The sequence below is a fragment of the Enterobacter cloacae complex sp. SYL001 genome, from assembly GCF_049237025.1.
Lineage (GTDB): Bacteria > Pseudomonadota > Gammaproteobacteria > Enterobacterales > Enterobacteriaceae > Enterobacter > Enterobacter intestinihominis.
Genome location: NZ_JBMKJI010000034.1, coordinates 1 through 41611, shown reverse-complemented (window position 1 = coordinate 41611; position 41611 = coordinate 1). Strand labels below are relative to the sequence as shown.

The 41611-nt window shown below is 51.2% G+C and carries 43 protein-coding genes, 3 tRNA genes and 1 pseudogene; 36 read left to right on the top strand and 11 right to left on the bottom strand.

Annotation, left to right across the window (positions count from 1 at the left end):
* Window positions 1-22: 22 nt before the first annotated feature.
* Together ACOTZP_RS21710 and dkgB are read left to right on the top strand one after the other, a co-directional pair.
* A tRNA-Asp gene (locus tag ACOTZP_RS21710) sits at window positions 23-99 on the top strand.
* 160 nt (window positions 100-259) lie between these two features.
* Complete coding sequence (gene dkgB / locus ACOTZP_RS21705) at window positions 260-1063, top strand: 2,5-didehydrogluconate reductase DkgB (RefSeq protein ID WP_271075074.1); 804 nt, start codon at window positions 260-262, stop codon at window positions 1061-1063.
* A gap of 30 nt (window positions 1064-1093) precedes the next feature.
* On the opposite strand, the gene yafC is transcribed toward dkgB, so the two are convergent.
* Window positions 1094-1999, bottom strand: a complete 906-nt coding sequence (gene yafC, locus ACOTZP_RS21700) for a DNA-binding transcriptional regulator YafC (protein ID WP_022647124.1) — start codon at window positions 1997-1999, stop codon at window positions 1094-1096.
* Window positions 2000-2103: 104 nt separating this feature from the next.
* On the opposite strand from yafC, the pseudogene ACOTZP_RS21695 reads away from it, so the two are divergent.
* From ACOTZP_RS21695 to ACOTZP_RS21685, 3 genes and pseudogenes are all read left to right on the top strand, one after another.
* Window positions 2104-3279, top strand: a pseudogene (locus tag ACOTZP_RS21695) (MFS transporter).
* 137 nt (window positions 3280-3416) lie between these two features.
* The gene (locus ACOTZP_RS21690) at window positions 3417-4217 is read left to right on the top strand and encodes an endonuclease/exonuclease/phosphatase family protein (protein ID WP_032621812.1); all 801 of its coding nucleotides are present in this window, start codon (window positions 3417-3419) and stop codon (window positions 4215-4217) included.
* Between the two features lie 77 nt (window positions 4218-4294).
* Complete coding sequence (locus tag ACOTZP_RS21685) at window positions 4295-5068, top strand: class I SAM-dependent methyltransferase (protein WP_213843047.1); 774 nt, start codon at window positions 4295-4297, stop codon at window positions 5066-5068.
* Window positions 5069-5120: 52 nt separating this feature from the next.
* On the opposite strand, the gene mltD is transcribed toward ACOTZP_RS21685, so the two are convergent.
* Together mltD and gloB are read right to left on the bottom strand one after the other, a co-directional pair.
* Entirely contained in the window at window positions 5121-6485 is a 1365-nt protein-coding gene (gene mltD, locus ACOTZP_RS21680) for a murein transglycosylase D (protein WP_271075075.1), read from the bottom strand.
* A gap of 68 nt (window positions 6486-6553) precedes the next feature.
* Entirely contained in the window at window positions 6554-7312 is a 759-nt protein-coding gene (gene gloB / locus ACOTZP_RS21675; protein WP_022650425.1) for a hydroxyacylglutathione hydrolase, read from the bottom strand.
* A 32-nt stretch (window positions 7313-7344) separates the two neighbouring features.
* Here gloB and ACOTZP_RS21670 point away from each other — a divergent pair, with 32 nt between their 5' ends.
* Window positions 7345-8061, top strand: coding sequence for a class I SAM-dependent methyltransferase (locus ACOTZP_RS21670; RefSeq protein ID WP_017383714.1), 717 nt, complete (start codon window positions 7345-7347; stop codon window positions 8059-8061).
* Here ACOTZP_RS21670 and rnhA read toward each other — a convergent pair whose 3' ends face one another.
* Window positions 8062-8640: a ribonuclease HI gene (rnhA, locus tag ACOTZP_RS21665; protein ID WP_160840538.1), complete on the bottom strand. Its 579-nt coding sequence runs from the start codon at window positions 8638-8640 to the stop codon at window positions 8062-8064. It abuts the gene before it with no gap.
* Here rnhA and dnaQ point away from each other — a divergent pair.
* Window positions 8594-9325 carry a DNA polymerase III subunit epsilon gene (gene dnaQ, locus ACOTZP_RS21660; protein WP_003863237.1) on the top strand — a complete coding sequence of 244 codons (732 nt, stop codon included), beginning with the start codon at window positions 8594-8596 and terminating at the stop codon, window positions 9323-9325. The genes rnhA and dnaQ overlap by 47 nt on opposite strands.
* A gap of 132 nt (window positions 9326-9457) precedes the next feature.
* A tRNA-Asp gene (locus tag ACOTZP_RS21655) sits at window positions 9458-9534 on the top strand.
* 100 nt (window positions 9535-9634) lie between these two features.
* On the opposite strand, the gene ACOTZP_RS21650 is transcribed toward ACOTZP_RS21655, so the two are convergent.
* Both ACOTZP_RS21650 and fadE read right to left on the bottom strand, forming a co-directional pair.
* Window positions 9635-10405, bottom strand: coding sequence for an amidohydrolase (locus ACOTZP_RS21650; RefSeq protein WP_271075076.1), 771 nt, complete (start codon window positions 10403-10405; stop codon window positions 9635-9637).
* Between the two features lie 107 nt (window positions 10406-10512).
* Entirely contained in the window at window positions 10513-12957 is a 2445-nt protein-coding gene (fadE, locus tag ACOTZP_RS21645; protein ID WP_023299388.1) for an acyl-CoA dehydrogenase FadE, read from the bottom strand.
* 239 nt (window positions 12958-13196) lie between these two features.
* Between fadE and lpcA the strand changes: the two genes are divergently transcribed.
* Both lpcA and ACOTZP_RS21635 read left to right on the top strand, forming a co-directional pair.
* Window positions 13197-13775 carry a D-sedoheptulose 7-phosphate isomerase gene (gene lpcA, locus ACOTZP_RS21640; protein WP_003863232.1) on the top strand — a complete coding sequence of 193 codons (579 nt, stop codon included), beginning with the start codon at window positions 13197-13199 and terminating at the stop codon, window positions 13773-13775.
* 48 nt (window positions 13776-13823) lie between these two features.
* Window positions 13824-14591: a class II glutamine amidotransferase gene (locus tag ACOTZP_RS21635; RefSeq protein WP_421633782.1), complete on the top strand. Its 768-nt coding sequence runs from the start codon at window positions 13824-13826 to the stop codon at window positions 14589-14591.
* Here ACOTZP_RS21635 and dpaA read toward each other — a convergent pair.
* Entirely contained in the window at window positions 14562-15302 is a 741-nt protein-coding gene (gene dpaA, locus ACOTZP_RS21630; protein WP_271075077.1) for a peptidoglycan meso-diaminopimelic acid protein amidase, read from the bottom strand. The two genes, ACOTZP_RS21635 and dpaA, sit on opposite strands and share 30 nt — an antisense overlap.
* A 300-nt stretch (window positions 15303-15602) precedes the next feature.
* Here dpaA and ACOTZP_RS21625 point away from each other — a divergent pair, with 300 nt between their 5' ends.
* The 8 genes from ACOTZP_RS21625 to dinB all read left to right on the top strand — a co-directional run bounded on the left by ACOTZP_RS21625 (window position 15603) and on the right by dinB (window position 22808).
* Window positions 15603-16946, top strand: coding sequence for a Na(+)-translocating NADH-quinone reductase subunit A (locus ACOTZP_RS21625; RefSeq protein ID WP_063149355.1), 1344 nt, complete (start codon window positions 15603-15605; stop codon window positions 16944-16946).
* 2 nt (window positions 16947-16948) lie between these two features.
* The gene (locus ACOTZP_RS21620) at window positions 16949-18184 is read left to right on the top strand and encodes an NADH:ubiquinone reductase (Na(+)-transporting) subunit B (RefSeq protein WP_022647143.1); all 1236 of its coding nucleotides are present in this window, start codon (window positions 16949-16951) and stop codon (window positions 18182-18184) included.
* Window positions 18177-18971: a Na(+)-translocating NADH-quinone reductase subunit C gene (locus tag ACOTZP_RS21615; RefSeq protein ID WP_022647144.1), complete on the top strand. Its 795-nt coding sequence runs from the start codon at window positions 18177-18179 to the stop codon at window positions 18969-18971. The genes ACOTZP_RS21620 and ACOTZP_RS21615 overlap by 8 nt, the downstream gene beginning before the upstream one ends.
* Window positions 18964-19602, top strand: coding sequence for an NADH:ubiquinone reductase (Na(+)-transporting) subunit D (locus ACOTZP_RS21610; protein ID WP_003863219.1), 639 nt, complete (start codon window positions 18964-18966; stop codon window positions 19600-19602). The genes ACOTZP_RS21615 and ACOTZP_RS21610 overlap by 8 nt, the downstream gene beginning before the upstream one ends.
* 6 nt (window positions 19603-19608) lie before the next feature.
* Window positions 19609-20205 (top strand): NADH:ubiquinone reductase (Na(+)-transporting) subunit E, encoded by a 597-nt coding sequence (gene nqrE, locus ACOTZP_RS21605; protein WP_271075078.1) that lies wholly within the window; start codon window positions 19609-19611, stop codon window positions 20203-20205.
* Window positions 20206-20215: 10 nt separating this feature from the next.
* Window positions 20216-21439, top strand: a complete 1224-nt coding sequence (nqrF, locus tag ACOTZP_RS21600) for an NADH:ubiquinone reductase (Na(+)-transporting) subunit F (protein WP_006810003.1) — start codon at window positions 20216-20218, stop codon at window positions 21437-21439.
* Between the two features lie 2 nt (window positions 21440-21441).
* Window positions 21442-21642, top strand: a complete 201-nt coding sequence (gene nqrM, locus ACOTZP_RS21595; RefSeq protein WP_003863212.1) for a (Na+)-NQR maturation NqrM — start codon at window positions 21442-21444, stop codon at window positions 21640-21642.
* 107 nt (window positions 21643-21749) lie between these two features.
* The gene (dinB, locus tag ACOTZP_RS21590) at window positions 21750-22808 is read left to right on the top strand and encodes a DNA polymerase IV (protein ID WP_022647146.1); all 1059 of its coding nucleotides are present in this window, start codon (window positions 21750-21752) and stop codon (window positions 22806-22808) included.
* A gap of 55 nt (window positions 22809-22863) precedes the next feature.
* Here dinB and pepD read toward each other — a convergent pair whose 3' ends face one another.
* Window positions 22864-24321, bottom strand: coding sequence for a cytosol nonspecific dipeptidase (gene pepD, locus ACOTZP_RS21585; RefSeq protein ID WP_032676430.1), 1458 nt, complete (start codon window positions 24319-24321; stop codon window positions 22864-22866).
* Between the two features lie 258 nt (window positions 24322-24579).
* Between pepD and gpt the strand changes: the two genes are divergently transcribed.
* From gpt to crl, 3 genes are all read left to right on the top strand, one after another.
* Window positions 24580-25038, top strand: coding sequence for a xanthine phosphoribosyltransferase (gpt, locus tag ACOTZP_RS21580; protein WP_003863205.1), 459 nt, complete (start codon window positions 24580-24582; stop codon window positions 25036-25038).
* A 104-nt stretch (window positions 25039-25142) separates the two neighbouring features.
* On the top strand, window positions 25143-26387 hold the full coding sequence (frsA, locus tag ACOTZP_RS21575; protein ID WP_023305490.1) for an esterase FrsA: 1245 nt from the start codon (window positions 25143-25145) through the stop codon (window positions 26385-26387).
* Between the two features lie 56 nt (window positions 26388-26443).
* Complete coding sequence (gene crl, locus ACOTZP_RS21570) at window positions 26444-26845, top strand: sigma factor-binding protein Crl (RefSeq protein ID WP_022647149.1); 402 nt, start codon at window positions 26444-26446, stop codon at window positions 26843-26845.
* A 131-nt stretch (window positions 26846-26976) separates the two neighbouring features.
* Here crl and phoE read toward each other — a convergent pair whose 3' ends face one another.
* Entirely contained in the window at window positions 26977-28029 is a 1053-nt protein-coding gene (phoE, locus tag ACOTZP_RS21565) for a phosphoporin PhoE (RefSeq protein WP_271075079.1), read from the bottom strand.
* 305 nt (window positions 28030-28334) lie between these two features.
* On the opposite strand from phoE, the gene proB reads away from it, so the two are divergent.
* The 5 genes from proB (at window position 28335) to ACOTZP_RS21540 (ending at window position 32029) form a co-directional block, all read left to right on the top strand.
* Window positions 28335-29438, top strand: a complete 1104-nt coding sequence (proB, locus tag ACOTZP_RS21560) for a glutamate 5-kinase (RefSeq protein WP_126504231.1) — start codon at window positions 28335-28337, stop codon at window positions 29436-29438.
* A gap of 11 nt (window positions 29439-29449) precedes the next feature.
* Window positions 29450-30703 carry a glutamate-5-semialdehyde dehydrogenase gene (gene proA / locus ACOTZP_RS21555; RefSeq protein ID WP_022647151.1) on the top strand — a complete coding sequence of 418 codons (1254 nt, stop codon included), beginning with the start codon at window positions 29450-29452 and terminating at the stop codon, window positions 30701-30703.
* A 111-nt stretch (window positions 30704-30814) separates the two neighbouring features.
* Window positions 30815-30890, top strand: a tRNA-Thr gene (locus tag ACOTZP_RS21550).
* 580 nt (window positions 30891-31470) lie between these two features.
* Window positions 31471-31629 carry a hypothetical protein gene (locus tag ACOTZP_RS21545; protein ID WP_023303150.1) on the top strand — a complete coding sequence of 53 codons (159 nt, stop codon included), beginning with the start codon at window positions 31471-31473 and terminating at the stop codon, window positions 31627-31629.
* Window positions 31630-31786: 157 nt separating this feature from the next.
* Window positions 31787-32029, top strand: a complete 243-nt coding sequence (locus ACOTZP_RS21540) for a hypothetical protein (protein WP_023303151.1) — start codon at window positions 31787-31789, stop codon at window positions 32027-32029.
* Between the two features lie 21 nt (window positions 32030-32050).
* Here the strand turns inward: ACOTZP_RS21540 and yecR are convergent, their stop codons facing one another.
* Window positions 32051-32224, bottom strand: a complete 174-nt coding sequence (gene yecR, locus ACOTZP_RS21535; protein ID WP_229692708.1) for a YecR family lipoprotein — start codon at window positions 32222-32224, stop codon at window positions 32051-32053.
* A 277-nt stretch (window positions 32225-32501) separates the two neighbouring features.
* Between yecR and ACOTZP_RS21530 the strand changes: the two genes are divergently transcribed.
* On the top strand, window positions 32502-32873 hold the full coding sequence (locus ACOTZP_RS21530) for a hypothetical protein (RefSeq protein ID WP_023303152.1): 372 nt from the start codon (window positions 32502-32504) through the stop codon (window positions 32871-32873).
* 87 nt (window positions 32874-32960) lie between these two features.
* On the opposite strand, the gene ACOTZP_RS21525 is transcribed toward ACOTZP_RS21530, so the two are convergent.
* Window positions 32961-33521, bottom strand: coding sequence for a tyrosine-type recombinase/integrase (locus ACOTZP_RS21525; protein WP_023303153.1), 561 nt, complete (start codon window positions 33519-33521; stop codon window positions 32961-32963).
* 1537 nt (window positions 33522-35058) lie between these two features.
* On the opposite strand from ACOTZP_RS21525, the gene ACOTZP_RS21520 reads away from it, so the two are divergent.
* The 9 genes from ACOTZP_RS21520 (at window position 35059) to ACOTZP_RS21480 (ending at window position 41535) form a co-directional block, all read left to right on the top strand.
* Window positions 35059-35235, top strand: a complete 177-nt coding sequence (locus tag ACOTZP_RS21520) for a hypothetical protein (RefSeq protein ID WP_013098603.1) — start codon at window positions 35059-35061, stop codon at window positions 35233-35235.
* Window positions 35232-35390, top strand: coding sequence for a hypothetical protein (locus ACOTZP_RS21515; protein ID WP_045898209.1), 159 nt, complete (start codon window positions 35232-35234; stop codon window positions 35388-35390). Before ACOTZP_RS21520 ends, ACOTZP_RS21515 begins: the two co-directional genes overlap by 4 nt.
* Window positions 35356-36813 (top strand): hypothetical protein, encoded by a 1458-nt coding sequence (locus tag ACOTZP_RS21510; RefSeq protein WP_271086625.1) that lies wholly within the window; start codon window positions 35356-35358, stop codon window positions 36811-36813. The genes ACOTZP_RS21515 and ACOTZP_RS21510 overlap by 35 nt, the downstream gene beginning before the upstream one ends.
* Before the next feature lie 406 nt (window positions 36814-37219).
* Complete coding sequence (locus tag ACOTZP_RS21505) at window positions 37220-37615, top strand: hypothetical protein (protein ID WP_271075028.1); 396 nt, start codon at window positions 37220-37222, stop codon at window positions 37613-37615.
* Window positions 37605-37943: a hypothetical protein gene (locus ACOTZP_RS21500; protein ID WP_271075027.1), complete on the top strand. Its 339-nt coding sequence runs from the start codon at window positions 37605-37607 to the stop codon at window positions 37941-37943. Before ACOTZP_RS21505 ends, ACOTZP_RS21500 begins: the two co-directional genes overlap by 11 nt.
* Before the next feature lie 652 nt (window positions 37944-38595).
* Window positions 38596-38823 (top strand): hypothetical protein, encoded by a 228-nt coding sequence (locus ACOTZP_RS21495; protein WP_253161899.1) that lies wholly within the window; start codon window positions 38596-38598, stop codon window positions 38821-38823.
* A gap of 4 nt (window positions 38824-38827) precedes the next feature.
* The gene (locus ACOTZP_RS21490; RefSeq protein WP_040117153.1) at window positions 38828-39205 is read left to right on the top strand and encodes a hypothetical protein; all 378 of its coding nucleotides are present in this window, start codon (window positions 38828-38830) and stop codon (window positions 39203-39205) included.
* A gap of 18 nt (window positions 39206-39223) precedes the next feature.
* Entirely contained in the window at window positions 39224-40261 is a 1038-nt protein-coding gene (locus ACOTZP_RS21485; RefSeq protein WP_271075026.1) for a major capsid protein E, read from the top strand.
* Window positions 40262-40590: 329 nt separating this feature from the next.
* Entirely contained in the window at window positions 40591-41535 is a 945-nt protein-coding gene (locus ACOTZP_RS21480) for a hypothetical protein (protein WP_421633781.1), read from the top strand.
* The last annotated feature ends 76 nt before the right edge of the window (window positions 41536-41611 follow it).

Below are 41611 nucleotides of genomic sequence, written 5' to 3'. Positions count from 1 at the left end.
GGTGGTTACAGAAGTATTCGGTGGAGCGGTAGTTCAGTCGGTTAGAATACCTGCCTGTCACGCAGGGGGTCGCGGGTTCGAGTCCCGTCCGTTCCGCCACTTATTAAAAGCCCTGAGCTAACGCTCAGGGATTTTTTCTTATCTGTCGTTTTACTATTGCGAAATTAGCAAAAATCCTCTGCATTTTACGATCTTTTTCGACATAACAACCACAGCGATAATCCTCCTCAGTTTACGAACATAACGATTGAGGAATGATATGACTATCCCTGCACTGGGTCTGGGCACTTTTCGCCTGAAGGACGACGTTGTTATCGCATCTGTTAAAACCGCACTCGAGTTGGGCTATCGCGCTATTGATACGGCGCAGATTTATGACAACGAAGCTGCCGTAGGTCAGGCTATCGAGGAGAGCGGCGTACCGCGCCATGAGCTTTTCATCACCACCAAAATCTGGATTGAGAACCTCAGCAAAGACAAGCTGATCCCAAGTCTGAAGGAAAGTCTGAAAAAGCTGCGTATTGACTATGTTGATCTGACGCTGATCCACTGGCCATCACCTGGCGATGCCGTCTCCGTAGAAGAGTTCATGCAGGCGCTGCTGGAAGCAAAAGAGCAGGGCTTGACGCGTGAAATTGGTATCTCGAATTTCACTATCCCATTGATGGAAAAAGCCATTGCCGCAGTGGGTAAAGAGAATATTGCTACTAACCAGATTGAACTCTCTCCTTACCTGCAAAACCGCAAACTTGTGGACTGGGCGAAACAGCATGGCATTCACATCACCTCGTACATGACGCTGGCATATGGTAAGGCCCTGAAAGATGAAGTGATTGCGCGCATCGCTGAAAAACACAATGCAACAGCTGCACAGGTGATCCTGGCATGGGCGATAGGTGAAGGATATGCCGTGATCCCGTCTTCAACCAAACGTGAAAACCTGGCAAGTAACCTGTTAGCGTGGGATCTCCAGCTCAATGATGAAGATAAAAAAGCGATCGCTGCACTGGAATGCAACGATCGTCTGGTCAGCCCCGAAGGGTTAGCACCTAACTGGGATTAATAAAAACCCTCCCTCTGTGCCTTTAAACCCTCATACAGCTCCTCCGGGAGCTGTTTTTATATGCTCACTAAGGAAGTCGATAAATGCGCGTATGCGCGTACTTACTGCTCTGTCACTGTAATACACCGCGCTAAAAGGCATCTCTACAGGTAAGCGTTTGTCAGCCATTAGCTCAACTAGCTGGCCCGCGGCTATTTCCTTATCAATCATATAGTCTGATAAACAGGCGATCCCGTTTCCTTCAAGACATAGCTGTTTCAGCGTTTCCCCGCTATTAGACGAAAGTCCGCAGGTGATCTCATGAAGTTGTCCGTCATGACAGGCCACGGGCCAGGTGTTCAGCGAGACAGGCTCCGTAAAGCCCAGGCACAGGTGCTGCTTCAGCTCCTCAACGGTCTCAGGTTTGCCATGCTCTGCAATATATTGCGGTGACGCGATAATTTTGCGGTAGCTGGTGAACAGAGGGCGAGCGCGTAAACTTGAATCCGTCAGGGTTCCCGCGCGGATCGCCACGTCAACTTTACGCTCAATCAGGTTAATGAACGTCTCAGAGGAGACCAGAGACAGGGTCATCTCCGGGTAGCGTTCGCGGAAGGGTTTAATCAACGGCATCAGGAAATGCAGCACGACCGGCGTCGCCGCATCTATGCGCAGCAGCCCACGCGGCGTGCTGCGAGATTCCATGATTTCCGTTTCTGCTGCCGCCATCTCCTGCAAAACGGACTGCACGCGTCGAAAATAACGTTCACCTTCTTCCGTCAGGCTGAGCTGCCGCGTTGTTCTGTTGAGCAGACTCACCCCGAGCTTCATCTCCAGCTTTTTCACCGAGCGGCTGATGGCGGAGTTCGCCTGCCCGAGCTGTTCGGCAGCACGGCTGAAGCTGCCGCTTTCAACAACGGCAACGAAGACAGTCAGTTCTTCCGATGTGGCTTTCATTATTGCATCACCTGCAAAATTCTATTGAGATTCTAACCATTTTTGTTATTTAAACACTGGCGCATACTGCCTGTCATCTTAATCCTGAAGAGACGGAGTATTTTATGCCACTGGCGCTTCTTGCCCTGACGATCAGTGCCTTTGCAATTGGCACGACCGAATTTGTTATTGTAGGACTTGTTCCTACCATTGCTGAACAACTAGCTATCTCGCTGCCTTCTGCCGGGCTGCTGGTATCTATTTACGCGTTAGGCGTCGCTGTTGGGGCGCCTGTGCTGACCGCACTGACTGGACGCTTTCCACGTAAACAACTGTTAGTTGCCCTGATGGTGCTCTTCACCGCTGGCAATATTCTGGCGTGGCAGTCACCGGATTACTCCACGCTGGTCATTGCCCGCCTGCTGACAGGCCTCGCGCACGGTGTCTTCTTCTCCATCGGTTCCACGATTGCAACCAGCCTGGTGCCAAAAGAGAAAGCGGCGTCAGCCATTGCGATTATGTTTGGTGGCTTAACCGTCGCGCTGGTCACCGGCGTGCCGTTAGGAACGTTTATCGGACAACATTTTGGCTGGCGTGAAATCTTCCTCGCGGTATCGCTGTTGGGCGTGATTGCTCTGGTAGCCAGCCTGCTGCTGGTGCCCTCCAGTATTCCGGGGCGCGCGAGCGCCAGCCTGAGCGATCAGGTTAAAGTTCTGACACACCCGCGCCTGCTGCTGATCTATGCCGTTACGGCCCTGGGTTATGGAGGTGTGTTCACTGCGTTCACCTTCCTTGCACCGATGATGCAGGAACTGGCTGGTTTTTCTCCGGGCGCGGTGAGCTAGATTTTACTGGGCTACGGTATCTCCGTCGCAATCGGCAATATCTGGGGCGGCAAGCTTGCGGATAAGCATGGTGCGGTACCGGCGCTGAAATTCATCTTCGCCGCCCTGGTTGCCCTGCTGATGATTTTCCAGTTCACCGCATCGATGCAATACGCCGCGCTGGTAACGGTGTTGGTTATGGGGATATTCGCTTTTGGTAACGTGCCGGGATTGCAGGTATATGTTGTGCAGAAAGCCGAACGTTATACGCCTAATGCGGTGGATGTCGCATCTGGGCTGAATATCGCCGCATTTAATATCGGTATCGCACTCGGTTCGGTTATTGGTGGGCAGGTGGTTGAACGTGTTGGATTAACCCAAACGCCATGGATTGGTGCGGTAATTGTGCTTATCGCTTTCCTCCTTATTGGTCTTAGTGGACGGCTTGATAAACCCGCTCGCGTCGCACTTGGATAAGTGTCAGTAAGTGCTTGCTTACAAAACTGGAAAGCGGTTTCTCAGTAATTGCGTTGAAAGTGTGACCTAAAATCCCTATAACATTAGAACCAGTCCGTTTTCCGGGCTGGTTAATGTTACAGAGGCCGTTTCCAAAAGTGCGAAAAAATACCTATGCCATGCGTTATGTTGCCGGAATGCCTGCGGAGAGGATCTTGCCTCCGGGGTCGTTTGCGAGCCTTAGCCAGGCATTACCAGCGGGCACTCCATTAAGCAGTGACGAAAAAATTCGCGTACTGGTGTGGAACATCTTTAAGCAACAGCGTGCGGAGTGGTTATCCGTACTTCAAAATTTTGGTAAAGATGCGCATCTGGTTCTGTTACAGGAGGCGCAAACCACGCCTGAACTGGTCAGGTTTGCAACGACGAACTATCTTGCAGCCGATCAGGTGCCTGCCTTTGTTCTGCCACAGCATCCTTCCGGGGTGATGACCCTTTCAGCCGCACATCCGGTCTATTGCTGCCCGCTGCGTGAACGTGAGCCGATCCTGCGTCTGGCAAAATCAGCGCTGGTCACGGTCTATCCGTTGCCCGACACCCGTCTGCTGATGGTGGTAAACATTCATGCGGTGAACTTCAGCCTGGGTGTTGATGTGTACAGTAAGCAGTTACTTCCCATCGGCGATCAGATTGCTCATCACAGTGGGCCGATCATTATGGCCGGGGACTTCAATGCCTGGAGCCGTCCGCGTATGAACGCGTTATACCGCTTCGCGCGTGAAATGTCGCTGCGTGAAGTTCGTTTTAACGATGACCAGCGCAAGAAAGCGTTTGGTCGTCCTCTCGATTTTGTCTTCTATCGGGGTTTAAGCGTGCACGACGCCTCCGTTCTGGTGACGCGCGCCTCCGATCATAATCCTCTACTAGTTGAATTCAGTCCCGGCAAACCTGATAAATAATGGTGCGTCAGGTCTGCCGTGGGGCAGGCCTGTGCGGGTGCTGCCCTTTATTTTTTAACCCATAAAAGGACAGCAACATGACAACAACACACTCCCATCATGACAACGTCGAAAAACAGTTTGGTTCTCAGGCAAGTGCCTACCTGAGCAGTGCCGTACATGCCTCTGGCCGCGATCTGGTACGTCTCGGCGAACGGCTCGCCGCGTTTCCTGACGCGCACGTGCTGGACTTAGGCTGCGGAGCGGGGCACGCCAGTTTTACCGCCGCACAGCAGGTTGCTCAGGTGACGGCGTATGACTTATCGAGCCAGATGCTGGATGTGGTTGCTGAAGCGGCGAAAGCGAAAGGGCTGAATAACGTCACGACGCGACAGGGCTACGCTGAATCTTTACCCTTTGAGGATGCATCGTTTGAGGTTGTGATTAGCCGTTACTCTGCACACCACTGGCATGATGTGGGGCAGGCATTACGGGAAGTAAAACGCGTACTCAAACCGGGCGGAATCTTCATCATCATGGACGTGATGTCTCCCGGACATCCGGTACGAAATATCTGGCTCCAGACGGTTGAAGCGCTGCGTGATACCTCGCACGTGCAAAACTACTCCAGTGGAGAGTGGCTTACGTTTATCACCGAAGCCGGCTTGATTTCACGCTCATTGATAACCGACCGTTTGCCGCTGGAGTTTGCGTCATGGATTGCGCGGATGCGCACCCCCGAGGCATTAACTCAGGCGATCCGATTGTACCAGGAGAGCGCCTCTGCTGATGTGAAGGCGTACTTTGAGCTGCATGACGATGGTTCGTTTACTAGCGACACCATTATGGCTGAAGCGCAAAAAGCAGGATAAACAAAAAAGGCACCGAGGGGAATCGGTGCCTTTTTAACAAGCGAACGTACTATCAGGAATCTGGCGTAGCGCTGTTTTTCACAAACAACGTCAGCTGGTCGCCAGGTTGCAGGTTGTCAGTATCGTTGTTCCAGCGCATCACATCTTTGATGTTTACGCCGTGACGCTTAGCAATACTGGACAGCGAGTCGCCTTTACGTACGCGATAGGTAATGCTATCGCTGTTTTTAGCGAGACGCTGTGCGCTGCTACCTGCACCTACGTTCAGCTTTTGACCCACTTTCAGACCAGATCCGCGCAGATTATTCCACTGCTGGAGATCTTTCGCATTCACGCCAAGACGTGATGCAATACCTGAAAGCGTATCACCTGAACGCACCTTATAGCTGCGGCTGCTTACAGGCGACGTATCAGCGATCAGCGTGGACTGAACGGCTGCGATTTCACCCGAAGCTAAAGACTCTCGTAACTGTTCCGCATGTTTCTGCGGAACCATCACATAGCGTGGGCCACTAGCACCCAGCGTGGAGCCTTTAACACCTGCATTAAAGGTTTTAAGCTTACTTACCGACATACCCGTCATATCGGCAACCTGTTGAATATCAACCGGACTGCTGAGGCGGACACGCGCCAGTGCACGACTTTCGTCTGGTGTTGGCAGTTGTACACCGTAACGTTTGCTGTTCTTGAGAATGTCACTCAGTGCCAGCATTTTCGGTACGTAAATCTTTGTTTCCTGTGGCAGCGAGAGCGACCAGAAGTCTGTGGATTTTCCACGCGCTTTATTCGCTTTCATTGCCTTCAGTACACGACCTTCACCACTGTTATACGCCGCGACAGTCAATAACCAGTCGCCGTCAAACATCTTGTTCAGACGTTGCATCATGTCGAGAGCGGCTGTCGTTGAAGCGACAACATCACGACGCGCATCGTAGTTGCGGGTCTGCTTTAAACCATAATTTCGCCCTGTGCTCGGAATGATCTGCCAGATGCCTGCTGCATTGGCGCCAGACGTCGCGTGCGGGTCAAAAGCGCTCTCCACTATGGGTAGTAGTACCAGTTCCATAGGCATGTTACGTTTCTTAACTTGCCCGGCTATCCAGTACATATACGGCTCTGCCCGTAATGTTACATCGTGGAGATAGCTCTTATTTCTCAAATACTTCTGTTTCTGTTCGCGAATCCGGCTGTTTTCCGGAATTCCCATCTTTAGCTCGTCGCCAATAGAGGCCCACAAGTCTTGTTCCTGCGCGAAGGATGTCCCATCGTCCAACCATCGCGCCTGACTCGTAAACTTCCCTGCTTCCCCTTGACCAGCCGCAGAAAGGCTCTGTGCGTGCTGTTGTACGTTGCTGCCGTTTTGTGACTGGCAACCTACAAGCAGGACAGAGGCGAGTAATATCGCTTTTGCCTTCATGTGTGTGTCAATAGTTGCTTAAAAGACGAGCGATGATAACGGCGAAATTTTGAAAAGGCAACCCGCAATTATCTGAAGTTATCTTTCTTTGACCTTAACCATGCAAATCGCGCTTCAGGTTGTAACAAATTTGTTTCTTGATTAATTTTATTAATTAAATCAACATCATCAGTTCTTAAAAATAAATTAATTTGTCGTTCATTTTTCAGAATTACGGGGAGTGTTTTTTGGTTTTTTGCACGTAACTCCTTCACTTTCAGGTAATAATCCTGAATCGCCCGATCCTCAGGCAGCACGCTTGCAGCAAACTTCATATTCCCTAATGTATACTCATGTGCGCAACAAATTACGGTGTCGGCTGGAAGCGCATTAATTTTTTGTAAAGATTGATACATCTGTTCTGGCGTGCCTTCAAACAGCCTTCCACAGCCGCCAGAAAACAGCGTGTCGCCACAAAACAGATAAGGTTTGCTGTAGAAACAGAGATGACCGGAAGTGTGACCTGGCGTAGCAAATACGGAAAACTCCCACCCGAGGATGAGGATACTTTCGCCTTCTTCGACAACTTGCGTCGTACCCTTATCCTGTGTCTCTGCCGGTCCGTAGACGGGAAGATGAGGATAGCGCGCAAGGAGATCGGGAACACCGCCGACATGATCGTGATGGTGATGGGTAAGTAGGATCGCTTCAGGCTGCCAGCCGTTTTCTTTTATCGCGTGCAGGATCGGTGCGGATTCGCCTGGATCAACAATGATGCATCTGCGATCGTCGTCGACTAAAACCCAGATGTAATTGTCCTGAAAGGCGGAAATACTGATAAGATTCATGCATTACCTCTTATAGCGTGGCGGGTGTTTTGATGAAACCGGCAAGGATACCTCAGACTGTCGCACCACCGGAACGTTGGGCAGAGTTGCCCTGGGGTGAATATTATCGCGAGGCCTTAGAACTTCAGCTTAAACCTTGGCTCGCGAAAATGTATGGTTTTCACCTGCTTAAGATTGGCAATCTGAGCGCAGAAATCAATACCGAAAGCTGCGCTATCTCGCATCAGGTTAGCGTATCGCTTAATGGCTCCCCGGTTCAGGTGAAAGCGGATCCGCTGCATTTGCCGTTTGCGGAAAAATCCATTGATGCCTGTCTGCTCGCCCATACGCTGCCTTGGTGCAGCGATCCCCATCGTCTGCTGCGGGAAGCCGACCGCGTTTTGATTGATGACGGCTGGCTGATCCTGAGCGGTTTTAATCCGCTGAGTCTGATGGGGCTACGTAAACTGACGCCCGTTCTGCGCCGCACGCCGCCCTATAACAGCAGGATGTTTACCATGATGCGCCAGCTGGACTGGCTTTCACTGTTAAATTTCGAAGTGCTGAGCTATGGGGGTTTTCAGGTCATCCCCTGGACGCGTAAAGGCGGGGTCTTATTAAGCACCCATTTACCCGCGCTGGGCTGCATGCAATTTATTGTCGCGCGTAAGAGGACGATCCCCCTTACGCTCAACCCAATGAAGCAAAGCAAATCAAAAACGCGGATCCGCCAGACCGTGGGGGCCACGCGGCAGTACAAAAAACCGTGATCAGGATTCAGGTTGATAACCTGCATCCTCATGGGTTGGGTTGGATGCCGCCGCGCGAGCCAGCTCGTCACAGCGTTCGTTTTCAGGATGACCGGCGTGCCCCTTTACCCACTCCCATTTGATTTCGTGCTGACCGAGGGCGGCATCAAGACGCTTCCAGAGATCGACATTCTTGACCGGTTTTTTCTCTGCCGTTTTCCAGCCGCGTTTTTTCCAGTTGTGGATCCATTGGGTAATGCCCTGGCGGACATACTGGCTGTCGGTACTCAGCACCACGTCGCAATGTTCTTTTAACGCTTCCAGCGCCACGATGGCCGCCATCAACTCCATGCGGTTGTTGGTGGTCAGGAAATAGCCTTCACTAAAGGTTTTTTCATGCTGGCGATAGCGCATAATGGCACCATAGCCGCCGGGCCCTGGGTTACCGAGACAAGATCCATCGGTGAAAATTTCTACCTGTTTACGCATCTCTGGTAGACTTCCTGTATTTGAAACGTTCAGTAAAACGATAAGTCTGACATAAATGACCGCTATGAGCACTGCAATTACTCGCCAGATTGTTCTCGATACCGAAACCACCGGTATGAACCAGATTGGCGCCCACTACGAAGGGCATAAAATCATTGAGATTGGTGCCGTTGAAGTGGTGAACCGTCGCCTTACGGGCAACAACTTCCACGTTTACCTCAAACCCGATCGGCTGGTGGACCCGGAAGCGTTCGGCGTTCACGGAATTGCCGACGAGTTTTTGCTGGATAAGCCCACCTTTGCCGACGTCGCAGATGAATTTCTCGACTACATCAGAGGTGCGGAACTTGTCATTCATAACGCGTCGTTCGATATCGGCTTTATGGACTATGAGTTCAGCAAGCTCAACCGTGATATTCCGAAGACGAATACGTTCTGTAAAGTCACGGATAGCCTGGCGCTGGCAAGGAAGATGTTCCCCGGCAAGCGTAACAGCCTTGATGCCCTGTGCTCTCGCTATGAGATAGACAACACCAAGCGAACGCTGCATGGCGCATTGCTCGATGCCCAGATCCTGGCCGATGTCTACCTGACCATGACCGGCGGGCAAACGTCGATGAAATTCAGTATGGAAAATGAATCCCAGCAGACGCGGGATGAAGGGGGAATTCAGCGCATTGTGCGTCAGGCGAATCGCCTGCGGGTTGTTTTAGCCAGTGATGAAGAACTGATGAACCATGAATCTCGTCTCGATTTAGTGCAGAAGAAGGGCGGAAGCTGTTTGTGGCGCACGTGAAAATGTGCCGAAACGTTTGTTAAATCACCGTTTGGGTGAATTTTGCAGCAAACGATTCAAAACCTGAGAAAAAGCGTTGACGAGTTCAGAGGCAAACCGTAATATTCGCCTCGTTCCCCAAACGGGAACAGTGGAGCGGTAGTTCAGTCGGTTAGAATACCTGCCTGTCACGCAGGGGGTCGCGGGTTCGAGTCCCGTCCGTTCCGCCACTATTCAGGCCCACGTTATTTATAACGTGGGCCTTTTTCATTTCTGCTTTTCCCTGATGTTACGCAAGGCGATAAGCCAGGGTAACATCGCGGGTTGCGTTTATCCGATCGTAAACTGATCTGCATCCTGCCAGGCCGGAAACTTCTCCCGATACTCCTTTAACGCCGTTAACGAGATCTCAGCGTCAATTCGTGTCGCCTGATGCGGCTCGGCGGTGGCAATAATCTCACCCTGCGGACTGATCACCCGGCTGTCACCGCGATAGTGATGCCCGTTGCCGTCCGTTCCTACGCGGTTACAGCCAACGACATAAGCCTGATTTTCAATTGCGCGCGCGGTCAGTAAAGCCTGCCAGTGCAGCGAGCGTGGGGCGGGCCAGTTGGCGACGTACAACGCCAGGTCATAATCGTTGCGGTTGCGCGACCACACCGGGAAGCGCAGGTCATAGCAGACCAGCGGCAGAATACGCCAGCCACGCCATTCAAATACCACGCGTTCGCTTCCGGCTTCATAATGTTGATGTTCATCCGCCATGCGGAACAGATGGCGCTTATCGTAGAAATGGACGTTTCCTTCCGGCTCGACCAGCAGGAAGCGGTTGACCGGTCCGCGCCCGGTCTGGAGTGCGACGCTACCGGCAATCAGCGCGTTTGTTTCCTGCGCCCTGGCGTGCATCCAGGCCACCACCTCGTCCTGCGGCATGGACTGTTTTGCTGCCTCCATCGCGAAACCTGTGGTGAACATCTCCGGCAGGACAATCACATCGCGTCCGGTAATCTCTTCCAGCTGGCGATCAAAATGGCGAAGGTTGGCGGGGCCGTCCATCCACACTAAAGGTTGCTGCAAAACAGAAATCTTTAAACCAGGCACGATACAGGCTCCTTAATAAACACTTTTTGACACTGTAGCACGTCATTACCAGAAATTGTGGCAATAAAAAACCCCGCGCGGGGCGGGGTTTGTGAGAGCAAAATACCTTATGCCGCTTCAGGTTTGCGGTGCTTCTCTGGCAGCTTTACCGGCTGAGTCGCCAGCTCTTCTGGTTCGAAATCATCCACGTTAATACTGCGCAGACGGCTCTCTTCGGCTTTCACCAGAATCGCAGCTTCGCTGTTGTCGATGATGCCACCCGCCAGCGCCTGTTTTGCCAGCTCATCCAGTCGTGTAAACGGCAGGTTTTTGCCCAGCTGTTTGCAGATCTTCTGGTGAATCGGGTCGGCGGCCATCACGTCAAGCAGCGCTTCTTCCAGCAAACCTACCGGGTTATGCGGGGTAGGTTCCAGGTATTGACCACGGCCAATACGGGAACGGGTTGCGCTTGGTACCTGGAGGATCTTCGCCACTTTATGATCCAGCTTGTCAGACGGTGCCAGATGGTGACGACCGGTCGGGAAGATCACCGCGCGCAGGGCGCCCGCCACGAAGCGGTTCGGGAAGTTTGCCAGCAGGTCGTCAATCGCCTGTTCCGCCTGATACATCGCATCCTGCACGCCCCAGTGCACCAGCGGCAGATCCGCTTCCTGACGGCCTTCATCGTCGTAGCGTTTCAGCACCGCAGAGGCCAGGAAGATCTGGCTCAGCACATCACCCAGACGGGCGGAGATGCGTTCGCGACGCTTCAGGCTTCCGCCCAGAACGGCCATGGAGACGTCAGACAGCAGCGCCAGGTTAGCGCTCAGACGGTTCAGGTGTTGGTAGTAACGTTTGGTTGCATCGCGGGTCGGCGTCGCGCTGGTCAGCCCCCGCGTCAGGCCGAGCCAGAAGCTGCGAACTTCATTGCTGCCAACGTGACCGATATGTTTGAACAGCAGCTTGTCGAAGGCATCCACGTCGTTATTCTGCGCAGCGGCCATCTCTTCCAGCACGTACGGATGGCAACGAATCGCACCCTGGCCGAAGATCATCATGCTACGGGTCAGGATGTTTGCCCCTTCCACGGTGATGGCAATCGGTGCACCCTGATAGCCGCGCGCCAGGAAGTTGCCTTCGCCAAGCATAATGCCTTTACCGCCTGCGATATCCATTGCATCAATAATTGACTGCTGTGCACGGTGGGTACAGTGGTACTTCACAATCGCCGACAGCACGGCGGGTTTCTCGCCCAGCATAATACCGTAGGTAATCAGCGAGGCTGCGGCGTCCATCACGTAGGCATTGCCCGCAATACGCGCCAGCGGCTCTTCGATACCTTCCATCTTGCCGATGGAGATTTTGAACTGACGGCGGATATGCGCGTAAGCCCCAATCCCCATCGCCACCGATTTCAGACCGCCGGTAGAGTTCGACGGCAGGGTAATGCCGCGGCCCACCGACAGACATTCCACCAGCATACGCCAGCCCTGGCCGGCCATTTTCGGACCACCGATGATGTAGTCAATCGGCACAAAGATATCCTGACCGCGAGTCGGGCCGTTCTGGAACGGTACGTTCAGCGGGAAATGACGACGACCAATTTCAACCCCCGGGGTCGAGGTTGGGATCAGCGCACAGGTAATGCCCAAATCTTCTTCACCGCCCAGCAGTTTTTCCGGGTCAGAAAGTTTGAACGCCAGACCGAGTACGGTGGCGATAGGCGCCAGGGTGATATAACGTTTGTTCCAGGTCAGGCGCATGCCCAGCACCTGTTCGCCCTGCCATTCGCCCATGCAGACCACGCCAGTATCCGGGATCGCACCGGCATCAGAACCGGCTTCCGGGCTGGTCAGCGCGAAGCACGGAATTTCCTGACCACGCGCCAGACGCGGCAGATAGTGATCTTTCTGCTCTTCCGTACCGTAATGCTGTAACAGCTCGCCCGGGCCTAAGGAGTTTGGCACGCCAACGGTGATCGCCAGGATCCCGGAAACACCCGCCAGTTTTTGCAGGACGCGAGCCTGAGCGTAAGCGGAGAATTCCAGACCGCCGTACTCTTTCTTAATGATCATCGCGAAGAAGCGATGCTCTTTCAGATATGCCCACAGCTCAGGCGGCAGGTCGGCCATTTCGTGAGTGATGGCAAAATCGTTCGCCATGCGGCAGGCTTCTTCCACCGGGCCGTCAATAAAGGCTTGTTCTTCGGCGGTCAGACGCGGCTGCGGGTAGTTGTGCAGCTTTTTCCAGTCCGGGTTGCCCTGGAACAGATCGCCTTCCCACCAGGTCGTGCCCGCATCAATCGCTTCTTTCTCCGTGCGCGACATCGGCGGCATCACTTTACGGAATCCCTTGAACACCGGCGCGGAGATCATCGACTTACGCATCGGCGTCAGGTTAAACGGCAGCAAAATGATTGCCAGGGGAACAAGTACCCAGATATTCCACAGGCCAGCGACGCCAAGTGCAGCCGTCCAGGCCAGAAGAATCAGGCTACTCAGGAATAAACTGACACGGTGATAGAACAACACCCCGAGCAGCACAACGGTTGCGAAAATGCTCAAAATCATCATAAAGAAAAGCTCCCTTGCTTGTAGGAGGTCTGACCACTTGTGATGATATGGTTGTAGTTGATGTCATTTCCTTTAGCAATGTGTTTACAAAATAATTACAACCTGGTTCACATTGTTCGCGTTTTAGCCGGCACAAAAAATCAAAACGCCGGACGATTCGCATGGCTTTAGCTTCTCGCTTTTACTGCTATCCGGTACACTCCACTGTGTTATTTCATCAATACTGAAGGATTATCCTCATGTACCAGGATCTTATTCGTAACGAACTGAACGAAGCGGCGGAAACGCTGGCGAATTTTCTGAAAGATGATGCCAATATTCACGCTATTCAGCGCGCGGCGGTCCTGCTTGCCGACAGTTTCAAAGCCGGCGGTAAAGTGCTTTCCTGCGGTAACGGCGGTTCCCACTGTGACGCCATGCACTTCGCCGAAGAGCTGACCGGACGCTATCGCGAAAACCGTCCGGGCTACCCGGCGATTGCGATTTCCGACGTGAGCCACATCTCCTGTGTAGGCAACGACTTCGGTTACGACCATATCTTTTCCCGCTACGTTGAAGCCGTAGGCCGTGAAGGCGACGTGCTGCTGGGGATCTCCACGTCCGGTAACTCCGCTAACGTGATCAAAGCGATCGCCGCCGCGCGTGAGAAGGGCATGAAAGTGATCACCCTGACCGGGAAAGATGGCGGTAAGATGGACGGTACAGCGGACATTGAAATCCGTGTACCACACTTCGGTTATGCGGATCGCGTTCAGGAAATTCACATCAAAGTGATCCACATCCTGATCCAACTGATCGAAAAAGAGATGGTTAAGTAAGACTTCGCTGGGGGGCGCCGGTGCCCCCCGCTGTTGTGGAGGTGTTCTATGTGCGAACTGCTCGGGATGAGCGCCAATGTGCCAACCGATATCTGCTTTAGTTTCACCGGGCTGGTTCAGCGCGGTGGAGGAACCGGGCCGCATAAAGACGGCTGGGGCATTACCTTCTACGAAGGCAAAGGATGTCGCAAGTTTAAAGATCCACAGCCCAGCTTTAACTCACCCATTGCCAGACTGGTGCAGGACTATCCTATTAAATCCTGTTCGGTGATCGCCCATATCCGCCAGGCCAATCGTGGCGAAGTGGCGCTGGAAAATACCCATCCGTTTACCCGTGAACTGTGGGGACGTAACTGGACCTATGCGCACAACGGGCAGCTCTCGGGCTATAAATCACTGGAAACCGGCAATTTTCGTCCTGTCGGTGAAACGGACAGCGAAAAAGCATTTTGCTGGCTGCTGCACAAGCTGACCGAGCGCTACCCCCGTACGCCCGGCAACATGACCGCAGTATTTAAGTACATAGCGTCACTGGCGTCTGAGTTACGCGAGAAGGGCGTGTTTAATATGCTGCTGTCTGACGGACGCTACGTGATGGCATTCTGCTCGACGAATCTGTTCTGGATCACCCGACGTGCGCCGTTTGGCGTCGCCACGCTGCTCGATCAGGATGTGGAAATTGATTTTCAGAAGGAGACCACACCGAACGATGTGGTCACTGTCATTGCAACGCAGCCGCTGACGGGCAACGAAACCTGGCAAAAGATCATGCCAGGCGAGTGGGCGCTATTTTGTCTCGGGGACCGCGTAATTTGACGCCAGCTGAGGCTGAACCACTTCATGGCTGAGCGGTTTACTCACCACGTAACGGCCATTGACGATGGACACCACCGGCGGCTTATGGGTCTGCTCGAAGTAGTCATAACCCGGTTTTAGCTGTTTCCAGAAATCTGTGTAAACAGAGTACTTATGGCGCGCCATGTTGGCATCCGTCATACGGAACGGATAGATGCTGACCTGAACATTCGGCTGGCCGAAGACCAGTGCGCCCGTGACAAACTGGAAGATTTCATCAATGCCGGAATCCGTCATCGCATAACAGCCGACAGACACGCAGGCGCCGTGGATCATCAGGTATTTCCCTTCGTAACCGTGCGCACGGTCGAAGGCATTGGGGAAACCGATGTTAATCGCTTTATAGAAGCGGCTGTCCGGTTTTAGCTGGTTACGCTGAACGTTGTAAAACCCTTCCGGACTTTTGAAGTCACCCTGGCGCTGTTTCGGCCCCAGTCCGCCAGAATAGTTACAGATTTTGTAGCTATCGAGCAGTTGATACGTCTCGCCCATTTTGACAAACAGATCGAGTGTGCGCTCTTCCTTGACGATTTGAATATAAACCGGGGATCCCATCAACTGCTGTTTATACTCTTTGCTGACCGGCGTCGTTGAACTATTACTGCCAAGCAGCCCGGCAAACGACATGCACGGTATCAGAAGCATCGCAATGAACAATGCGATTTTACGCATACTACTGGTTCCTTGATAAAACAATGACCAACTTGCCAGAACGGCAAAAGACACCCGAAATCAGACTAATCTGGACAGGAGCGCTCACATTAGCACCGATGGAGATTTTCGCAAGAGCCAACCTTTGCGTTTACAAATTAGTTTTACTTTATAACCCATTCATATCGTCCTGACTCCAGGAACTTTGCGCAATAGCTCGCATTTCGGCGCGCCAGACGGCGGATTTACTGCCCTTGGCAGGGCCGAAAATGGTACACTCCGGCCTCTCTGGATTGTTGTTCATGGATACCTGCTAACCACATGTTTAGAATCAGAAAAGGACTCGATCTGCCAATCTCTGGCGTGCCTGAACAGCACGTAACGACCGGCGCCAGTATTCATCATGTCGCTATTGTGGGTGATGATTACGTGGGCATGCGCCCCGCGATGCTTGTACAGGAAGGCGATCGTGTAATAAAAGGCCAGGCACTCTTCGAGGATAAAAAAAATCCTGGCGTTATGTTTACAGCCCCTGCCAGCGGTACCGTCGTCGCCATCCATCGTGGTGAGCGTCGCGTCCTGCAGTCGGTTGTCATTCAAATTGAAGGTGACGAAAAACGCGAGTTTGCGCGTTTTGACGCCGCCGATCTCGCTACCCTCAGCCACGACGCGGTGCAGACGCAACTGCTGGAGTCAGGACTGTGGACGGCGCTTCGCACGCGTCCCTATAGCAAAACGCCCGTACCTGGCACTGTGCCAGCCGCTATCTTCGTTACGGCCATCGACACCAACCCGCTCAGCGCGGATCCGCAGCCTCTTATCCTGGCGGAACGCAAAGCTTTCGATGCCGGCCTCACCGTGTTAACGCGCCTGACGCCGGGCAAAGTGCATGTCTGCCAGGCCAGCGGCGGTAAGCTGGGCGGGCATCCTCAAGGGCAGGTCGCCTTTAATGAATTTGCCGGCCCGCATCCGGCCGGACTGGTGGGAACGCATATTCATTTCCTGGAGCCGGTAAGCCTGACGAAACAGGTCTGGCATCTTAATTATCAGGACGTGATCGCTATCGGTAAGCTCTTCACCAGGGGTGAGCTGTGCGCAGAACGCATTATTGCCATCGGCGGCCCTCAGGCAACCCAACCGCGTCTGGTTCGCACGCTGCTTGGGGCAGACCTGACGGCGCTGTTGGCTGGCGAAACGAAAGAGGGTGAGAACCGCATTATTTCCGGCTCGGTGCTGAGCGGCAGACACGCGACAGGCCCGATGGCCTGGCTGGGTCGTTTCCATCTTCAGGTGAGCGTGGTGCTTGAAGGGCGCGAGAAAGAACTGTTCGGCTGGGTGCTGCCTGGCGCAGAAAAATACTCGGTAACCCGTACCACGCTCGGCCACTTTTTGCGTCGTAAGCTGTTTAACTTCTCCACCAGCACCAACGGCGGTGAGCGCGCCATGGTCCCGATTGGCAACTACGAACGCGTGATGCCGCTGGATATTCTGCCCACTGTGCTGCTGCGCGATCTGCTGGCCGGCGATACCGACGGTGCCCAGGCGCTGGGCTGTCTGGAGCTGGACGAAGAAGATCTGGCGCTGTGTACCTATGTGTGTCCAGGTAAATACGAATATGGACCCGTATTGCGCGAGGTGTTAACCCGCATTGAGCAGGAAGGATAACCATGGGCTTAAAACACCTCTTTGAAAAAATTGAGCCGCACTTTACCGAAGGGAAGCTCAAAAAGTACTACCCGCTGTATGAAGCGACAACGACCATTTTCTACACGCCGGGTCTGGTGACGAAAGGCGCGGCGCACGTTCGCGACGCCATCGACCTCAAGCGAATGATGATTCTGGTCTGGTTTGCGGTCTTCCCGGCCATGTTCTGGGGGATGTATAACGTTGGGTTGCAGACTATTCCGGCGCTGCACCATATGTACGATGCAGAGCAGCTGGCGCAGGTGATTCAGTCTGACTGGCACTATCGTCTGGCGCAGTCGCTGGGGGTGAGCTTTGCGGCAGATGCAGGCTGGATCAGCATGATGACGCTGGGCGCTGTCTTCTTCCTCCCCATCTATATGACTGTCTTTATTGTGGGCGGTTTCTGGGAGGTTCTGTTCGCTATTATTCGCAAACATGAGATAAACGAAGGCTTCTTTGTTACCTCTATTCTGTTTGCGCTGATTGTTCCGCCAACGCTGCCGCTCTGGCAGGCGGCGATGGGGATCAGCTTTGGCGTGGTGATTGCCAAGGAGATCTTCGGCGGGACCGGACGCAACTTCCTCAACCCGGCACTGGCAGGGCGCGCGTTCCTGTTCTTTGCTTATCCGGCGCAAATCTCGGGCGACCTGGTGTGGACGGCAGCAGACGGATTCTCCGGCGCGACGCCACTTTCACAGTGGGCGGCTGGCGGCGGCGAAACGCTGGTTAACAATGCAACCGGACAGCCTGTCACCTGGTTTGATGCGTTTATTGGCAATATTCCAGGCTCCATCGGTGAAGTGTCTACCCTGATGATTTTGATCGGCGGAGCCATCATCCTCTTTGGCCGCGTGGCGTCCTGGCGCATTGTCGCTGGCGTCATGCTTGGGATGGTCCTCACCGCCACGCTTTTCAATTTCATTGGTTCAGACACTAACCCGATGTTCTCCATGCCGTGGTACTGGCACCTCGTGCTGGGAGGCTTTGCGTTTGGCATGATGTTCATGGCCACCGATCCCGTCTCGGCTTCGTTTACCGACAGAGGAAAATGGTGCTACGGCGCGCTCATTGGGGTGATGTGTGTACTGATTCGCGTGGTCAACCCGGCCTATCCGGAAGGGATGATGTTGGCCATTCTGTTTGCCAATCTGTTTGCGCCGCTGTTCGACTACCTGGTCGTGCGCGCCAACATTAAGCGGAGGAAGGCGCGTGGCTGAGATCAAAAATAACGACAGTATCAGCAAAACGCTGCTGGTGGTGCTGGTACTGTGTCTGGTCTGTTCCATTGTCGTGGCCGGTTCTGCCGTTGGGTTGAAACCGCTACAGCAGGAGCAACGTGCGCTGGATAAACAGCGTAACATCCTTGCCGTTGCCGGGCTGATGCAGGAAGGCATGACGAAGGATGACGTCGCAGCGGTGTTTGCCGAACGCATTACCGCACGGCTGGTGGATTTAAAAACCGGGGAGTTAATGGATAAAGACCCGGCGAAATATAACCAGGCGCTGGCGCTAAAAGATCCGCAGATGAGCACCATGCTTGACGCCTCGCAGGATCCGGCAGGCATTAAGCGCCGCAGCAATGTCGCGGAGATTTACCTCGTCCGCGACGAGCAAAAGCGCATCCAGGAAATCGTGTTGCCCATCTATGGCAACGGTTTATGGTCAATGATGTACGCCTTTGTGGCGCTGGATACCGATGGCCGTACGGTCAAAGGCATTACATATTACGATCAGGGCGAAACACCAGGGCTGGGGGGCGAAGTTGAGAACCCTAACTGGCGGGCACAGTTTGTCGGTAAAAAAGTGCTCGATGATAACGGCCAGCCTGCGCTGAAGGTGGTGAAAGGAGGAGCGCGTCCCGGTGATGAATTTGCCGTTGATGGCCTTTCCGGCGCCACGCTCACCTCTAATGGGGTGCAGCACAGCTTTGATTTCTGGATGGGTGAACTGGGCTTTGGTCCCTTCCTGAAGAATGTACGTGAAGGAGCGCTGAACAATGGCTGATACGGGTGAACTGAAAGAAGTTAAAAAGGTGCTGATTGGCCCACTTTTAGCCAATAACCCGATAACGCTTCAGGTGCTGGGCGTATGCTCGGCTCTGGCGGTAACCACCAAGCTGGAAACGGCGGTGGTCATGACGCTGGCGGTAACGCTGGTGACAGCGTTTTCCAGCATGTTTATCTCAATGATCCGCCACCACATACCCAACAGCGTGAGGATCATTGTCCAGATGGCGATCATCGCCTCGCTGGTGATCGTGGTTGATCAGCTTCTGCGCGCCTTCGCTTATGAAACCTCGAAGCAGCTTTCGGTGTTTGTCGGCCTGATTATCACCAACTGTATCGTGATGGGGCGCGCTGAAGCCTATGCGATGAAAATGCCGCCACTGGCGAGCTTTATGGACGGTATAGGCAACGGGCTGGGTTACGGTGTGATCCTGTTGACGGTTGGTTTCCTGCGCGAACTTATTGGCAGCGGCAAACTGTTTGGCATTCCGGTGCTGGATACGGTACAGAACGGCGGCTGGTATCTGCCGAACGGCCTGTTCCTGCTGGCACCAAGCGCATTTTTCATTATCGGTTTGCTGATCTGGCTGATTCGTACGCTGAAGCCTGAACAGCAGGAAAAGGAGTAACCGACGATGGCTCATTACTTGAGTTTATTTGTGCGCGCGGTGTTTGTTGAAAACATGGCGCTCGCTTTCTTCCTGGGCATGTGTACGTTCCTTGCTGTTTCTAAGAAGGTATCGACGGCATTCGGTCTGGGTGTGGCGGTCACTGTTGTGCTGGGGCTTTCCGTTCCGATTAACAACCTGGTGTTCAACTTCGTGCTTCGCGATGGCGCGCTGGTGGAGGGCGTTGATCTTAGCTTCCTGAACTTCATCACCTTTATCGGGGTGATTGCGGCGCTTGTTCAGATCCTGGAGATGATCTTCGATAAATACTTCCCGTCGCTGTACAACGCACTGGGGATCTTCCTGCCGCTAATCGCGGTGAACTGCGCCATTTTCGGCGGCGTCTCATTTATGGTTCAGCGCGATTACAACTTCAGTGAATCGGTTGTGTATGGTTTCGGTTCCGGTATCGGCTGGATGCTGGCGATTGTCACCATGGCGGGGATCCGTGAAAAAATGAAATATGCCAACGTACCTGCGGGGCTTCGTGGCTTAGGGATCACCTTTATCACCACCGGCCTGATGGCGTTGGGCTTTATGTCCTTCTCCGGTGTGCAGCTATAAGGGCTAAAAGATGGAAATTATTCTTGGCGTGGTGATGTTCACGCTGATAGTACTGGTGCTGTCAGGGCTGATCCTGGCGGCGCGTGCGAAGCTGGTGAATTCCGGGGATGTGATCATTGATATCAATGACGATCCGCAGAATCAGATCCGTACCCCGGCAGGGGATAAGCTGCTTAATACGCTCTCCGGCAACGGGATTTTTGTCTCGTCTGCCTGTGGCGGCGGTGGCTCCTGTGGACAATGCCGTGTGAAGGTGAAAGAGGGTGGCGGGGATATTCTGCCAACAGAACTGTCGCATATCACGAAGCGTGAAGCTAAAGAGGGCTGCCGTCTGGCGTGTCAGGTCGCTGTGCGCCAGAACATGAAGATTGAGCTGCCGGAGGAGATCTTCGGCGTGAAAAAATGGGAGTGCGAAGTTATCTCTAACGATAATAAAGCCACGTTCATTAAAGAGCTCAAGCTGCGCGTTCCTGAAGGGGAGAGCGTCCCGTTCCGTGCGGGTGGGTATATTCAGATTGATTGTCCGGCACACACCGTGGCGTATGCTGACTTCGACGTGCCCGAGGAGTACCGGGCCGACTGGGATAAATTTAACCTCTTCCGCTTTGTTTCCGAAGTAAAAGAGCCCGCGCTTCGCGCTTATTCCATGGCTAACTACCCGGAAGAGAAGGGCATTATTATGCTCAACGTGCGTATCGCCACGCCGCCGCCGAATGTGCCTGATGCACCCCCTGGCGTCATGTCGTCCTATATCTGGTCCCTCAAGCCTGGTGACAAAGTGACGATTTCCGGCCCGTTCGGCGAATTCTTTGCCAAAGACACCGACGCGGAAATGGTCTTTATCGGCGGCGGTGCGGGTATGGCGCCGATGCGTTCACATATCTTTGACCAGCTCAAACGCCTTGGCAGCAAGCGCAAGATTAGCTTCTGGTACGGGGCGCGTTCACTGCGCGAAATGTTCTATGACGATGAGTTTGAACAACTGGCACGTGATAACCCTAACTTTACCTTCCATGTGGCGTTATCCGATCCGCAGCCGGAAGATAACTGGACAGGTTATACGGGCTTCATCCACAACGTGCTGTATGAAAATTACCTCAAACAGCACCCGGCACCGGAAGATTGCGAGTTTTATATGTGTGGCCCGCCAATGATGAACGCTGCCGTGATTAAGATGCTAAAAGATCTTGGCGTGGAAGATGAGAACATCATGCTCGATGATTTCGGAGGCTGATTATGCTGACCTTTCTGGCGACCTTTGCGGTGTTTGTACTGGTGATATTCGGGATGTCCTTAGGCTGGATCATCAAGCGTAAAAGCATCCAGGGCAGCTGTGGAGGTATATCTTCCATCGGAATGGAAAAAGTGTGCGATTGTCCGGAACCGTGCGATGCGCGAAAAAAACGGATGGCTCGCGAGCAGCAACGCATTATTTAGTTTTGTATGTCTGGTAAGGCAACGCCGCCACCCGACAATTCCCACGCATACTTCTCAACCCTCATTTGTTTACTGTATACTTATCCAGTAATGAGTGAGGGCTTACTATGCGCAAAATAATCCATGTCGATATGGACTGCTTTTTTGCCGCAGTGGAGATGCGTGACAACCCGGCGCTGCGGGATATTCCCATCGCCATTGGCGGCAGCCGGGTTCAGCGCGGTGTCATCAGCACCGCCAACTATCCTGCTCGCAAATACGGTGTGCGCAGCGCCATGCCGACAGCGATGGCGCTGAAACTGTGCCCGCATCTCACTCTTTTGCCCGGACGTTTTGATGCCTATAAAGAAGCATCGAACCACATTCGGGAGATCTTCTCCCGCTACACCTCTCTGATTGAACCGTTATCGCTGGATGAAGCCTATCTGGATGTCACCCACAGCGTGCACTGCCACGGCTCCGCCACCCTGATGGCGCAGGAGATCCGCCAGACTATTTTTAACGAGCTGAACCTGACGGCATCGGCAGGCGTCGCGCCGATAAAATTTCTCGCCAAAATCGCCTCCGATTTAAATAAGCCCAACGGCCAGTACGTCATCACCCCGGAAGAGGTTCCGGCGTTTTTAAAGACGCTGCCGCTCAGCAAAATCCCCGGTGTGGGTAAAGTCTCCGCCGCGAAGCTGGAAAATATGGGGCTACGCACCTGTGAAGACGTTCAGCGCAGCGATCTGGCGCTGCTGCTTAAGCGTTTTGGTAAGTTTGGCCGCGTACTGTGGGAACGCAGTCAGGGCATTGATGACCGGGATGTGAACAACGAACGGCTGCGTAAATCGGTCGGCGTTGAACGCACGCTGAGCGAAGATATCCATGACTGGGCAGAGTGTGAAACCATTATTACGGAACAACTCTATCCTGAGCTTGAACGACGCTTACTGAAGGTCAAACCAGATCTGCTTATTGCCCGGCAGGGCATCAAACTGAAATTTAACGATTTTCAGCAGACGACGCAGGAACACGTCTGGCCACGCCTCAACAAAGAGGATCTTATTGCGACGGCAAAAAAGGCATGGGAAGAGCGGCGGGGCGGACGAGGGGTAAGGCTGGTGGGGCTGCACGTCACATTGCTGGATCCGCAGCTGGAGCGTCAGCTGGTGCTGGGACTGTAGATTAGGCTAATCGTAGGCCCGGTAAGCGAAGCGCCACCGGGCATCAAACGGCTTATTACTTAACAGGGATTGCTTTCAGCAGCTCAGTCAGCAGCGTCCAGTAGTGACCGACACTTTCAATGTGAACCTGCTCATCCGGGGAGTGTGGCCCCGTGATGGTCGGCCCGATGGAGACCATGTCCATATCCGGATACGGTTTCTTGAACAGACCACATTCCAGACCCGCGTGAATAACCTGAATGTTCGGGGTGCTGTTGAACAGTCTCTGATAAGTTTCACGCACCAGTGCCATGACCGGAGAACTTGCATCCGGCTGCCAGCCCGGGTAGCTGCCTTTTGCAGACGTTTTCGCGCCCGCCAGGGTACCCAGAGATTCCAGCATGCTCACAACGTACTCTTTACCGCTGTCGATCAGGGAACGGATCAGGCAAATGATCTCTGCGCTGTCGTCGCCCATGGTCACTACGCCCACGTTCAGGGAGGTTTCAACCACGCCTTTTGCAACGTCAGAATTGCGGATCACGCCGTTTGGCGTTGCGTTCAGCAACTGGACGAACGTGTCACGAGACTGTGCGGTCAGCGCGGCTTTATCCGTTGTAACGGACTCCAGTACCACCGTCAGGTTTTTCTCTTTCTCAGACAGCTCGTTTTTCAGGATATCCAGATACAGGCTGGAGAGGTTTTTCAGCTCTTCCGCTTTCGCCGCAGGCACCGCCACGGTCGCGAAGGCTTCGCGAGGGATCGCGTTACGCAGAGTGCCGCCGTTGAAGTCCACCAGACGCAGATCCAGTTCAGCGGCATGGCCCGCCAGGAAACGCGCCAGCAGTTTGTTGGCGTTGCCCAGGCCCAGGTGAATATCACCGCCGGAGTGACCGCCTTTCAGCCCTTTCAGCGTCAGCTTAAAGGTCTCGAAACCGGCAGGAATCGCTTCGCGGGACAGCGGCAGGGTAGAGATGAAATCGATCCCGCCCGCGCAGCCCATGTAGATCTCACCTTCTTCTTCGGAGTCGGTGTTGATCAGAATGTCCGCTTGCAGCCAGTTTGCCTGGAGACCGAACGCGCCATCCATGCCCGCTTCTTCAGTCATGGTCAGCAGCACTTCCAGCGGACCGTGCTCCACGCTGTCGTCAGCCAGCACGGCCAGCGCGGAAGCCATACCAATACCGTTATCTGCGCCCAGGGTCGTGCCGCGCGCCTTCACCCACTCACCGTCGATGTACGGCTGAATCGGGTCTTTTGTGAAGTCGTGAACGGTGTCGTTGTTTTTCTGCGGAACCATGTCCAGGTGCGCCTGCAATACCACTGGCTTACGGTTTTCCATACCTGCGGTGGCAGGTTTGCGGATGAGAATATTGCCAACCTGGTCACGCTCAGCGTGCAGACCTTTTTCCTTTGCCCAGCCCATAATATGTTCGGCAAGCTGTTCTTCGTGATAGGAAGGGTGCGGAATAGAGCAGATTTTGGCAAAAATATCCCACAGCGGCTGTGGAGATAATTGAGACAGTTCAGACACGATAGGTCTCCTTGTCGTTGCGCTGCAAAACAATGTTGCAGGTCACTGGGTTAGCAGGTTAATCGTTACCACAAGACGGGCTTGCGAGATGCATCTGAGAATACCACTTTCTCCCGTGGCTGGTAGCATTAAGCATGTAAAAACTCAGGCTCATGGCGCGTAACACTGGTTTTTAGTGCGTCAGATCTCTATAATCTCGCGCAACCTGGTTCACCCTCATTTTTTTAAGCCGTATATAAACAGGCTGGGACACTTCACATGAGCGAAAAATACGTCGTCACCTGGGACATGTTGCAGATTCACGCACGCAAACTGGCTGCGCGTCTGATGCCTTCCGAACAGTGGAAAGGCATTATTGCCGTCAGCCGTGGCGGTCTGGTACCGGGGGCGCTGCTGGCACGTGAGCTGGGTATTCGTCATGTCGATACCGTATGTATCTCCAGCTATGACCACGATAACCAGCGTGAGCTGAAAGTGCTGAAGCGCGCGGAAGGCGACGGTGAAGGCTTTATCGTTATCGACGATCTGGTGGACACCGGCGGTACCGCTGTGGCTATCCGCGAAATGTATCCAAAAGCGCACTTCGTCACTATCTTCGCGAAACCAGCGGGTCGTCCCCTGGTTGATGATTACGTCATTGATATCCCTCAGGATACCTGGATTGAACAGCCATGGGATATGGGCGTGGTCTTCGTACCGCCTATCTCTGGACGTTAATTTCAGTACGTAACTTTACACGCCCGGTTATGCCGGGCGTTGTTCTTTTTGGCCTGCCACGCGTTACAATGGTCTCCAAGTGATGTATCCATGGAGGCAACGCAATGGCGCAGGCGAATCTCACCGAAACTCTTTTCAAACCCCGTTTCAAGCACCCTGAAACCTCGACGCTGGTGCGTCGGTTTAATCCGGGGACCATGCCTGCTGTACAGTCAGCGTTAGATGGTAAAAACGTGCCCCACTGGTACCGCATGATTAATCGCCTGATGTGGATCTGGCGCGGTATCGACCCGCGCGAAATCCTCGACGTGCAGGCGCGTATCGTGATGAGTGAGTCTGAGCGCACCGACAGCGATCTCTACGACACGGTGGTGGGCTACCGTGGCGGGAACTGGATCTACGAATGGTCAAAGCAGGCCATGCTCTGGCAGCAAAAAGCGAGCCAGGAAGAAGATGCCACTCTCAGCGGCAAACACTGGCTGCATGCGGCAAACCTTTACAGCATCGCTGCATACCCGCATCTGAAAGGAGACGAACTGGCGGAGCAGGCCCAGGCGCTGGCAAACCGGGCTTATGAAGAGGCCGCCCAGCGGCTGCCTGGCCGGATGCGTGAAATTGAGTTCGCCATTCCCGGCGGTAGCCCGGTGACTGGATTCCTGCATATGCCGGAGGGGGAAGGCCCGTTCCCGACGGTTCTGATGTGCGGCGGCCTGGATTCGTTACAAATTGATTATTACAGCCTGTATGAGCGCTACTTTGCCCCAAACGGGATCGCCATGCTGACGCTCGATATGCCATCAATTGGTTTTTCATCCAAATGGAAACTTACGCAAGACTCCAGCCTGCTGCACCAGCATGCATTAAAAGCGCTGGAGAATATCCCCTGGGTTGACCATACCCGGGTAGGTGCGTTTGGCTTCCGCTTTGGCGCTAACGTCGCGGTACGGCTGGCCTACCTTGAATCTTCCCGCCTGAAGGCCGTCGCCTGTCTTGGTCCGGTAGTGCATGCACTGCTAAGCGAGCCTGCGCGTCAGGGTAGCGTTCCTGAAATGTATCTGGACGTTCTGGCGAGCCGACTTGGCATGCATGATGCTTCAGATGAAGCGTTGCGCATTGAACTTAATCGGTATTCATTAAAAACGCAGGGCTTGCTGGGCCGCCGTTGCCCAACCCCGATGATGTCCGGTTTCTGGAAGAACGATCCATTTAGCCCGGAAGAGGAGTCACGCTTAATCACCTCGTCATCTTCGGATGGCAAATTGCTGGAGGTACCCTTCAGCCCGGTGTACCAGAATTTTGACAAAGCGCTTAAAGAGATCACACGCTGGATCACGCAGAGATTGTGTTAATAGTTTGCTAAATTTCGTTGGTTTGGTAAAACAGTGCTTCACAAAAGGAGATCGCAATGACGTTACCGAGTGGACACCCGAAAAGTAGACTGATTAAGAAGTTCATGGCTCTTGGCCCGTATATTCGAGAAGAGCAGTGTGAAGAGAATCGCTTTTTTTTCGACTGCCTGGCTGTTTGCGTCAACGTGAAGCCTGCACCCGAAAAACGTGAGTTCTGGGGCTGGTGGATGGAAATGGAAGCACAGGAAAACCGTTTTACCTATAGCTATCAGTTTGGCCTGTTTAATAAAGACGGGCACTGGCAGGCGACGAGCATCAAAGATCAGGAAGTGATCGATCGCCTGGAGCATACGCTAAAAGAATTTCACGGCAGAGCTCGCGACCTGCTGGCAACGCTGGATCTGAAGCTGGAGCCTGCGGACGATTTTTCCAGCGAAGCGGTGAAACTGAGAGCCTGATGATGTCACAGCGCCGGGTGGCGGCTACGCCTTACCCGGCCTAAAAACGTATTACTCCCCAGGTCCGGTAAGCACAGCGTCACCGGGCACAAAAAAACCGGCTCAGCGCCGGTTTTTTTATTACCACAACATCAGAACTGGTAGGTCATGCCCAGCGCAACGATATCATCGCTGCTTACGCCCAGTTTATTATCGTCATCGATCTGGTTGATTTTATAATCAACAAACGCAGACATGTTTTTGTTGAAATAATAGGTCGCACCTACATCGATGTATTTCACGATATCTTCATCGCCGATGCCTTCGATATCTTTGCCTTTAGACTGCACGTAACCCAGAGATGGGCGCAGACCAAAGTCAAACTGATATTGCGCAACCACTTCGAAGTTTTGCGCTTTATTTGCAAAGCCACCGGAAATAGGGGCCATATTGCGGGTTTCAGAATAGAGAGTGGCCAGATATATATCGTTGGCATCATATTTCAGACCGGTCGCCCAGCCTTCTGCTTTTTTACCTTCGCCGCGTGCCTGAAGGTTTTGCTCATTGGTGCGATCGGAGTTGGCATACGCACCAATCACAGAGAAATCGCTGCCGCCGAAGTCATAGCTCAGGGAGGTACCGAAGCCGTCACCGTTTTGCTTCTTCACGTCGCGGTTTTCATTTTTACCCTGATATTGCAGGGTCATATTAAGACCGTCAACCATGCCAAAGAAATCGGTATTACGGTATGTGGCCAGACCGGAAGCGCGTTTCGTCATGAAGTTATCGGTCTGCGCCAGGCCGTCACCGCCGAACTCCGGGAACATATCGGTGTATGCGGCGACGTCATACAGCGCACCCAGATTACGACCGTAATCAAAAGAACCAAAATCTTTCAGTTTAATACCCGCAAATGCCAGGCGCGTTTTTTGAGAAGAATCGCTTTCTGCTTTGTTACCCGCGAACTCTGCTTCCCAACGTCCGTAGCCCGTCAGCTGATCGCTAATCTGCGTTTCACCCTTAAAGCCAAAACGAACGTAAGTCTGATCACCATCCTTCGCGTCATCATCACTGAGGTAGTGCATTGCTTTTACTTTGCCGTACACGTCCAGTTTATTACCGTTTTTATTATAAACTTCTGCTGCGTGAACAGATGTGGATGCAACTACGCCCATTACCACTAATGCCAGAGTGCTCTTTTTCATTTTCAATCCTGATTTTATAAAAACGCGCTAATATTCGCTGAGCAATAAGATTCAACTTATTACCCCGTGAAAAACAGGAAGGGTTTTATCGTTAGTGGGTGAACGTTTTATGACAAAGTAAGAATATGTCTAAAAAAGTATGTTTTAATTTTTCGGTAATAAAATTGTCAAAATCTGCCGCTACGCTTCCTGATCCCGCGCAACAAAGTGACGGGTGATGTGCTAAGGCAGTTGGCAACGGGGCTGACACCTGTTAAAACGTCTGACTGACATCATTTTCCCTTATTGTTGAACGGCAGAGAATCATGAGTGACAGCCAGACGCTGGTGGTAAAACTCGGTACCAGTGTGTTAACAGGCGGATCGCGCCGCCTTAATCGTGCCCATATCGTTGAGCTTGTACGTCAGTGCGCTCAGTTGCATGCCGCAGGGCATCGTATTGTGATTGTGACCTCCGGGGCGATTGCCGCCGGGCGTGAACACCTGGGCTACCCCGAGCTCCCCGCGACGATCGCCTCCAAACAGCTGCTGGCCGCCGTAGGACAAAGCCGACTCATACAGCTCTGGGAACAACTGTTCTCCATTTATGGCATTCACGTTGGGCAGATGCTGCTGACGCGTGCGGATATGGAAGACAGGGAACGTTTCCTGAACGCCCGCGATACGCTGCGCGCGCTGCTGGATAACCATATCGTTCCGGTCATCAACGAAAACGACGCTGTTGCCACCGCTGAAATCAAAGTAGGCGACAACGATAACCTCTCTGCGCTGGCGGCGATCCTGGCAGGGGCCGATAAGCTGCTGCTTCTGACCGATCAGCAGGGGCTGTTTACCGCTGACCCGCGTTCCAATCCACAGGCAGAACTGATCAAAGACGTTCACGGCATTGACGATGCGCTGCGTGCCATTGCGGGAGACAGCGTTTCTGGTCTTGGGACAGGCGGTATGGGCACCAAGCTCCAGGCTGCGGACGTGGCGTGCCGGGCCGGTATCGACACCATCATTGCCGCGGGCAGCCGTCCGGGCGTGATAGGTGATGTGATGGAAGGCATCTCTGTGGGCACACGCTTCCACGCCCAGGACTCCCCGCTGGAAAACCGCAAGCGCTGGATCTTTGGCGCGCCCCCGGCTGGTGAATTGACCGTGGATGAAGGCGCGACCGCCGCTATTCTGGAAAGAGGAAGCTCGTTGCTTCCAAAAGGAATTAAAAGCGTGACAGGCAACTTCTCGCGTGGTGAAGTGATCCGAATCCGTAACCTTGAAGGTCGCGACATCGCTCATGGCGTCAGTCGTTATAACAGCGACGCGCTGCGTCGGATTGCGGGTCACCACTCCCAGCAGATCGACGCCATCCTGGGCTATGAATATGGCCCGGTTGCTGTGCATCGCGACGACATGATTATTCGTTAAGGAGCCAGAACATGCTGGAACAAATGGGCGCAGCCGCGAAAGCCGCCTCGTATAAACTGGCGCTCCTTTCCAGCCGCGAGAAAAACCGCGTGCTGGAAAAAATCGCTGATTATCTGGAATCCCAGTCGCAGGAAATTTTGCTCGCCAACGAGCAGGATCTGCTGGAAGCGCGCCGCAACGGCTTGAGCGAAGCGATGCTCGACCGCCTGGCGCTAACCCCGGCGCGTCTGAAAGGTATCGCCGACGACGTCCGTCAGGTGTGCAACCTCGCAGATCCGGTAGGGCAGGTGATTGACGGTGGCGTGCTCGACAGCGGGTTACGTCTGGAGCGTCGCCGTGTGCCGCTCGGCGTTATCGGCGTGATTTATGAAGCGCGTCCAAACGTGACGGTGGATGTTGCCTCCCTGTGCCTGAAAACCGGTAACGCCGCCATTCTGCGCGGCGGGAAAGAGACCTGGCGCACCAACGCCGCGACGGTAAACGTCATTCAGCAGGCGCTGGAAGAGTGCGGCTTACCGGCGGCTGCCGTGCAGGCGATTGAAAGCCCCGACCGCGCGCTGGTCAACGAGATGCTGCGCATGGACAAACACATCGACATGCTCATCCCACGCGGCGGCGCGGGCCTGCACAAGCTGTGCCGTGAGCATTCCACCATTCCGGTCATTACCGGCGGTATCGGCGTATGCCATATCGTGGTGGATGACACCGCGGAGATCGAACCTGCACTGAAGATTATCGTCAACGCTAAAACTCAGCGTCCAAGCACCTGTAATACGGTGGAAACGCTGCTGGTGCATCAGGGCATCGCCAGTACCTTCCTGCCAGCGCTGAGCAAGCAGATGGCGGAAAGTGGCGTCACGCTGCATGCGGACGAGAAGGCTCTCGCCCTGCTGAAAGACGGTCCGGCAAAGGTCGTTCCGGTTAACGCGGAGCAGTACGACGATGAGTATTTGTCGCTGGATCTGAACGTGAAGGTAGTTGCGGATCTCGATGACGCTATTGCGCACATTCGTGAACACGGCACCCAGCATTCTGATGCGATCCTGACGCGCACCCTGCGCAATGCCGATCGGTTTGTGAATGAAGTGGATTCGTCTGCGGTTTACGTGAATGCCTCGACGCGCTTCACCGACGGCGGCCAGTTTGGTCTGGGTGCAGAGGTGGCTGTGAGCACTCAGAAGCTGCATGCCCGCGGTCCGATGGGGCTGGAAGCACTGACCACCTACAAGTGGATCGGCTTCGGTGATGATACCATTCGTGCGTAAATAATCGCGGGTGATGCAAAAATAGCCGTTTGATTCAAAAGGGCATTGACGCATCACCCCGTTAGATCTACTCTTTTGCCCCGTGGTTACGCTCGTAACCGGTCTCTCAGGGCCGATATAGCTCAGTTGGTAGAGCAGCGCATTCGTAATGCGAAGGTCGTAGGTTCGACTCCTATTATCGGCACCATCAACAGAAAATCCCGTAAAAACAGCATTCTTTAGCATGTTTATCTAACGGTTTGTAACTTCTGTTCTAACGTCTGTTAGCACTGGTAAACGCCTTTGCGTTGTATCGGCTCAAGTATTGTACAACGTACTGGCGGGTAGTTACCAGGCTCAAGCCCGAACAGCATTAGAAATTATGCCATCCCTTGAAGCTAAAAGAGTTGCCGGACTCTCTAAACACATCACTTGAACCCTTAGCGATACGTTCCGCGCTTCGTGCGGCGCTCAATGATGCTACACGTCGAGATGACGTTGCAGAGAATAAACAGGCGTAATGTTGGGAAGACTAACCGGATCGGGAAAGAATCCGGCTCTGCCACGGTTTCGATCACCGGAGTATAACGATCACCTGATAAGAGAACGTGCTAAGGCTTTATCCTCCCTGCGAAGGGATTACACCCTGCGGAAGCGCTACGCGCCGCCTTTTCTTATGTGCCCAACACGGCACGTAATGGTCATCCATTATCTGCACCATTGTAACTTTCGTTGTACTGTCTCTCTGCTGTACGTTGAGCGCTGGCAGATTCAGCGGAGGTGATATCATGTCAAAAGCCACGAATAAGGCAGCCACTAAGCGCAACAACCGTAAGATTCACGCTCGTAAATTCCTTGCTACGCCAGAAGGTAAAGCTTGGCTTGCTAAGAAGCAGGAAGAGCGAGAGGAAATCAAGCTGGCGCGAACGGCTAACAACATGTTTTAAGCTACCCATCACGGTGCTAAATGGCTTATATCGTCTAAAATCTATTAGTTGCACAATTTAGTGGGCTCTTTCTTTGGAGACACTCACCTTGACTGGAGAGCAACGAGATTTTGTTGAGTCAATGTATCAGGATAATACTAACAGTAGGGGGATGGTAATGACCAATAAGCAGTTACGTATCCACTATGGGTTTCATGGAAAACATAAAGAGAAAATTATTGAATGGGACGGATGTGATCAAATCAATACCGTGTTGTCAGCGCTTGTTGAAGATTTGAATATACCGACAGCTACTCAGACAGTTAACCTCCTTGAGCATGGCATTGATGATGTGTTCTTCTTTGATGAAGTAAGCAAAAAGTGGGAAGAGATCCCTACAAAATGGTTGGCAAGGGCATAAGGGGGCGATGTCCCCTTTATTTTATTTTTTAATATCGCCAGTACATTGATACTCCATTGAGACCAGTGTTTCCATACATCCGCTTGAGGATGGTTGAGAACAAACTGAAGTATAACCGCCGAAAGGCTCAGCACCAGAATAGCCACATGCAGCGCAACGCTGTGCTGCTGCTTGAGCGCCTTGCTGGACGTTCACTTTAGGGGGGCGAACATCCCGAAAGAATAACTCGTTTTTACAGTCCCATCAGACTTGCTACCACCAGTTAGAACCTGTTGTTTCTATACAGCACACCCAGACAGAAGCAGAGAAGAAGCTAACAACATCAATAAACTTTTACGCATCAAGGATCATCCCTACCAAGAGTTTTTGTGTTAAGTTGTTGCGGTAAGATTGCTAACTTAAAATATAGCCTCAAAAACTTTAAGAGTTTTCTTAATGATTTCTGTCTGATTCTTGAAAGAAGGAATAATAGTTGCTGCGCGTGATAATGTTAATTGTTTCTATCTTGGCATTACCTGAAACATTAGGTTGCTCTTTTATTGTGTTCTTGTTTGTGAATAACTGGTTAAGTAAACAGGAGGCGATTGCCATCGCGCGTATTATTGCCGTCGAGATGCGTTCATCTGGTTATATAGATAGTTTCGAACTTCGTGTGAGCAGATTTGGGGCGAAGAAGTTTTTTAGTATGTTTGGGGAGTTTTACCTCAACCAATTTGATCCCGACACACGAGAGAGAAAGTATCAGGGGGATGTATCTCTGCAAGGTGTGGGTAATGTGTACTGTGAGTTCACTTATGATCACTACAAGTTTACCAAGTGCACCCTCACTGCTGGTGTGTTCTGATTGCTTTCCAAATGCTCTGGTGCGCCTTGCGTTAACCTTTCAGTCTCATGAGCGCCAGCGGCAGTACAATCAAGCGTTTCATATTGCTCACTCCCAAATGTTTGCAAGGGCAGCGCCCACGCTCTTAACGTCAATTTTCAAATAGTTCATGGTGACTTTGGGATCTGAGTGGTTCAGCGCTTTCATTGCTAAAGCCAAATTCCCGTTAGACTTCTCCCACACCTGTGTGGCAGAAAACTTGCGAAAAGAATGGCATCCTACTGTTCCTTTGATCCCCACATTCTCCGCAGCCTGTTTGATCTCACGGTTCACCTGTTCACGGCTGACAGGGGCTTTTCCTGATGCACGATTGCTGTGTGACGTAAAAACATATTCGTCTTTCGGGAATGCCTGGCGGCGACGTTCTACAATCTCCCACACCTTCGCAGGGACGATGATTTCTTTCTTCTTGCACGTCTTACTCTCCAGCACTTCCAGCGTATTTCCTTCCTTGAACTGGGTGAACTTTAAATTCACCGTATCCCCGACACGTAAGCATAAAGAGGCCATTGTTACCGCTACGTCTGCGAATAGCTGTTTGTTATGACTTTCAAGCCAGTTAATCAGCTTAAAAGCCTCTGCCTGGGTGATTATCTTCGTGGTCGCCATCTGCTTATCTCCGTAAATCTTGAAACTGTGAAATAAGATTATGATCATTTTCAGCAAGTTACAACTATTCAATCTCACATTTTTTTGACGGAGTGGTGGAAGGTTGCGCCATTTCCAGCACTACTGAACGCGAAAAAGCACGGACTCCTGTTTGAAATTCGAACAATTTCGGAATATCTTGAACAAAATCATAATGTTGGCAAGTCTAAACAGATGTTTGAACGTTGCCAAATCCTGGCGAGGCTATGCACGGTTTATGCAGATTCATTGCATACCAGAGAGGCGAAGGGCGAAGATAAAGCGTAGCGTATCAAATAAATCAATAGGTTAGGTATTCTATCTCACATTTCTACAGAACCTTGAGGTAGAGAGATTGCACGGTAAATGAGATTTATTCTCACCTGAATATGATTGCATCAGGAAATGATTAGAATGCTAACTAATTGGCGGGTTTCGGCATGGATAATCGATATTCAAATAAATTTGATAAAACATAAAAAGTCTTTAAGCACATTGCACCTACCATGAAAGTGTACATTGTGGACAATGATCGCTGTGAGCCGCACGGCGCAAGGCTTTCGTATAAGTGATGAAAGATACTTTGAAAGTGAGAAAGGCGCTCAGAGAGCGTTACAGGCTGGTTATTTAGGATGGAATAAGCATCGCTATACCTGGTATTTAGAATGTATTTAGCGTGGGATTTTTCCGGCGCTATGGAGGCGAGTATTCGCGATTAACACGTAATCATGAGTGAAACGAGGGATGTAGGGTTAATTCTCCATAAAGTGGACTGTACAATTTGGTATGCGCTGATCACGCGCATGAAAGATAGCTATACAGGAAAGTAACCTCTACTGAAAGTTATTGTTGAGAAGAGATTTTTCCTGTATAGAAACTTGTCATGTTCGCTTCACTCACTGACACAAACCAACTACTAACTACCCTTAATTAAATTAAGGTTATTAATTATCTCTCTTATGTTCTCGTATTCCTCGAACATACATCATTGTGCAGGATGATCATGAGCAGATACTTTTTCATGCGACATTCACCCGCTGATCGCTGGTTCATTGTGAGCCTATACTTTCCGAAGGTATCAAAATAAATGTAAAAGGGCTTATCATTTAAAATGATACCCCCTCTTACGTGATACCCTCGTAATCAGCTTGATTGTGCAGATGGCGCAGCCATAAGATCGGCTCACTCGCATGAAGAGCCGGAAATGATGCCAATCGTAGAAGCATTCTCTCAGGTTGGCAAAACTACCATAAAAACCTGTTGACTTCCACTAACTAATGTTGCTATAAAGCACATTATGTCATTGACATTTAGCAAGGTATTGAAATAGATCAATAAATGTCTTGACAAAACGTTCGTTTGTATGTTATAGTTAGGTATGTTCTGAAGAAACAGAACAACAATTCACTCTACAGATTTCCTTTTAAGCCTCCTCCTGGGCATTCGGTGAGGGGGCTTTTCTGCGTCTGTAGCTCACCGACAAGGTGAGTCCCCACAATGAATAAGGAGACAATCTTCTATGAAGTATTTCAGCAGTGACCAGGTGTTTTATGAACTGGTGAGTGGTAAAGCCACAAGAGATTTAATCTACGCATCTATGTACGTAGCCAGAAAACGAAAGTATTTCGAACGTGAACAGATGTTTAAAGAAGCACTATCCCGTTTTGATGAATTTAAGAAGGATTCCAAAGAATGAAGATTAACTTCACCCCTGAAACTTACGAGGCTTTGATCAATCGGGCTAATCGTGAAAATAAAGCCGCCGCCGCACTGGTGAGCGAATTAATAACAACAGTCCTTAACAAAGAGGAAACCAATGAACCAAAGAAGAAAAGTAATAACCTACGTTGATGCAATTTGCGGATCTGGAAAGTCCACCACGTTACAGCACTACATCAAATCAAGTTTATTAACAAACTCCGAAGCAATTCCCCCTCGTTATCTTCTCGTGATGCCAACACATGAATTATGTGGACAGGTGAGGGAAGAACTAAAAGACAGACGGGTGAAGAGTTTCCATGTGGACACCGAAACAGAAGCGGTAAATCTCCTCATTTCCACCCTGGAATACGATTTCCAGCATTCGGTGATTATCTGCACACATCAATGTTTCATTCATTACTGCTATCGCGCAGCGCTTGAAACGGAACTTCAAAACCTTCTCCGTAGTTTCACTATCTTTGTTGATGAAATCCCTGATGCAATGTTTGGCGCTTACATCAAAGTGCAGCATACAGATCGGACGGAAGAAAATTTCCCATTCCTAAAGTGGCTGGAAGAGCGCGACGGATTGTTATTCCTGCGTGAGGATTGCCAAACGGATTTTTATAAATACTGGCATGAAAAACAGGCGAGTGGTCAGGATTTAAAGCGCCTACTTTGGGCGATTATGCAAGGTGCTGGACTTCTCTACGAAGAAAATAAACACCTGTTTGCTTTCACTGCATCACCAATTATCAGATCTGTAGAATGGGCTGAACAATTTACACTCTTAGGTGCTGGCTCTTCTCGGAGCTTGTTTGTCTGGGCTGCTGAACATCTGGCGAAATACGAAGTAGAGGAAGCTGGTGAACATTTACAACCACCAGAGGAGCGCCGTAAACATAAACGTGTGCCGATCTCTCTGGTCGCCGTATGTGAAAACAGATGCACCTTGACAGCATTACAGAAGGTGTTTCAGGAGCATCTACAGGAAATTATCCAGCGCGTGCCTGGTGAATTTATCTTCGCTACCAACAGAGATAAATCCCTGTGTCAGTTTACTACGATAGGGGATGAAATTCTTACCGATGCTTCCCGTGGTATCCGTGTTTCAATGGCTTCCTATGGCCTGAACCATTACCAGCACATACATAATGCAGCGTTTCTTGGTTGCAGTAATCTTGATAAAGATTTCCAAGGTAAATGGCGGCAGTATGCGGAGCTTAACGGCTGGAATGTTGAAGAATTTGAACAGAAGCAACGCTCCGCGATGAATTATGAAAGGTGCTACCAGTTTATTAGCCGTACATCTATTCGTAATGCTGACACTGATCACTGTCTGGTGTTCGTAGTGCCAGATCTGGCAACTGCTGAATACATCAAAGAGCATTATTTCCCTGGAGCAAAGATTGAATGTCTGAAATTTGGGAAAGTGAGAAAGAAACGCGATACAACGAGAGGCGACAACACCCGTGCCGAAGTGCAGAAACATAAAGCCAATGGGCTTACTCAGAAACAAACTCAAGAAGTTATGAATGTTGGAATAGCAACAATCAAACGAAAGTGGAACTAATCAGGAGGCCTAATTGATACAATACATAAAATTGAACAACACAAACCAGATACAGATCAACGATAGCGGGAATGGTGTTTATCATGCGCTTATCTGGTTCTGGAAAGGAAGGAAGACCAAAATTTCTTACGGAGAGCTATCTGATAAATCCGGTGTAAGTGATAACGGGATCAGATTCTGGCTTCGTGCGCTGCGCAACATTGGTGTGATTGAGATAGATGATGAAAGTAGCTATTTATCATTCACGCTGAAACACATCGAACGAGACAATGTAGAATTTATCTACTCTAATTTCTAAAACACACAATAGGGAAACTTTTATGATAACTGCTTTATGGTGGTTCACCATATTCTATGGCGTTCACGTTATGACAAGACAAGGAGTTTCCCCCTCTACGAGGAATGAATGGGAATAAGAAAACGTAACGTAGTTACAAAATTTGAACGAAACGCACAATCATTATTACGAACATCTGATTTTCAAAATCTATCTCGCCTTTCGAAGGAATACAATTCTGTTCCTGGTGAATGGCAAACAACAATAATTGAAGAGAATAGCCCTGCAATGTCTCCTGACGAGATGGGCGCATTACAGGATATTCTCAATAGCTGCCCTGGTGCATTCTGGAAACCCAGGAAGATGAAAATCTTTAATGTGGATTCTTCAAATCTCCACAAATGGCAAATTCTTAATTTCTCCTCATACGAACATTATTGCGGCTGGCTTTCGGTTAATCACCTTAACAATTTAACCCGCGACTTTGACACCCTATTTGATACCAAGGAACATTATGACTCTTAACACTATGAACACCGTGAACACCCTAATTAACTCTTTCCACGATATTTGGCATTTACCAGCCATGCAGCTTGTTAATAAGGCGTGGCGTGAGAGAACGCCCTCCGCGCTCCTGGAGGCGGTGCAATACACTGAACAGGCAATCACTGCCCTTGAACACTGGTATGCTGCTGTAGAGCACCTGGTGCAGATGAACGGGGATACCGTCACCGTGGATCAGGCGTGGCGCATTGCCAATGATATGGAGGAATTCGCCTTGGCTATGCAACACATCACCGTTGAACTCGGAGAGCTTGCTATCCAGATCGCGGAAGAATGCGCTATAACATAAAAGTTACGAAATGTCTTGACATATTGTGCCATTTGTGTCAAAATAGAGTTGTAGGGTGAGTATTCGAATCACTCACCCTCGTATAACAATACGCACTCCCTGAGAATGCCGTTTCCCATAGCGGCACTCTCTCCATCTGAATTTTCTCTCTGAAAGCTGGTTGTATTCCTTTGTTGTGTTTAGTTCCAAAGGGTGGCGCGGGCGTTCCCACTTGTGTCGGGTGGTAACGGACAATCACCGCGCACATTCTCTTTCAGAGAGCAAATTCTTTGCTCTAAACCTTATAACCCCGTTAGGATTATAAGTAGTCAGACTGAATAAATGCCGTCAGTGGTAGTTACGTTCAGGCTGGCAATCTCTTATTACTATTCCAGTGGTGATATTGAGATTCCATTCCCACTTCTCGCCATGACAGAAGGGCTTCTGTTTTGAAGTGGGAGCAATGACGGGCGATCCTTCTTCTGTTATTCATAACAGTTGCGCCCTTCATTTTTTTAAAGAAACCATTCTTTAACATCATAATCCTCCGAAACGAAAATGACGTTAAACAATGCTTTCTAACAAGGGCATACTCTCCAGGGGCTTTATCGCCCCTTTTTAATCTTCTGCGCTTTATGCGTAACGAAATAGTTAATACAACGAAGGAAATCTCATGTTCCTTATGAATTATGATCGTGTGATTACACACAAAGGTGCATCTCTTGTTCTGTCTGAAAAGATGATGAAACAAGCGGCGAATGTATTAGGCGTAAGTGTTGAAGAGATTCGACAGGCTACAGAAAAATTCTGGCCTACCGCCACCATCACCAAATCAAAAGAAGGTTCTCACCCATCATCAGGGCTTGAGAAAAAATTAAAACTATTAGCTAAAGGAAAATAACCGAATGCAATTTGGAACATTTCAAACTCTGAACGGGAATAACAGCCACGCCCGTTATAAAGTAGTGGCTTACGCATCTGATGCAATTATGCAGGATAAGCTGATCCGTGTGGAATCCGGTATTCCTGCCGATCTTATTGTTGGCGATCTTGTAGACGCTACAGGCGCGAAAGCTGCCGCCCCTGGTGACATTGCGTATGTTGTCGTAGAACCTGCACGCGCTGGCGATAAAGCGTTTATTGTAGCTTCTCCAGAACATACTATTTTAGCCCTGGTTGGTGTTGAATTTGGAAGCCTGGATAAATCTCTGGCTCAAGCACAATTAGCAACTCTTGGCTTTACTTTCACTGACTACGACACCGTAGCGCTACGCACAACCTAATCAAGGAAAATAATAAGAATGGCTTATTCAGATCTATTTTCTGGCAACATGTACGATTTTGCCAGCCCGTTTACATTCTCTACTCAACTAAACCAGATTGTAACTAATCTTGGGTTATTCCGTGTTGAACATCACGACGTAAACTCTATCGCTCTTGAGAAAATCACCGATGTGAAAAATCTCGTTGCACCTGAAAAGATGCCTTACGCCCAAAGCGATTGGAACAGTGCAGAACGTCCAGAATTCAGCAATGTGCTGTATCAGCTTAAATATACTAACTCCCTTAACTCTGTCACCTCTCGTGACCTTGAGCAATATAAAGCGCGTGGAACAGTAGACACAGCTGATCAAATTACCCTCGCTATCAACGATTTTAGCGACGCACAGTATGCACAGGTGAGTAACACGGTAGAGGTTGACCTTGTAGAGGCGCTGTTAGGGCTTCGTGTGCAGTCACAATACGCCGGACAGGGCAATTTAGATTTCCTTGCTGGCGAAGCTAAAACCACATACACGATGGACATTAGCGCAGACGCTAACGTATTCCAGCAACTAAGCGAGATTGGACGAATCCAGAATGTGAAACTGGGATCAGGGCTGGCACAGGCTAAACAAGGTGCGGTGATCCTGGCCTCCGGTAAAGCAGCTGTAGCGCTACGCTATCACCCGTCCGTGAAAGACTTCATGGTGTATACGCTGCCGCTGGAATCTGGTGATAACTTCTACACCCGCACTAAAGGGGCAAACCCTGCTTTTGAAACCTGGACGCTAAACGGCGTAACCGTGATCGATGTGACAGGCTATAGCCTAATCACTGACAAAATCGGGGTTGATGGCTTCGTTAGTTTGCCAACCATGAAACCTGAATCAAATGCCTACGTCCTGCATAGCGGTGTCGGCGTTCGCCACGCCACACAGGGCAAAGGTGCAGAGCTATATCACCAGTATGTCGTAGTAGATCAGCGTTGGGGCTTCCCTGAGATAGCGACAGAATGTAGTTATCTGCCAATTGTGAATATTCCACAAGCGATCATCTTCGGTAGCATCTCAGAATAACGAGCGATAGACGGTAGCTCTTCACGTCTGAAATATCAGAAGAGCTTTTAAATGGGCGTGTGAACGTTGGGAACTAAGAGAGCGCAAATCTCCCCAGTGTTCCCGCCCTTTTTTATTTCCAGAATGAGGAAAGATAAAATTGGAAATTATCCTAAAGAGTCGAGGCCTACATTTACAACTTAATGATACAAGTGCAGAGCAAATACTCAATTTAGCAGCCGTATCGAGAGCGCTTGATGTGAGTCATTCACATTTAAGACAACTTATTTTCAGAGGAATGAGTGTATCTGATGCACTCAATTACCTGGTAAGTAAAAAAGGCGGTGGCGATGCTTGAAATAAATACGGCACGTATCGTAAATACCATAGAGTTTAAAGTTTCGAAGGAAGACATTGCACAGGCCAAAAAAGCCGCCGATGATCTGCAACGTCATTTCCAGAAAATCGCCAACCCTAAGATTCGTTTTCAGGCTCAAAAGCAACGTAGACAGAAAGCGCGTGAACAGGTGGCAGATGCTAAAGCGGCTACACCAAAGACTTCTAACGACCTGAAGCAACAGCGCATTGCTGAGAAAGCGGCGAAAGCGCAAGCCAGGGAAGCGGCGAAGATAGCCAAACGAAACGAGACAGCCGATCTCAAGTTTCGTAGTGCTAATCTCCAGATGAAAGGCATAGCTGGGAAGTACGGCGTTGACCCACTAAAGCAACTGGAATTTGCTCGCTTCGCCAAACAACAGACCGAGCTATTCCGCAACGGTCAGATCAGTAGTCAGAAGATGAACTATGAACTTCGTGAAAGAATCGCCCTTATGCGCCGTGAGGCGGCTCTTCAAGCGAAAGTGACGGCATCCACACAAGCACAGGCGGCAGCAATCAGACATGCTAAGAAAACCGACTATGCAGGGGCTGCAAAGGGTATTAAAGAAAAAGGTATCAGCGGCATTATCGGCGGCGGTTCTGGGTTAATCGGGGCTACTGCTGCATTAGCTGGCGGGGCAGGAGTCTTGTCTCGTATCAAGCAGCAAGGGAATGAAAACCTTGATCTGGTGAGAAAATCGGCCCTTGTTAAGACTAATCCTAACGTAGTTAAAACGATGGTGGCGTGGGGGCAGCAACACGGAGTTGATAGCGCCAATGTCGATAAGGTGACGGACAACTTCAAAGATGTGCGTGAACGTATCGCTATGACCCTGAACGATAGCCAGTTTAAAAATGGCGAATGGAAAGGCGGCGATGGTGGTATCTGTAGTGGTTTACTGAATTTGGCCACCTGAACAGAGGTGATATGCTCATCTCAGAACATTACAGGTGCCTCAATGAAAAAAAGAAATTTCAGCGCAGAGTTTAAAC

Bases quoted from the DNA above. Each gene is read 5' to 3' on its own strand.
- dkgB (WP_271075074.1), top strand. From the start codon at position 260: ATGACTATCCCTGCACTGGGTCTGGGCACTTTTCGCCTGAAGGACGAC.
- yafC (WP_022647124.1), bottom strand. From the start codon at position 1,999: ATGAAAGCCACATCGGAAGAACTGACTGTCTTCGTTGCCGTTGTTGAA.
- ACOTZP_RS21685 (WP_213843047.1), top strand. From the start codon at position 4,295: ATGACAACAACACACTCCCATCATGACAACGTCGAAAAACAGTTTGGT.
- mltD (WP_271075075.1), bottom strand. From the start codon at position 6,485: ATGAAGGCAAAAGCGATATTACTCGCCTCTGTCCTGCTTGTAGGTTGC.
- gloB (WP_022650425.1), bottom strand. From the start codon at position 7,312: ATGAATCTTATCAGTATTTCCGCCTTTCAGGACAATTACATCTGGGTT.
- ACOTZP_RS21670 (WP_017383714.1), top strand. From the start codon at position 7,345: ATGAAACCGGCAAGGATACCTCAGACTGTCGCACCACCGGAACGTTGG.
- dnaQ (WP_003863237.1), top strand. From the start codon at position 8,594: ATGAGCACTGCAATTACTCGCCAGATTGTTCTCGATACCGAAACCACC.
- fadE (WP_023299388.1), bottom strand. From the start codon at position 12,957: ATGATGATTTTGAGCATTTTCGCAACCGTTGTGCTGCTCGGGGTGTTG.
- lpcA (WP_003863232.1), top strand. From the start codon at position 13,197: ATGTACCAGGATCTTATTCGTAACGAACTGAACGAAGCGGCGGAAACG.
- ACOTZP_RS21635 (WP_421633782.1), top strand. From the start codon at position 13,824: ATGTGCGAACTGCTCGGGATGAGCGCCAATGTGCCAACCGATATCTGC.
- dpaA (WP_271075077.1), bottom strand. From the start codon at position 15,302: ATGCGTAAAATCGCATTGTTCATTGCGATGCTTCTGATACCGTGCATG.
- ACOTZP_RS21625 (WP_063149355.1), top strand. From the start codon at position 15,603: ATGTTTAGAATCAGAAAAGGACTCGATCTGCCAATCTCTGGCGTGCCT.
- ACOTZP_RS21620 (WP_022647143.1), top strand. From the start codon at position 16,949: ATGGGCTTAAAACACCTCTTTGAAAAAATTGAGCCGCACTTTACCGAA.
- ACOTZP_RS21610 (WP_003863219.1), top strand. From the start codon at position 18,964: ATGGCTGATACGGGTGAACTGAAAGAAGTTAAAAAGGTGCTGATTGGC.
- nqrE (WP_271075078.1), top strand. From the start codon at position 19,609: ATGGCTCATTACTTGAGTTTATTTGTGCGCGCGGTGTTTGTTGAAAAC.
- nqrF (WP_006810003.1), top strand. From the start codon at position 20,216: ATGGAAATTATTCTTGGCGTGGTGATGTTCACGCTGATAGTACTGGTG.
- nqrM (WP_003863212.1), top strand. From the start codon at position 21,442: ATGCTGACCTTTCTGGCGACCTTTGCGGTGTTTGTACTGGTGATATTC.
- dinB (WP_022647146.1), top strand. From the start codon at position 21,750: ATGCGCAAAATAATCCATGTCGATATGGACTGCTTTTTTGCCGCAGTG.
- gpt (WP_003863205.1), top strand. From the start codon at position 24,580: ATGAGCGAAAAATACGTCGTCACCTGGGACATGTTGCAGATTCACGCA.
- frsA (WP_023305490.1), top strand. From the start codon at position 25,143: ATGGCGCAGGCGAATCTCACCGAAACTCTTTTCAAACCCCGTTTCAAG.
- crl (WP_022647149.1), top strand. From the start codon at position 26,444: ATGACGTTACCGAGTGGACACCCGAAAAGTAGACTGATTAAGAAGTTC.
- phoE (WP_271075079.1), bottom strand. From the start codon at position 28,029: ATGAAAAAGAGCACTCTGGCATTAGTGGTAATGGGCGTAGTTGCATCC.
- proB (WP_126504231.1), top strand. From the start codon at position 28,335: ATGAGTGACAGCCAGACGCTGGTGGTAAAACTCGGTACCAGTGTGTTA.
- proA (WP_022647151.1), top strand. From the start codon at position 29,450: ATGCTGGAACAAATGGGCGCAGCCGCGAAAGCCGCCTCGTATAAACTG.
- ACOTZP_RS21545 (WP_023303150.1), top strand. From the start codon at position 31,471: ATGTCAAAAGCCACGAATAAGGCAGCCACTAAGCGCAACAACCGTAAG.
- ACOTZP_RS21540 (WP_023303151.1), top strand. From the start codon at position 31,787: ATGACCAATAAGCAGTTACGTATCCACTATGGGTTTCATGGAAAACAT.
- ACOTZP_RS21525 (WP_023303153.1), bottom strand. From the start codon at position 33,521: ATGGCGACCACGAAGATAATCACCCAGGCAGAGGCTTTTAAGCTGATT.
- ACOTZP_RS21520 (WP_013098603.1), top strand. From the start codon at position 35,059: ATGAAGTATTTCAGCAGTGACCAGGTGTTTTATGAACTGGTGAGTGGT.
- ACOTZP_RS21515 (WP_045898209.1), top strand. From the start codon at position 35,232: ATGAAGATTAACTTCACCCCTGAAACTTACGAGGCTTTGATCAATCGG.
- ACOTZP_RS21510 (WP_271086625.1), top strand. From the start codon at position 35,356: ATGAACCAAAGAAGAAAAGTAATAACCTACGTTGATGCAATTTGCGGA.
- ACOTZP_RS21505 (WP_271075028.1), top strand. From the start codon at position 37,220: ATGGGAATAAGAAAACGTAACGTAGTTACAAAATTTGAACGAAACGCA.
- ACOTZP_RS21500 (WP_271075027.1), top strand. From the start codon at position 37,605: ATGACTCTTAACACTATGAACACCGTGAACACCCTAATTAACTCTTTC.
- ACOTZP_RS21495 (WP_253161899.1), top strand. From the start codon at position 38,596: ATGTTCCTTATGAATTATGATCGTGTGATTACACACAAAGGTGCATCT.
- ACOTZP_RS21490 (WP_040117153.1), top strand. From the start codon at position 38,828: ATGCAATTTGGAACATTTCAAACTCTGAACGGGAATAACAGCCACGCC.
- ACOTZP_RS21485 (WP_271075026.1), top strand. From the start codon at position 39,224: ATGGCTTATTCAGATCTATTTTCTGGCAACATGTACGATTTTGCCAGC.
- ACOTZP_RS21480 (WP_421633781.1), top strand. From the start codon at position 40,591: ATGCTTGAAATAAATACGGCACGTATCGTAAATACCATAGAGTTTAAA.